This window comes from Maritalea sp. S77, assembly GCF_049801075.1.
Lineage (GTDB): Bacteria > Pseudomonadota > Alphaproteobacteria > Rhizobiales > Devosiaceae > Maritalea.
The window spans coordinates 398265-455661 of sequence record NZ_JBNAGG010000002.1 but is presented as its reverse complement, the minus strand read 5'-3'; the positions used below and the strand labels follow the sequence as shown (position 1 = coordinate 455661).

The 57397-nt window shown below is 51.7% G+C and carries 55 protein-coding genes and 1 other RNA gene (2 of these 56 only partly in view); 17 read left to right on the top strand and 39 right to left on the bottom strand.

Annotated features, from left to right (window positions below):
* The 6 genes from ACP15Y_RS09960 to ACP15Y_RS09935 all read right to left on the bottom strand — a co-directional run.
* On the bottom strand, positions 1–1041 hold the 5' portion of the coding sequence (locus tag ACP15Y_RS09960) for a putative bifunctional diguanylate cyclase/phosphodiesterase (protein ID WP_424982915.1). The gene continues 867 nt to the left of window position 1, outside the view; the window shows 1041 of its 1908 coding nt (coding positions 1–1041); its start codon is at positions 1039–1041; the stop codon falls past the left edge of the window.
* Positions 1042–1350: 309 nt separating this feature from the next.
* Positions 1351–2838, bottom strand: coding sequence for a carboxypeptidase M32 (locus tag ACP15Y_RS09955; protein WP_424982914.1), 1488 nt, complete (start codon positions 2836–2838; stop codon positions 1351–1353).
* A 160-nt stretch (positions 2839–2998) separates the two neighbouring features.
* The gene (locus tag ACP15Y_RS09950; protein WP_133571418.1) at positions 2999–3835 is read right to left on the bottom strand and encodes a universal stress protein; all 837 of its coding nucleotides are present in this window, start codon (positions 3833–3835) and stop codon (positions 2999–3001) included.
* Positions 3836–3957: 122 nt separating this feature from the next.
* On the bottom strand, positions 3958–4560 hold the full coding sequence (locus ACP15Y_RS09945) for an NADPH-dependent FMN reductase (RefSeq protein WP_424982913.1): 603 nt from the start codon (positions 4558–4560) through the stop codon (positions 3958–3960).
* Positions 4561–4670: 110 nt separating this feature from the next.
* Positions 4671–5405 carry a pyridoxine 5'-phosphate synthase gene (locus ACP15Y_RS09940; RefSeq protein ID WP_424982912.1) on the bottom strand — a complete coding sequence of 245 codons (735 nt, stop codon included), beginning with the start codon at positions 5403–5405 and terminating at the stop codon, positions 4671–4673.
* A gap of 114 nt (positions 5406–5519) precedes the next feature.
* Complete coding sequence (locus ACP15Y_RS09935; protein WP_424982911.1) at positions 5520–5939, bottom strand: winged helix-turn-helix transcriptional regulator; 420 nt, start codon at positions 5937–5939, stop codon at positions 5520–5522.
* A gap of 103 nt (positions 5940–6042) precedes the next feature.
* Here ACP15Y_RS09935 and ACP15Y_RS09930 point away from each other — a divergent pair, with 103 nt between their 5' ends.
* Both ACP15Y_RS09930 and ACP15Y_RS09925 read left to right on the top strand, forming a co-directional pair.
* On the top strand, positions 6043–6930 hold the full coding sequence (locus ACP15Y_RS09930) for an NmrA family NAD(P)-binding protein (protein ID WP_424982910.1): 888 nt from the start codon (positions 6043–6045) through the stop codon (positions 6928–6930).
* Between the two features lie 138 nt (positions 6931–7068).
* The gene (locus ACP15Y_RS09925; RefSeq protein WP_424982909.1) at positions 7069–7647 is read left to right on the top strand and encodes a histidine phosphatase family protein; all 579 of its coding nucleotides are present in this window, start codon (positions 7069–7071) and stop codon (positions 7645–7647) included.
* Between the two features lie 45 nt (positions 7648–7692).
* Here the strand turns inward: ACP15Y_RS09925 and ilvN are convergent, their stop codons facing one another.
* Positions 7693–8244 (bottom strand): acetolactate synthase small subunit, encoded by a 552-nt coding sequence (gene ilvN / locus ACP15Y_RS09920; RefSeq protein ID WP_133571424.1) that lies wholly within the window; start codon positions 8242–8244, stop codon positions 7693–7695.
* On the bottom strand, positions 8219–9976 hold the full coding sequence (locus ACP15Y_RS09915; protein WP_424982908.1) for an acetolactate synthase 3 large subunit: 1758 nt from the start codon (positions 9974–9976) through the stop codon (positions 8219–8221). Before ACP15Y_RS09915 ends, ilvN begins: the two co-directional genes overlap by 26 nt.
* Before the next feature lie 383 nt (positions 9977–10359).
* On the opposite strand from ACP15Y_RS09915, the gene ACP15Y_RS09910 reads away from it, so the two are divergent.
* The 4 genes from ACP15Y_RS09910 to ACP15Y_RS09895 are packed head-to-tail and all read left to right on the top strand — an operon-like array spanning position 10360 to position 13096.
* Complete coding sequence (locus ACP15Y_RS09910) at positions 10360–11754, top strand: dipeptidase (RefSeq protein ID WP_424982907.1); 1395 nt, start codon at positions 10360–10362, stop codon at positions 11752–11754.
* Position 11755: 1 nt separating this feature from the next.
* Positions 11756–12091, top strand: coding sequence for a DUF4180 domain-containing protein (locus ACP15Y_RS09905; protein WP_424982906.1), 336 nt, complete (start codon positions 11756–11758; stop codon positions 12089–12091).
* Positions 12091–12567: a YbaK/EbsC family protein gene (locus ACP15Y_RS09900; protein WP_133571428.1), complete on the top strand. Its 477-nt coding sequence runs from the start codon at positions 12091–12093 to the stop codon at positions 12565–12567. The genes ACP15Y_RS09905 and ACP15Y_RS09900 overlap by 1 nt, the downstream gene beginning before the upstream one ends.
* Position 12568: 1 nt before the next feature.
* The gene (locus ACP15Y_RS09895; protein ID WP_424982904.1) at positions 12569–13096 is read left to right on the top strand and encodes a DUF4329 domain-containing protein; all 528 of its coding nucleotides are present in this window, start codon (positions 12569–12571) and stop codon (positions 13094–13096) included.
* Here the strand turns inward: ACP15Y_RS09895 and ACP15Y_RS09890 are convergent.
* From ACP15Y_RS09890 to miaA, 3 genes are read right to left on the bottom strand one after another with little or no spacing between them, the layout of a single operon-like run.
* Positions 13093–14286 (bottom strand): MDR family MFS transporter, encoded by a 1194-nt coding sequence (locus tag ACP15Y_RS09890; protein WP_424982903.1) that lies wholly within the window; start codon positions 14284–14286, stop codon positions 13093–13095. The two genes, ACP15Y_RS09895 and ACP15Y_RS09890, sit on opposite strands and share 4 nt — an antisense overlap.
* A gap of 41 nt (positions 14287–14327) precedes the next feature.
* The gene (locus ACP15Y_RS09885; RefSeq protein WP_424982902.1) at positions 14328–14699 is read right to left on the bottom strand and encodes a tautomerase family protein; all 372 of its coding nucleotides are present in this window, start codon (positions 14697–14699) and stop codon (positions 14328–14330) included.
* Between the two features lie 13 nt (positions 14700–14712).
* Positions 14713–15609, bottom strand: a complete 897-nt coding sequence (miaA, locus tag ACP15Y_RS09880; protein ID WP_424982901.1) for a tRNA (adenosine(37)-N6)-dimethylallyltransferase MiaA — start codon at positions 15607–15609, stop codon at positions 14713–14715.
* Between the two features lie 18 nt (positions 15610–15627).
* Here miaA and serB point away from each other — a divergent pair, with 18 nt between their 5' ends.
* Positions 15628–16500 (top strand): phosphoserine phosphatase SerB, encoded by an 873-nt coding sequence (serB, locus tag ACP15Y_RS09875; protein WP_424982900.1) that lies wholly within the window; start codon positions 15628–15630, stop codon positions 16498–16500.
* A 2-nt stretch (positions 16501–16502) separates the two neighbouring features.
* Here serB and ACP15Y_RS09870 read toward each other — a convergent pair whose 3' ends face one another.
* The 8 genes from ACP15Y_RS09870 to ACP15Y_RS09835 all read right to left on the bottom strand — a co-directional run bounded on the left by ACP15Y_RS09870 (position 16503) and on the right by ACP15Y_RS09835 (position 22469).
* Positions 16503–17957: a Do family serine endopeptidase gene (locus tag ACP15Y_RS09870; RefSeq protein WP_424982899.1), complete on the bottom strand. Its 1455-nt coding sequence runs from the start codon at positions 17955–17957 to the stop codon at positions 16503–16505.
* Positions 17958–17997: 40 nt separating this feature from the next.
* Positions 17998–18186, bottom strand: coding sequence for a DUF2065 domain-containing protein (locus tag ACP15Y_RS09865; protein ID WP_424982898.1), 189 nt, complete (start codon positions 18184–18186; stop codon positions 17998–18000).
* The gene (gene hflC / locus ACP15Y_RS09860) at positions 18186–19151 is read right to left on the bottom strand and encodes a protease modulator HflC (protein ID WP_424982897.1); all 966 of its coding nucleotides are present in this window, start codon (positions 19149–19151) and stop codon (positions 18186–18188) included. Before hflC ends, ACP15Y_RS09865 begins: the two co-directional genes overlap by 1 nt.
* Before the next feature lie 2 nt (positions 19152–19153).
* A complete protein-coding gene (gene hflK / locus ACP15Y_RS09855) occupies positions 19154–20227 on the bottom strand; it encodes an FtsH protease activity modulator HflK (protein ID WP_424982896.1) in 1074 nt (357 codons plus the stop codon).
* Positions 20228–20304: 77 nt separating this feature from the next.
* Positions 20305–20826: a dihydrofolate reductase gene (locus ACP15Y_RS09850; protein ID WP_424982895.1), complete on the bottom strand. Its 522-nt coding sequence runs from the start codon at positions 20824–20826 to the stop codon at positions 20305–20307.
* Positions 20826–21155: a phosphoribosyl-ATP pyrophosphohydrolase gene (locus tag ACP15Y_RS09845; protein ID WP_424982894.1), complete on the bottom strand. Its 330-nt coding sequence runs from the start codon at positions 21153–21155 to the stop codon at positions 20826–20828. Before ACP15Y_RS09845 ends, ACP15Y_RS09850 begins: the two co-directional genes overlap by 1 nt.
* Complete coding sequence (locus ACP15Y_RS09840; RefSeq protein WP_424982893.1) at positions 21152–21946, bottom strand: thymidylate synthase; 795 nt, start codon at positions 21944–21946, stop codon at positions 21152–21154. Before ACP15Y_RS09840 ends, ACP15Y_RS09845 begins: the two co-directional genes overlap by 4 nt.
* A 61-nt stretch (positions 21947–22007) precedes the next feature.
* Positions 22008–22469 carry a YHS domain-containing (seleno)protein gene (locus tag ACP15Y_RS09835; protein WP_424982892.1) on the bottom strand — a complete coding sequence of 154 codons (462 nt, stop codon included), beginning with the start codon at positions 22467–22469 and terminating at the stop codon, positions 22008–22010.
* 161 nt (positions 22470–22630) lie between these two features.
* Here ACP15Y_RS09835 and ACP15Y_RS09830 point away from each other — a divergent pair, with 161 nt between their 5' ends.
* The gene (locus tag ACP15Y_RS09830; protein ID WP_424982891.1) at positions 22631–23650 is read left to right on the top strand and encodes a hypothetical protein; all 1020 of its coding nucleotides are present in this window, start codon (positions 22631–22633) and stop codon (positions 23648–23650) included.
* A 109-nt stretch (positions 23651–23759) separates the two neighbouring features.
* Here ACP15Y_RS09830 and ACP15Y_RS09825 read toward each other — a convergent pair whose 3' ends face one another.
* Entirely contained in the window at positions 23760–24077 is a 318-nt protein-coding gene (locus tag ACP15Y_RS09825) for a DUF2853 family protein (protein WP_424982890.1), read from the bottom strand.
* Positions 24078–24198: 121 nt separating this feature from the next.
* Between ACP15Y_RS09825 and ssrA the strand changes: the two genes are divergently transcribed.
* The 3 genes from ssrA (at position 24199) to ACP15Y_RS09810 (ending at position 25442) form a co-directional block, all read left to right on the top strand.
* Positions 24199–24568: a transfer-messenger RNA gene (gene ssrA / locus ACP15Y_RS09820) on the top strand.
* 113 nt (positions 24569–24681) lie between these two features.
* Positions 24682–25212 (top strand): SspB family protein, encoded by a 531-nt coding sequence (locus ACP15Y_RS09815; RefSeq protein ID WP_424982889.1) that lies wholly within the window; start codon positions 24682–24684, stop codon positions 25210–25212.
* Positions 25213–25223: 11 nt separating this feature from the next.
* Positions 25224–25442: a ribbon-helix-helix domain-containing protein gene (locus ACP15Y_RS09810; protein ID WP_424982888.1), complete on the top strand. Its 219-nt coding sequence runs from the start codon at positions 25224–25226 to the stop codon at positions 25440–25442.
* 10 nt (positions 25443–25452) lie between these two features.
* Here the strand turns inward: ACP15Y_RS09810 and ACP15Y_RS09805 are convergent, their stop codons facing one another.
* A complete protein-coding gene (locus ACP15Y_RS09805; RefSeq protein WP_424982887.1) occupies positions 25453–29118 on the bottom strand; it encodes an AsmA family protein in 3666 nt (1221 codons plus the stop codon).
* Positions 29119–29317: 199 nt separating this feature from the next.
* Here ACP15Y_RS09805 and ACP15Y_RS09800 point away from each other — a divergent pair, with 199 nt between their 5' ends.
* A complete protein-coding gene (locus ACP15Y_RS09800) occupies positions 29318–30955 on the top strand; it encodes a chloride channel protein (protein WP_424982886.1) in 1638 nt (545 codons plus the stop codon).
* Here ACP15Y_RS09800 and ACP15Y_RS09795 read toward each other — a convergent pair.
* Complete coding sequence (locus tag ACP15Y_RS09795) at positions 30952–31395, bottom strand: VOC family protein (RefSeq protein ID WP_424982885.1); 444 nt, start codon at positions 31393–31395, stop codon at positions 30952–30954. The genes ACP15Y_RS09800 and ACP15Y_RS09795 overlap by 4 nt on opposite strands.
* Positions 31396–31464: 69 nt before the next feature.
* Between ACP15Y_RS09795 and ACP15Y_RS09790 the strand changes: the two genes are divergently transcribed.
* Positions 31465–32067 (top strand): TetR/AcrR family transcriptional regulator, encoded by a 603-nt coding sequence (locus tag ACP15Y_RS09790; RefSeq protein ID WP_424982884.1) that lies wholly within the window; start codon positions 31465–31467, stop codon positions 32065–32067.
* Here the strand turns inward: ACP15Y_RS09790 and ACP15Y_RS09785 are convergent.
* From ACP15Y_RS09785 to ACP15Y_RS09775, 3 genes are all read right to left on the bottom strand, one after another.
* Positions 32064–33041, bottom strand: coding sequence for an NAD(P)-dependent alcohol dehydrogenase (locus tag ACP15Y_RS09785; RefSeq protein WP_424982883.1), 978 nt, complete (start codon positions 33039–33041; stop codon positions 32064–32066). The two genes, ACP15Y_RS09790 and ACP15Y_RS09785, sit on opposite strands and share 4 nt — an antisense overlap.
* A gap of 65 nt (positions 33042–33106) precedes the next feature.
* Positions 33107–33622 carry a hypothetical protein gene (locus tag ACP15Y_RS09780; RefSeq protein WP_424982881.1) on the bottom strand — a complete coding sequence of 172 codons (516 nt, stop codon included), beginning with the start codon at positions 33620–33622 and terminating at the stop codon, positions 33107–33109.
* A gap of 94 nt (positions 33623–33716) precedes the next feature.
* Complete coding sequence (locus ACP15Y_RS09775; RefSeq protein ID WP_424982880.1) at positions 33717–35891, bottom strand: esterase-like activity of phytase family protein; 2175 nt, start codon at positions 35889–35891, stop codon at positions 33717–33719.
* Between the two features lie 186 nt (positions 35892–36077).
* On the opposite strand from ACP15Y_RS09775, the gene ACP15Y_RS09770 reads away from it, so the two are divergent.
* The 4 genes from ACP15Y_RS09770 to chrA all read left to right on the top strand — a co-directional run bounded on the left by ACP15Y_RS09770 (position 36078) and on the right by chrA (position 42848).
* Positions 36078–38420, top strand: coding sequence for an ATP-dependent helicase (locus tag ACP15Y_RS09770; protein ID WP_424982879.1), 2343 nt, complete (start codon positions 36078–36080; stop codon positions 38418–38420).
* Positions 38421–38428: 8 nt separating this feature from the next.
* Complete coding sequence (locus tag ACP15Y_RS09765; RefSeq protein ID WP_424982878.1) at positions 38429–39295, top strand: 50S ribosomal protein L11 methyltransferase; 867 nt, start codon at positions 38429–38431, stop codon at positions 39293–39295.
* 509 nt (positions 39296–39804) lie between these two features.
* Positions 39805–41622 (top strand): aminopeptidase P family protein, encoded by a 1818-nt coding sequence (locus ACP15Y_RS09760; RefSeq protein ID WP_424982877.1) that lies wholly within the window; start codon positions 39805–39807, stop codon positions 41620–41622.
* 44 nt (positions 41623–41666) lie between these two features.
* Complete coding sequence (gene chrA / locus ACP15Y_RS09755) at positions 41667–42848, top strand: chromate efflux transporter (RefSeq protein WP_424982876.1); 1182 nt, start codon at positions 41667–41669, stop codon at positions 42846–42848.
* Here the strand turns inward: chrA and ACP15Y_RS09750 are convergent.
* From ACP15Y_RS09750 to murB, 14 genes are all read right to left on the bottom strand, one after another.
* Positions 42832–43158 carry a DUF2834 domain-containing protein gene (locus ACP15Y_RS09750; RefSeq protein WP_424982875.1) on the bottom strand — a complete coding sequence of 109 codons (327 nt, stop codon included), beginning with the start codon at positions 43156–43158 and terminating at the stop codon, positions 42832–42834. The genes chrA and ACP15Y_RS09750 overlap by 17 nt on opposite strands.
* Before the next feature lie 30 nt (positions 43159–43188).
* Entirely contained in the window at positions 43189–43482 is a 294-nt protein-coding gene (locus ACP15Y_RS09745) for an AzlD family protein (protein WP_133572182.1), read from the bottom strand.
* Positions 43483–43501: 19 nt separating this feature from the next.
* Positions 43502–44239, bottom strand: a complete 738-nt coding sequence (locus tag ACP15Y_RS09740; protein ID WP_205468095.1) for an AzlC family ABC transporter permease — start codon at positions 44237–44239, stop codon at positions 43502–43504.
* Between the two features lie 13 nt (positions 44240–44252).
* Positions 44253–45110: an AraC family transcriptional regulator gene (locus tag ACP15Y_RS09735; RefSeq protein WP_424982874.1), complete on the bottom strand. Its 858-nt coding sequence runs from the start codon at positions 45108–45110 to the stop codon at positions 44253–44255.
* A 68-nt stretch (positions 45111–45178) separates the two neighbouring features.
* A complete protein-coding gene (locus tag ACP15Y_RS09730; RefSeq protein WP_027834441.1) occupies positions 45179–45649 on the bottom strand; it encodes an MGMT family protein in 471 nt (156 codons plus the stop codon).
* Between the two features lie 3 nt (positions 45650–45652).
* The gene (gene ligA / locus ACP15Y_RS09725; RefSeq protein ID WP_424983090.1) at positions 45653–47719 is read right to left on the bottom strand and encodes an NAD-dependent DNA ligase LigA; all 2067 of its coding nucleotides are present in this window, start codon (positions 47717–47719) and stop codon (positions 45653–45655) included.
* A 41-nt stretch (positions 47720–47760) separates the two neighbouring features.
* Entirely contained in the window at positions 47761–49434 is a 1674-nt protein-coding gene (gene recN / locus ACP15Y_RS09720) for a DNA repair protein RecN (protein WP_424982873.1), read from the bottom strand.
* A 41-nt stretch (positions 49435–49475) separates the two neighbouring features.
* Positions 49476–50327, bottom strand: a complete 852-nt coding sequence (locus ACP15Y_RS09715; protein WP_424982872.1) for an outer membrane protein assembly factor BamD — start codon at positions 50325–50327, stop codon at positions 49476–49478.
* A gap of 100 nt (positions 50328–50427) precedes the next feature.
* Positions 50428–51384 carry a UDP-3-O-acyl-N-acetylglucosamine deacetylase gene (gene lpxC, locus ACP15Y_RS09710; protein WP_424982871.1) on the bottom strand — a complete coding sequence of 319 codons (957 nt, stop codon included), beginning with the start codon at positions 51382–51384 and terminating at the stop codon, positions 50428–50430.
* 113 nt (positions 51385–51497) lie between these two features.
* Positions 51498–53147: a cell division protein FtsZ gene (gene ftsZ / locus ACP15Y_RS09705; RefSeq protein WP_424982870.1), complete on the bottom strand. Its 1650-nt coding sequence runs from the start codon at positions 53145–53147 to the stop codon at positions 51498–51500.
* Positions 53148–53356: 209 nt separating this feature from the next.
* On the bottom strand, positions 53357–54670 hold the full coding sequence (gene ftsA, locus ACP15Y_RS09700; protein WP_424982869.1) for a cell division protein FtsA: 1314 nt from the start codon (positions 54668–54670) through the stop codon (positions 53357–53359).
* A complete protein-coding gene (locus ACP15Y_RS09695) occupies positions 54667–55557 on the bottom strand; it encodes a cell division protein FtsQ/DivIB (RefSeq protein WP_424982868.1) in 891 nt (296 codons plus the stop codon). The genes ftsA and ACP15Y_RS09695 overlap by 4 nt, the downstream gene beginning before the upstream one ends.
* A complete protein-coding gene (locus tag ACP15Y_RS09690) occupies positions 55545–56465 on the bottom strand; it encodes a D-alanine--D-alanine ligase (protein ID WP_424982866.1) in 921 nt (306 codons plus the stop codon). The genes ACP15Y_RS09695 and ACP15Y_RS09690 overlap by 13 nt, the downstream gene beginning before the upstream one ends.
* A 2-nt stretch (positions 56466–56467) precedes the next feature.
* Positions 56468–57397, bottom strand: partial view of a UDP-N-acetylmuramate dehydrogenase gene (murB, locus tag ACP15Y_RS09685; RefSeq protein ID WP_424982865.1) — the 3' portion only. It continues 48 nt past the right edge of the window; the window shows 930 of its 978 coding nt (coding positions 49–978); its start codon lies off the right edge, out of view — the gene reads right to left on this strand; its stop codon occupies positions 56468–56470.

The following is a 57397-nucleotide window of genomic DNA, read 5'->3' as shown; positions in this document are numbered from 1 at the left end:
CGCGCGCTCGAACAGCTTTTCTGCATCGTCGGCATCAACCCCTGCCCGCGCGAACCCCATAGAGGCAGACAATTTCACCTGTACCCCTGTTTTCAGCACAAACGGCACTTTGAGCGCAGCGCAAATCGCACGACCCAGGGCGATAATATCGTGATCCGTCATGCGATGCAGGGTGATCAGCGCAAACTCATCACCGCCCACACGCGAAACGAACACTTCTTCGCCCAAAAACTCCACCAAACGCCGCGATACCTTGCACAGCAGATCATCGCCCGCCGGGTGGCCATAAATGTCATTAATTGGCTTAAACCCATCCAAATCAATCAAGCCAAGCGTTAATGCGTGCGTGTTGGTTCGTGGGAACTTCCGTTTCAAATAATGAAAGAAACCACGTCGGTTATCCAAATCAGTCAGCACATCTTTAAATGCCAGCACACGCATTTCTTCAGCGCGCGCTTTCGCTTCACCTTGAGTGCGGTAGAGACGGGTTTGTTGATCAATGAAAGTTTCAAAATCACTCCCAAAGCTGTGGGTGATCACCGCAATAATTGCCGCAACAAAAATGAAGTGCAACGTCAAAACTGAGAAGATATCAGCATTTGAAAACCAGCAGGAGATGGAGAGCGGCACACCGACGCTGAGCACAAGCATCAATGCTGCCTGCCGCAGGTAAGCTAGGCAGAACAATGCACCCAAGAGTGAGATCAACACAAAAAAGCTCACCTCTTGAGGAGCCGCCACATTATTTTGCGACATGCCCCAAATGCCCCAACTGGCAAATACGATTCCAATAACCCCAGCGGAATAAACAATTGATTGAAGTGAGCGCTGCAATTGACGCGCGTCTAACTTGGATTCATCAAAGCGCAACCAGTGAATGATGCGCCACAAAAACACCGCTGCAAGCCCACCCGCGCCGACCAAAACGCGCCAGTCCAGGCCATCCGACCACCCATGCTGTGCAACAACCAAAATCGCGGAAAAGCCGAGCATATAGACAAATGGCAGACGAAAATGCAGCATACGCAACTGCGCACGCATCAATGGTTCGTTCGAACCATCAATGGTTATCGTCCCTTTCAACCATTTTACCACTCGTCCAAACAATTGCTTCCCCACCCTAATTCCTGATCGCGTCAACATTTGAGATTCGATCAAAGAATAGATTGAATTGTTCAACTCAATTTGAGCTAAAAACGCTCATTTCAGAAAAATGAAAAACCCCAAATTTGATTAAAAAGTTAAACACATAAGTGTAACCAATTAACTAACTGAATTATCAGACAAAATTGAATACAAAAAAACCGGCACTTTTGAGTGCCGGTTTTCAACTTAAGGCTGTCTCGCTGTTTATGCAGACAGATATCTTGTGCGCAAATGTTGCTTAAACACTTCAACATCCAACACGGAGCCCGTGGCATCACTAACCATGTCATCCATAGAAACAGATGATGCTCGATGGTGAACATTGCTGCGCAGCCATTTAAAGACACCTGCAAAATCGCCCGCGCGCACTTCATCATCCCAAGATGGCATTTGCGCTTGCAACGCTTGGAACAGCTGTGACGCGGTCATCGCCCCGATGGTATAGGTCGGAAAATATCCCAATGCGCCGCCAGACCAATGGATATCCTGCATACAGCCATTGCCCACGCAATCTGGGCGCACGCCGATATTCTTCTCCATCTCATCGTCCCAATATCCCGGCAAATCTGCAACCTGCAAATCACCACTCAGCAATGCCTTTTCAATGCGATAACGCAGCATCACATGCAGCGGATATGTCACCTCATCGGCATCCACACGGATCAAACCGCGCTTAACGCGCAGGATAGAACGTTTAAAGTTTTCCATCTCCCAGCTATCGCCACTGACACCAAAGGCCTCACGCACCTTTGGCAAGGCAAAGGCCAAAAACGCATCCGAGCGACAAAGCTGCATATCCAAGAACAGCGATTGGCTTTCATGCATGCTCATGCCGCGGGCTTGTCCTACAGGCTGCCCCCGCCAATCAGCTGGCAAGCCGATTTCATACATGGCATGGCCTGTTTCGTGCAGCACACCATAAAGGCTGGTTGAAAAGGCTTTTTCATTATAGCGCGTGGTCAAGCGCACATCGCCCGGCACACCACCGCAGAACGGGTGCGCCGACACATCAATGCGGCCATGGTTAAAGTCAAAGCCCAACGCCTCCATAAAGCGGCGCCCCAGTGCTTCCTGTGCGCCAACAGGCGTTTCCCCATCAAGCGGCTTCACCTGCCGATGGGTAGATTGAAACTCAATCACTTCATTCAAGAAATCGGGCAAAAACGCGCCAAGCTCATCAAAATAATGATCAACCTTTGTGGTGCGCATGCCCGGATCAAACGTGTCCAACTGCGCATCATAGGCGCTGAGACCAAGCGCCTCAGCCTTTGCATCGGCAGCCTGACGCACCAGCACCAGCAAGGGCTTCAATTTGGCGGCGAAGCTGTCAAAATCATTTTCTGGCCGCGCTTGCTGCCACACATGGGTGGTTTCTGACTGCGCTTTGCTGAGAGCATGTACCAAATCATTCGGCACTGCATTGGCGTGCAAATAAATGCGCTCCATCTCTTTAAGGTTGGCGGCATCCCAACCTTCCAACTTCTCTTCTTTTGCTTGCGCAATCAGATCGCCCAAATCTGGCGCGGTATATTTTTCGTGGGCAACGGCGGCCAACGCAGCCAATTGCTCGCCCCGCACGTCAGAAGAGCCTTTTGGCATAAAGGTTTCTGCATCCCAGCTCAGCATGGACGATGCGCCTTCAATGGCAGAAATTTGTGCAAAACGTTTCTTTAACTCAGCATAGGCAGCCATGCCCGTCTCCCCAATATATTTGAAAAACATCACGCCGGCAGGACAAGGCGCGATTTGGGCAAAGACTAACGCTATGTTTTGCGCCAAAGCAAGCACCAAACCAAAACAAAAGGGGCCGCACCATGTGCGACCCCTATGCCCGATGCATATTTGATTTGGGTTAGTGCGCCATCAAAACGGGCACTTCAGCCTTGCTCAACACTTCGCGGGTCGCGCCCCCAAGCACCCACTCGCGGAACCGTGAATGGCCATAGCCACCCATGACCAACATATCTGCATCGATCCGGCCTACCTCATTCAACAAAGCTGCCGCAGCGTCTGACCATCCATTGATGTTGCGCACCTCAACATTGACGCCATGGCGATCCAAATGCCGTGCAATGTCTGCACCTGGTTCAATGCCACGCTCTTCAGGTGCTTCATCATCGCTGACAATCGCCACAGTGACCTGATCTGCCTTCTGCAAAAATGGCACCGCATCAGCCACAGCACGCGCTGTTTCCTTAGAATTGCGCCACCCGAGAACAATGTTCTTATATGGGCCATCACTAGCCGGAATAGCAGGCGGCACAAACAAACAACCGCGACCAGAATTGAACAGAACATGTTCAAAAATTTCAGGCTTTTCAGAATAATGTTTGTAAGGGCGTGTCGCTACAAACAAATCCGCCAGCCGTGCTTCGTTAGCAATGGTTTGCCCCATAAAAGACGGTGTTGCGCTTACGCGGCGCAGATCAGAGCGGAACTCGTGCTTTGCAAAGCGCATATCCAGCTCTTTTTCATATTTATCGCCTTGAGCTTCAGCTTCTTGCTGCAACTCAGCCGCCACTTGGCCAACAGAAAAAACACCATCGCCTGCGCTCACCACGTCAGGAATTTCAACGCACAAAAGCCCTGTCAAAAACGCATCGTGCCGTTGTGCGATCGGTTCGGCATAGGACAGACGAACCTCGTCTTCTTTTGACCCATCTAAATAAACCAATACGTCTTTGATCATATTGACCTCCTGTGTCTGATCATTCCCATAAGTCTATTGTGCGCCCTTTCCTCCCCCCCTTGCCTTGATCTGCATCAAGATATGCAAGCGGGTGAAATTGATGCACAATTTGGCCCTGAAATTCAGTCTTTTTTATATTTTGGGCCGCTTTGTGCGCGCGCCGCTTTCAGCGCTTCGCCCCACCAAACAAGGTCGCCCAACAAATCATTTGCCTTCGGGGCAATGATCTCATCAATCTCCGACATGTCTTTATTGTCACCCATGGGGCTGACCTTCAAAAACTCGCCGCCGCCAATATGCACTGCTTCACGGATTGAGGCCATCTGCAACTCGCCGACAATATTGCGCAAATGCTGCACCGCGCGTGACGCGCCCACACCGCCATAGCCAACGAAGGCTGCTGGCTTGCTCACCCATTCAAGGTAAGCTTGGTCCAGCGCGTTTTTCAACACACCAGAGATTGAGTGGTTATATTCGGCGACGACGAAAATAAACCCGTCATATTTGGCCAGTTTTTGCTGCCATTGTACAGCCCGCGCATCTTCCGACGGCACCCATAGATTTGTCGCCTTCTCGTCAAAAAATGGCAGATCAAAATCTCGCAAATCGATCAGATCGGCCTCAATGCCATCATGCGCTTCGGCTTTATCCAAAATCCAGTTGGCAGGCTTTTCCGCAAACCGACTGTCGCGCGTGGTGGACATGATGATCCCAATCTTGAGCATAAATTTCTCCTTTGTTTGAAAAATGCAAGGCCGACAAATCGGCTCACTACATCAACGGCTTCAAAGGAGAAACGGTTGCCCGCAAATTGGGTTCCGTGATCAAAAAACTGTTATTTGCCCAAAGCCTGATTGTACTGCCGCACCGCTTCAGCAAAGCCCATCAACAGCGCATCAGCGGTGATGCCGTGGCCAATGGAAACCTCGTGCAGCTCCGGCATCATTTCTTTAAAGGCTGGCAAATTCTCAAGCGTCAAATCGTGCCCCGCATTGATACCAAGGCCCGCCGCGCGGGCTGCCTGTGCCGTCACCTGCATACGTTGCAAATGATAGTCGCCCTCGGGTGTGCCGAAGCTAGCCCCATAGGGACCGGTATAAATTTCAATGCGATGCGCACCAATTTCTGCAGCATCCGGTGGCACACTCGGATCTTCATCCACAAACAATGAGACTCGAATACCTGCATCCTTCATGCGTTTGATGGCGGGCACCAAAAGATTATGAGCCCCGCACACATCCCAGCCATGGTCAGATGTGGCTTGATCCGGCGCATCAGGCACAAAGGTGACTTGGTCGGGCTTATTGGCCAACACCAGATCTAGAAATTCATCATCCGGATAACCTTCAATGTTGAACTCTTTGTCCGGAAATTCATTTTTTACCAATGCCGCCAATTCGGGCACGTCCGAGCGGCGAATATGCCGCTCATCTGGCCGTGGATGCACAGTGATCCCGTCTGCGCCAGCTTCCATCACCACGCGCCCCATGCCCACAACGCTGGGCCAAGGCAAATCACGTTGGTTGCGCAGCAAGGCAACCTTGTTCAAATTCACAGAAAGCGCGGTCATAGCAGCTCCAAAATCCGGCGAGGACTCAAATTGTTCCAACCAATCGGTAAGGTAATTTGCAAAAACTGGCAACCTCACTAAAGACCAATTGCAACAGTGAAGTGACGATAAAACCTATTGTTCCCGTTCATCATATTTTCGGCGGGCCACATTTACCTCTGGCTCATTCGCAATCGCCCAATCCGTCAGCGACATGAGCGGGATAAATAAGGATTTGCCCAAATCAGTCAGCTCATATTCAACAGTGGGCGGCCGCGTATCAAACACGGTGCGGATGACCAACCCATCACGCTCCAGCCCGCGCAACGTGACCGTCAGCATACGCTGGGAAATCACTTCAATATTGCGCAAAATTTCACGAAAGCGCTGTGGCCCCTGCCCCAAACAAAGCACCACCAAAACGGTCCATTTATCGCCAATCCGATCCAAAGTTTGTCGCACCGGACAAGTGCCCAAATAATCGGTTTGTTTCCACGCCGCGTTCAATGCCCGAATGGCTTCTTGCTGCGCTGCAAATTCTTGTTCGTCCAACATGGTGGTTACCTCAAGGTGCCTTCTGGCGAAAAAAGTGCCTTCTTTCGCCCGCTATTGATCTGGTTATATATAGCAGTTCCTTTTCGTAACCAAGGAACGATAAATGACCAAGACCATCACAATTTTGAACGCACTAAGCGCCCAAGCCAGCCCGCTGGTAGGCCAAGCGCTGAACAAAAACTACAAAGTTCGTGCCTTCGCGCGAAACGCGGAAAAGCTAGACAATAGATTTGGCGCAAACCCAAACCTGACCAAAGGCCACGCGGATCTAAATGATCTTTCCAGCCTGATTGCTGCATTTGAGGGAGCAGATGGCGCGTTTGTGCATTTGCCTATACCGCAAAGCCCCGAACAGCCAGGTCTATGGCTGCAAAACATCATCGCCGCCACCCAGCAAAGCAAACTGCCGCACCTCGTGTTCAGCACCTCCGGCCCCACGGGAACGCGATATGCATCAACGCCGATGATCGACGGCACAAGCGCCGCAAAATCAGCAATAGAGGCCGCAAATTTGCCTGTGACCATTCTGATGCCCACCATCTATTTGGAAAATATGCAGGTGCCACCCTTTGTGCCGCAACTGCACAGCGACGGTATTCTCACCTACCCACCACTGCCCGCGGATATGAAGATTGCCTTCACATCACATGCGGACCAAGCACGCTATGCCCTCGCTGCGTTTGAAAAGCCAAATCTGATTGGCGAAACCATCGAAATTGCCTCTAAGCCGATGCTGAATGGAGCAGAACTCGCGCAGATTTTCTCATCAACACTGGGCAAACCTGTCAAGTTTGATCCGCTGACACCCGAACAATTCGGCACCCAGATCGGCGAACTGTTCCAAAGCCCTGAGGTAGGCCAAGGGCTGACGGGCTTATATCAATCCATCAGCGCTCTCGGCAAAAACGGCATGGAGATTGATGTGGCGGCGCTGGAAGAAAAATTCGGTATTACGCTGCCCAGCATCGCTGACCAAATCGCTGATTGGTAAGGTTTTGGAGGGCGGCCTTGCGCTGCCCTCTCCATTTTATTCAAATTAACGGACCGATTAAGCCCGATCTGATTTGCATGCTCTACAATGGCTTTTTATAAACAGGGTTCTATCCCTGTCGAAGAAGCTAAAATATCTATGTCCTATCCCCGCATTATTTTCATGCGCCATGGCGAGACCGAATGGAATCTCGCTGGCCGTGCGCAAGGCCACCTCAATTCCCCCCTCACCGAAAAAGGCCGAACCCAAGCGCAAAAGCTGGGCGAAATTCTCAAACGTGAGCTGGGCACACCGGATGGCTATGCACAAATGGTCAGCCCGATTGGCCGCACTTTAGAGACCGCAGAAAACATCAAAAAGCATTTCGCGTTTGATCCAACGCCTGTTGATTTGCTCAAGGAAATTGATCTCGGCAAGCTGAGCGGCCTAAACCGCCCTGAAATGGAAGAGAAATTTCCCGAGCATATGGACGGCAAACCGGATTATGACTGGTATTTCGGCGCACCGGGCGGCGAGACCATGGGTGATATGCGCAAACGCGCAACCCAATGGCTCGATAGCTTAACCGGCCCCACCATCGCCGTGGCCCACGGCCAAATCGGCAAAGTGATGCGCGGCATTTATCTTGGCCTGACCGATGAGCAGATATTGCGCCTGAAAGAGCCGCAAGGCGTTGTGCATGTGCTGGAGAATGGCACAGAGACCATCTGGACATAAAAAAGGCGGCTCTAAGCCGCCTTTTCTTTGATTAAATCGAAGAACCTACATGCCTTCCTTGCCGCGTGAAATCGCGGTGAGGCCTGTGCGCACCACTTCCACAAGGCCCAAAGGCTGCATCAGAGAGATAAACTGTTCAACCTTTGACGGGCGACCTGTAATCTCAAAGACAAAACTGTCGATGGAGGCATCTACAACATTGGCGCGAAAGGCTTCAGCCAAACGCAATGTTTCCACGCGGTTTTCGCCTTTGCCCGCCACCTTGATCAGCGCCAACTCGCGCTCCAGCGACTCGCCCTCAGCAGTCAAATCATGCACGCGATGCACAGGCACCAAACGCTCCAATTGCAGCTTGATCTGCGCCAAAACCTTTGGCGTTGCCACAGTAACAATGGTGATGCGTGACCGATGCCGATCATGCTCCGTTTCTGAAACAGTCAAACTATCAATGTTAAACCCACGGGCAGAGAAAAGCCCAACAACACGGGCCAGAACGCCCGGCTCGTTATCAACAAGAACGGTCAGTGTGTGACGCTCAACGCTTTGGCTGCGTTCCAAATCCCAACTTGGCTTAAACAAGGACCTTCCCCTTCTCATCAATAATGTTGCCGATATCTGCCGTGTCCGGCAAAATCATCTCGTGGTGCGCCTTGCCCGATGGGATCATCGGCAAGCAGTTCTCTTCTTTTGTCACCCGGCAATCAAACAAAACAGGCTTATCGATCTCGATCATCTCCATGATCTTATCGTCCAGCTCTTTGGGGTCATCGCACATAATGCCATAAGCCCCGAACGCTTCCGCCATCTTCACAAAGTCTGGCAAGCTGTCAGAATATGAATTGGAATAGCGCCCGCCATGAAGCAATTCCTGCCACTGGCGCACCATGCCCATATACTCATTATTCAAAATGAAAATCTTGATCGGCAGGCCATATTGAACCGCAGTCGACATTTCCTGCATGGTCATTTGAACGCTAGCCTCGCCCGCAATATCAATCACCAACGCATCGCGGTGCGCCACCTGCACGCCAACAGCCGCTGGCAAGCCATAGCCCATGGTGCCCAAACCACCTGAGGTCATCCAACGATTTGGCTGATTAAAGTGGAAATGCTGTGCCGCCCACATTTGGTGCTGACCAACCTCGGTGGTGATGTAAACATCGCGCTCTTTGGTCAATTCATAAAGGCGTTCAATGGCATATTGCGGCTTGATCACATCGTCAGAATTTTCATAGCGCAATGACTTCACTTCGCGCCATTTATCAATCTGCTGCAACCAAGGTTGAATATCGTCGGTGCGTGGCGCATTGGTCTTTGACCGCCACAAACGCACCATTTCTTCCAACACATGGCTACAATCGCCAACGATGGGCAAATCAACGACGATGTTTTTGTTGATCGATGAAGGATCAATATCGATGTGAATTTTGCGCGAGTTTGGCGAGAACGCGTCAATACGACCCGTAATCCGGTCATCAAAACGTGCGCCAACACAAATCATCAAATCGCAATCATGCATCGCCATATTGGCTTCATAAGTGCCGTGCATGCCCAGCATGCCGAGCCATTGCTCGCCATCCGCTGGATAAGCGCCAAGCCCCATCAAGGTAGAGGTCACTGGAAAACCAGTCAGCTCTGCAATTTCGCGCAGTGATTTCGTGGCTTCGTCACCCGAGTTGATCACGCCGCCGCCTGTGTAAAATACCGGGCGTTCCGCTTTCAACATCATATCCACGGCGATTTTAATCGCGTCCAACTCACCTTCCATTTGCGGCTTGTAAGTTGGGTGGCTGGTGATGTTTGGATTGGCGTAGCTGCCAAGGGCAAACTGCACATCCTTCGGAATGTCGATCACCACAGGACCGGGCCGTCCTGAAGTCGCCACATAAAAGGCTTCGTGCAAAATGCGCGGCAAATCTTCAACCGACTTCACCAAATAATTGTGCTTGGTGCAGTTACGGGTGATGCCAACCGTGTCACACTCTTGGAACGCATCAGACCCAATCAAAGGCGTGGGCACCTGCCCGGTGATGCAAACCATAGGGATAGAATCGAGAAGCGCGTCGGTGAGGCCAGTCACCGCATTGGTTGCGCCGGGACCAGAAGTCACCAGCACCACGCCGCATTTACCGGTTGAACGGGCATAGCCTTCTGCAGCGTGGGTTGCCCCTTGCTCGTGCCGCACAAGAATATGCTCGACTTTGTCGTTTTGGAAAATTGCGTCATATATTGGCAGCACTGCGCCACCAGGGTAGCCGAAAATATGTTCAACCCCCTGATCAACAAGTGCCTGAATGACCATTTCTGCCCCGGTCATTTGCTCAGCCATAGCTCTTCTTTCTCCTCAAGCCCTATGCAATTCTTTCAAATCGCGCTTTACCAGCTAACTTCATCACAAAGTTGTTTGGCCATAAAAAAAGGCCCCTTTTGGGACCTTGACATGCACCGACACTCACGAACCTCACTTAGATGTTCGCGCCGCCGGTGCCAATAATCACGAGTACGAGTGCCTGATGCATCATCTGCTCAATTTAATTAGTGTTGGCGTTATTGGTAGAATGACAAGATTCATTGGTCAAGTACCAATTTGCCCACAACCGTCCACTTCGCTTTGATTGAAATTCATTCCATCCCCACTTGACCGTACGATCTAAATTGAAAAGACTGCGCCAAAACATTCCTTCCTTGATCTCAAAATCAGAAAGATCGGCCATGAGTAATTTCAATTTGGACAATGTCACCTCTCACATTGAACAGGATTTCGACAACAGCGTTAACCGCTTGATCGAATGGCTGAAAATCCCATCAGTATCCACTGATCCTGCCTATAATGACGATGTGCGCAAAGCGGCGGATTGGATGATGAATGAGCTTGATGGCATGGGCTTTAAAATCAAACTGATCGAAACCGATGGCCACCCTGTTGTGTTCGCTGAGCGCAAAGCCTCTAACAAAGATGCAAAGACCATTCTTTATTACGGCCACTATGACGTGCAGCCGGGCGATCCGTTCGAACTGTGGGACACAGCTCCATTTGAACCCACCATTGTCGACAGTGTACACGGCAAAAAGCTCGTCGCCCGTGGCGCTGAGGATGATAAGGGCCAAGTGATGACCTTCATCGAGGCGTTCCGCGCCTTTATCGCCACCCATGATGATTTGCCCTGCAACATCAAAATCATGCTGGAAGGCGAAGAAGAAACCGGCAGCCCAAGCCTTGATAAATTTTTGAAACAAAACAAAGACATTTTGGCCGCTGATGTGTGCGTTGTGTGCGACACTGCCATGTGGGACATTAACACCCCGGCCATCACCTATTCTTTGCGCGGCTTGATCGATGCAGAAATCAGCATCAAGGGCCCAAGCCGTGATTTGCATTCAGGCATGTATGGCGGCGCAGTGATCAACCCCTTGCACGCCCTATCAAACATTGTGGCGCAGTTGCACGATGAAAATGGCAAAATCCAAATTCCACACTTCTATGAAGGTGCACCGGAATTGGAAGAAGCTGAGCGCGCCGCCCTATCTGCGCTCAATTTTGATGATGCCGAATTTTTGGGTGAGATTGGCCTGAAAAACACAGCAGGTGAAGACGGCTATTCAACCATCGAACGCATCTATGCGCGCCCAAGCTGCGACGTGAACGGCATGTGGGGCGGCTATATTGGCGAGGGCCATAAAACAGTTATCGCGTCTGAAGCGCACGTTAAACTGTCTTGCCGCTTAGTGGGCGATCAAGATCCAGCCAAAATTCTGCCCAACATCGAGAAGTTCTTCGCTGATCGTTTGCCAGCAGATTTCACCATGACCTTCAAAAATCACGGCGCGGCCTATGCCTTGAAACTGCCAATCGACAGCCCTTACCTCAAGGCGGCACAAAAGGGCTTGGAAGTTGAATATCAGCGCGAAGCCAAAATGATTGGCATGGGCGGCTCCATTCCTGCAGTGGGTGCCATCAAAAACATGCTCGGCCTTGAAAGCGTGATGGTTGGCTTTGGCTTGTCTGACGACAATATCCACAGCCCGAACGAGAAGTATGAACTCACTTGCCTGCGCCGTGGCATCCGCTCCCACGCTGCAATTTTGTTGGAACTGGCAAAGGTTTAAAGTGAACACATCTGACCAAATATATGCGGTGCCCGCCGACCATCCCCCCATGGCAAAAGTGGGTGATTTTATGGATCATATCGGCACCGCAGCCTTTGAGGGCAAGACAATTTTGGTCTTGCCCAAATCGGCAATAGATCCCACCTTTTTTGACCTCCGTTCTGGGCTGGCGGGCGAAGTGACGCAAAAGCTGGTGAATTACCAACTTAAATGCGCCATCATCGGCGACTTTCAGACGGAAATCGAACAGTCCAACGCCCTGCGTAATTATATTTACGAGTGTAATCAGGGCCATCATATTCAATTTGTTGGGCACCAAGACGAGATCAAGTTTTAATGACCGAATTGAGCAAATCAGAACAGCGCGTGGACGCGGTGCTCCGCGCCCACAATCTGGCCACCGAAATTGTGCGGCTGGACGACAATGCCCACACGGCGCAGCAAGCAGCTGATGCCTTGGGCATCGAAGTGGCGCAAATTGTGAAATCTTTGGTGTTTCGTGGCGCGGAAAGCGACAAGGCCTATTTGCTGTTGGTCTCCGGTGCCAACCGTGTGCATGAAAAGCGCACTGGTCGCCTGATTGGTGAAAAGCTAGGCCGCGCCGACGCAGACTTTGTGCGCGAGCACACAGGTTTTGCCATTGGTGGCGTGTCACCATTGGGCGCAACGGGGCAAGTCGATATTTATATTGATGAAACCCTGTTTCAGTTCGATGAGGTTTGGGCCGCCGCGGGCCACCCAAAATCAGTGTTTCCCACCAGCGCAGCGGAATTGACCACCCTCACCGCCGCTCAAAAAATCAATGTGCTTTGATATGAAAAAACTGCCGATAACCATCGCCGCGCTTGCAATATCTGCAAACCCGGCAACAGCACAAAGCCTCTCTGCCAATTATTTGTCGAACTTCTTCGCGCCGATCCAAGAAAGATCGATCGCAGAAAACCGCGAATATTGCGGTTATTTCGGCCTGAATGCGGCAGGTAAGCTAATTGCCACAAAGCCAAAGCGCGGCCGTGCGGACAGTTGCAGCGCCGACCCGAGCGACGAGATGGTGGAGGTGATTGCCTCGTACCACACCCATGGCAGCTTCCACATTGATGCGGATTCCGAAACGCCATCCTCTGACGATTTGGAAGCCGATATGTATGAAGAGATCGACGGCTATGTGGCAACTCCAGGCGGACGCATTTGGAAAAATGATTGGGACCGTGGCCGCGCCATCCTTCTGTGCGACCGCAATTGCACAGTGTCCGACCCAGATTATGACAGCCATGCCTTCCCGCCCGTCAACAATAGCTATACGCTAGACGGCCTGTATGACCGGGACGATATGGACTATTAATCCGGCTGACGCTTGCGCAACAAATAAAGACCAAGAGCACTGATCAGCGCCAACGCGCCTACGCTCGGCCACAGCACCGACAAGCCGAACTGGTCAATAAACCAACCACTCAATGCGGGCGCTGCGCCAAAGCCGAACCCAATTGCCAAGCCCACCGATCCCGCCAGACGCCCCCGCATATTGCGCGGGCTTTCATTGGCGATGTGGGCATTGGTGTTGGTGACGGACAGCACTTCGCCCGCCGTATAGATCGTGGCGCAAATCAGCAGCAGCATAAAATGGTTGGAAATGCCGACAAAGCCAAATCCAATGGCATAAAGCATGCCAGCCAAAATCAGATTACTCAGGGTCCGGTTGTTGTTGGTTAGTCGCGCCAAAATCGGCGTAAACACCAGCACGGCGATCCCGTTGGCCATCAACAACCAACCATAAAGTTTGGCGCCATCATCACCAAAAAAAGCATCCATTTGCAGCGGCAACGCAACAGTAATTTGGCCATAAACAAGGTTTATACCGATCATGCAAAGCGTGAAAAGCAATAAACTCGGGCGCGTTAGCAAGTAGCGCCACACAGAACCTTCCACTGGTTTTTCTTTTTCTATTTCTTCATCCGTCGACCGATCAAACCGTGCAGGCAAAAACAGCGCAACAATGGCGATCGCGATAAGCGTCGTTGTGGCATCGCCCCAAAACATAAAGCGGAAATAATCCGCAAACAGCAACCCGCCAATGGCAGGGCCAAAAGCATAGCCGACATTCCAGCCATAATAGCTGACCGCATAAACCAGTTTGCGGTTTTTGGGCGTAGAAAAATCCGCCTGCCATGCCTGCATGGCGGGCACCATGGTGCCGTTGGCCAAGCTGATAAAAAACAGAAAGCCAATCAGGGCAACGCTTTCCGCAAAAAAGCCTGTCGTGAAGGTGATGATCGCTTCAATCGAAAGTGCGGCGATATAAACAGGTTTTGGACCAAATTTATCCGTCAGCCAGCCCCCCAACATTTGCCCGGGAAACTGCGCGGAGAACACGCCATAAACAATCAATCCTGTCGCCGTGGCGGAAAAACCGAGCTTTTGCGACAGCATCAGCGCCATAAACGGGAACACGAATGCGCCCGTGGCAATGACAAAATTAGCGAAGCCAAAAATATAGGCAGGGCGCGGGATCGACCGCAATTTGTGAACCAACATATGCTTGCGCTAATCCCTAAAGCCGTACGGGCGAGATTGTATTATTGAACTTTCCCGCCATCAAACACGGTGCCGGCTGGCACACCGTGATAGGTAATAAAAATATTGTCGTCCAACCCAAGCGCCTCACCCAACGTTGTCGCAGCGACACTCAACAGCTTCTCGATCTCGTCTGGCGTGCTGTGACCATAGCAAAACAATTGCCCAATGGGCGGATGTGTTTGATCTGGCTGCGCAGTTGCTGCCCGATCCCCTTCAACATAAAGGTCCGGCGCAATATCCTGCCATGTGGCCCACACATGTTTGGGATCACAGCCACAAACATCGGCAAGCGCGAGACACACTTTTTTCAACGCAGCTGAGATTTTGGCCGGGTCTTTTTGCGGCAAGCCGCTCATTCTTAAAACGGGCATAACTCATCCTCCCTCAAGCAAATGGATCAACCCAGCGCCAATCTGCCATGCGATTGCGGAACCACGTCCGCTGACGCTTGGCATATTGCCGGGTTGCCGTGATGGCCTTTTCGGTCGCCTCCTCAAGGCTCATTTCTCCCACCATAACAGCCATCAATTCAGGTACGCCAATGGCACGCATGGCCGGCAAGCTTGGATCGAGATCAAGTGCTTTAATTGCCTTCACCTCTTCCATGGCCGCGCCCTCCATCATCAGTTCAAATCGCTTGGCAATGCGGTTGCGCAACAATTCGCGTTCCGGATTGAGCACGATTTTTTCCACGTCCCAACCTTCAATCAAGCTAGGGGCATTGTCATCATCTTGCCAATCAGCTAAAGAGCGATTTGTGGCCTCCATCACAGAAATGGCACGAGCCACGCGCTGCGGATCAGGCGATTGCAATCGCGCCGCCATTTTCGGGTCTTTATCCGCAATATAAGCGGCCCGCTCTCCCTCATCCATGGGTTGAATCACTGCTTCAACTTCTTGAATCACTTCTTGAGGAATTTCAGGTATCTGGGCGAATCCATTTATCAAGGCATCAAAATAAAGCCCTGTGCCGCCAACAAAAATCAGGTTCCGGCCAGATTGTGCCGCATCGGCCACAAGGGGCGCCACATCATCAAGCCACGCGCCCGTTGAATAGCGAACCGCCGGGGGCACATGCCCGAACAATTTATGCTCAGCTTGGGCCAGTTCTTCAGCAGACGGCCTTGCAGTAAGCACATTTAAAACATCATATACCTGCATTGAATCTGTGTTCACGATCAACGCGTCATCGGCCCGTGCACGCTGGATGGCATATGCCGTCTTGCCGCTGGCCGTTGGACCCGCTATCAACAATGCACGTTGCATATTCACCCTCGTCAACCAAATGCAGGAACGTAAATGTCCGTTTTAGTGCTTTCCACCAATCCCGCCAACCCCGAACTCGATGGCAATCTGATCGAGCAGGTAAAAAACGACATTGGCGGCCAAATGAATTGGCTGCAAAAAGACGTGGGGTGCGAACTAATCGGCTTCAAAGCCAAGGATGGTTTTGAAACTGCCCAAACCGCATTTGCCGATTCCGCAGTCGACGTGAATGTGGTGAGCGATGAAAAGCGCCGCAAGCAACTTTTGATCGCCGATATGGACAGCACCATGATCAATGAGGAATGCATTGACGAGTTGGGCGACGCGCTGGGCATTAAAGCCGAAATCGCTGAAATCACCGCCCGCGCCATGCGCGGCGAGCTGGCTTTCGAAGCGGCACTGGATGAACGGGTAAAGCTGCTGAAAGGCCTGCCACTGGATCGGATCAAGGAAGTCCGGCGCGAACAAATCAGCTATGCCGCCGGCGGCCGCGCGCTGGTGCAAACCATGCGTGCTTACGGCGCCTATACGGCATTGGTCTCCGGCGGCTTCACGCTGTTCGCCGACTATTTCGCGAAACGCATCGGCTTTGATGAAGCCACGGCCAATGTGCTTGAGTTTGAAAATGACACGCTGACCGGCACCGTGGCCCGCCCTATCGTGGGGCAAGACACCAAATTGGAAAAACTGCAAAGCCTCGCCAAAGCCCATGAGTTGGATTTGAGCCAAACCATGGCCGTCGGCGACGGGGCGAATGATCTTAAAATGATCAAAGCGGCAGGCATGGGCGTGGCGATCCACGCCAAGCCAGTGGTGGCGGCTGAAGCGAAATATCGCTTCAACCATTCCGATCTCACTGGCCTATTGTTTTTGCAAGGTTTCGCCGAAGAAGATTTCGTCCGCTAAACCTATTTGTTCAAGCGAATGGCCACGAAGCGACGATTGCCAACCGGGTCCGCGATTTTGAGCAAAATAACTTCGCGTCCGGTTTCAATGGCGGTGCCTAATAGGGTCCGCAGCTCAGCAGCGGTAAAGATTGGCTGCTGATTGACTTCAACCACACGATGTCCCGCGCGAATGCCCTTTTCTTCTGCATCGCTTTGCGGCAAAACCATTGCCACCAACACGCCATCTGTATCGTCCTTAAGACCATACGATTCTCGGTTTTCGGGATCGAGATCTTCAAACTCGAACCCAAGCATATCGCCTAGGCCCTCTGGCGGCGGATCTAGCGGAATTTCTTCAAGACCATCCAACGGATTTTCTTGCGCCAACAAGCCCAGCTCAATCTCAAAAGTCTCGACCTTACCCCGTCGCTCGACTTCCACCGTAACGCGCTTACCCACATCGGTTTCTGCCACAAAGCGCGGCAAATCACGCATACGCTCGATCAATCGACCGTCAAACTTCAAGATGAGGTCCCCCTCTTTCAGCGTACCGACCGAAGGTCCATCTGGATTGACGGAAAGCACCAAAGCGCCATTTGTGTTTGGACGGCCAAGGCTCAGCGCAATATCTTCCGACACATCTTGGATGCCAATGCCTAGCCAACCACGACGGGTCTCGCCAAACTCGATCAACTGCCGGATAACAGGCTTGGCCAAATTGATGGGAATGGAGAACCCAATCCCAAGCGAACCGCCCGTGCGCGAGATAATGGCAGTGTTGATTCCAATCACTTCACCATCAACATTAAACAATGGGCCACCAGAGTTGCCCTGATTGATGGCCGCATCTGTTTGAATGAAATTGTCGTACGGACCAGAATTAATATCACGATTACGCGCGGAAACGATACCAGCGCTAATCGAGCCACCAAGGCCAAACGGGTTACCAATCGCCATCACCCAGTCGCCAATTTCAGCAGCATCTGAATTGCCTAGGCGGACGAACGGTAGATTACGGTTGGTCTCGACCTTCAAAACCGCAATGTCAGTTTTTTGGTCGACACCCAAAATGCGGGCACGCAAACGTGCGCCATCCACAAATGACGCCCAAATCTCGGTTGCGCCTTCAATCACATGATAGTTTGTGACAATGGTGCCTTCAGCATCAATCACAAAACCAGACCCGAGGGAGCGGCTCTCTTGCGGCTCCTCATGCTCAAAATCTGGCTCTTGGAAACGTTCAAACAAATCCTGCAATGGCGAGTTGTCGGGCAGCTCTGGGAATTCGAACCCTAAATCGCGCCGCGTTGCCATGCGAGTTGTTGAAATATTGACCACAGCAGGTTGCAGCTCTTTGACCAAAGGCGCGAAGGAAACCGGCCCCTGCCCCATGGCGACCAAAGGTGCGATAGCTACAAAAAAAACAGCAAGCGCCAGATACGCTGCTGTTCTCAGCTTCAACTTAAGTGCACGCATTTGGCCCTCCCTGCCGAAAATTGAGCTGCCCGCAAAGTATTTATGCCGCGCGCAGCCAGAAAACCACAATAAAGCCAATGATGGCCGTTGTAAGCCCGATCACGCGAATTTGTGCCTCGGGTGTGGCCAACATCAGTGCAATGGCTCGCTTCATTTGCTGTGGAAAGGCTGCGTAGAGCAGCCCTTCCAAGCAAACTGCCAAAGCCAGGGCAATGAAAAGATCTTTCATTACTGCCCCGTAGGCTCACTTTCTGTTGGTACACTAGATGGTGCAGGCGCGGATTGCTGTGGTGCGCCTGGTGTTTCCACATTCTTAAATTCACCAACACTGTCAGAGCTGAAATATTGGAAGAATTCAGAATCTGGGCTCAACACCATTGTTGTGCCGCTATTTTGAAGCGCGTTGCGATAGGATTCCATTGAACGATAGAATTCAAAGAACTCCGCATCTCTTGTGAAAGCCTCAGCAAAGATCCGGTTTCGCTCACCTTCACCTTCACCGCGCAAAATGTCTGCGTCACGCTGGGCGGTCGCTACGATCTCAACCGCTTGACGATCCGCTTGCGCACGCAATGTTTGCGCCAACTCTTGACCACGTGCCCGCAAACGAGCAGCTTCCGCCAAACGTTCAGCCTTCATCCGGTCAAAAGTTTGTTGCGAAACTTCAGTGGTCAAATCTGTACGGGTGATCCGCACATCAACAACCTCAATGCCGATTTCTTCCGTTTCAGTACGGATCAACGCAGCAGCTTCACGCATCATTGATGTGCGCTCTTCAGACAATGCGTCCTCAAAACGACGCAAACCATAAACCCGACGCAATGCGGATTCTAGTCGCGTATCAATACGCTGTTCAGCAGTAGAAATTGAACCAAACACCGCTTCACGGAATTTCTGCGCATCTACAATTTGATAGATGATGAACGCATCAACTTCATAGAACTTACCGCCAGAAACCTGCACACGAATATCTTCCAATTCATAGCGCAACTTGCGGTCTTCGATGATTTGTACAGTTTCAATAATGTCGGTTGGCAGCTTGAAATTCAGGCCCGGCTCTTGCACCACGCGTGTAATTTCACCAAACCGCAAAACGATAGCTTGCTGACGTTCATTGATCACAAAGATCGATGAGAAGAACAAATAGATCGCAACGATAACGACGACGATAGAAATAATTGCACGATTACCCATGATTATCTCCCCGTATTCGAGTTGTTACGATTTTGGATTTCAGGCAACGGCAAATACGGCACAACGCCAGAACCGCCCTCCAAAATCACTTTATCTGATTGTGAAAGAACACTTTCCATTGTTTCAAGGAACAACCGCTTACGGGTCACCTCGGGCGCCTTGGCATATTCTTCATAAACAGACAGGAAGCGCGCTGCCTCACCCTCTGCTTGCTTCACAACGCGGTCCTTATAAGCGGCAGCTTCCTCGCGCAATTGCGCGGCTTCACCACGAGCTTGACCCAAGCGCGTGTTTGAATATTGCCGTGCTTCCTCTTGGAAACGATCTTCATCTTGCTCAGCACGCTGCACTTCGTCAAAGGCATCAGCCACATCGGTTGGCGGTGCTGCGTCTTCGATAGATACGCCGTTGATATTGATACCAGCGCCATATGAATCGAGGATTTCTTGCGTAATTTGCTCTACTTCCACAGCGATACCTGCACGGTCATCACGGAACACGTCTTGAGCTGGACGACGACCAACCACTTCACGCATCGCGCTTTCTGCCGCACGACGCATCACGCCGTCTGGATCAGCAACATTGAACAAATAGTCTGATGGATTAGAAATCCGCCACAAAACAGAGAAGCCAACATCAACGATGTTTTGGTCACCTGTCAGCATCAAGCCTTCAGACATTTGGTTTGAACGTGAATTGCTCACTGAACCAATTCGGGTTTGGTTCTGCGTTGTTGTCACGATTTCAACTGTCTCGATTGGCCAAAAATGGAAATGCAGGCCAGATTGCGAGAATTCCTGCTTGGGCTGACCAAACAATAGCTCCACGCCAACTTCCTGCGCATCAACCTGATAAATGCTTTGATAGAGCCAAAATGCGAGCACGAGCGCCAAAACGCCGACAATGCCCCACCGGCCGCCAGGCAAGCCGCCTTTAAATTGTTCACGGCTTTGTTTAAACAGGTCTTCAATGTTCGGACCATTCGGTCGGCGTGGACCGCCGCCACCGCTGCCGCCCGAACCGCCGCTAGGGCCTTGCCCCCACGGTCCGCCACTATTGTTTTCATTCCAAGGCATTTGTTACCCTTCAGTTTGCATAGATATGTGTCAACTATATAGGAAACCTAAAGCTTTCAATCAATCGCCGCACCAAATTAGTTTTGGCGCTCATATGTCGCGATATAATAGCTTTGCGTATCCCGTTCGTGTGGCTCAAAGGCCGGGCGATCTATCTCAACCCAGCTTTGATCAATTTTTGGAAAAACCGTATCACCCTCAGGCGACGCATCGATATGCGTGATGTATAGCCGATCTGCTTTGTCGATGGTGGCTTGATAAATCTCCCCACCGCCAATGATCATCACCTCATCAACCTTATCGGACAGCGCGATTTCCCTGGCGTGATCAATTGCCGCATCCAGATCATTAATCACCAAAACACCGTCTGGCTGATAGCCCTCACGTCGCGTCACCACAATATTGGTGCGGCCCGGCAAAGGGCGACCAACGGTTTCAAATTGTTTGCGCCCCATCACCATAGGTTTCCCCATGGTGGTCGCTTTGAAAAACTTAAAATCAGATGGCAGATACCAAGGCATATCACCATCCGCGCCGATAATATGATTTTTCGGCACTGCGGCAATCAGAGAGATTTTCACCTTGTTCTTTGTGGTCATTATCGCTCTTCCTGCGGTAAATATTTAAACCATTTTCGTACCAATGCGCGCTCTACATCGATCCCATTATGCTGAGCAAACAATAAGAGCTGCGCACAAACATCGGCAACTTCATCCTCCAATGCCTCCCGCACATTCTCTGGCGTGCGCGTGGCATCAAAGCGCCCTCTATTTGTCATACGCAAATATTCTGCGTTTAGCTCACCCAATTCTTCACCAATTTTGAGCAAATACCAATCATCATCGCGCGCAATGTTGCACCTTTGCGCATAAGTGTCTGATACTTTGGCAATCTTTTCCGCAAGCTGCTTAAGCGTATGCTCACTCATACCGCGATGGGCGCCTTAATCGTTGGATGCGGATCATATCCTTCAAAGTCAAAATCTTCGAAGGCAAAGTCAAAAATCGACGTGCGCTCTTCATTGATCAGCAATTTCGGCAAAGGCCGCGGTGCGCGCGTCAGCTGCAAACGCACTTGATCAAAATGGTTGTGGTAAATGTGCGCATCGCCAAATGAATGCACAAATTCGCCAACCTTCAGGCCGGTCACTTGCGCCACCATGTGCGTCAACAATGAATAGGACGCAATGTTGAATGGCACGCCCAAAAAAATGTCCGCGGAGCGCTGATAAAGCTGGCAAGACAATTTGCCATCCGCGACGAAAAACTGAAACAAGCAGTGACAAGGCGGCAACGCCATATTGTCCACTTCCGCCGGATTCCATGCTGTCACAATATGCCGACGGGAATTGGGATTGTTTTTAATGCCTTCAATCAGATTGGTGATCTGGTCGATGCTTTCGCCATTCGGCGCAGGCCAAGACCGCCACTGCGACCCATAAACTGGCCCTAAATCGCCATTTTCGTCAGCCCATTCATCCCAAATGCGGACTTTATTGTCTTGCAGATATTTGATGTTGGTTTCGCCCATCAAAAACCACAAAAGCTCATGAATAATCGAGCGCAAATGCAGTTTTTTCGTGGTGATCAGCGGAAAACCTTTCTCAAGGTCAAACCGCATTTGATAGCCAAACACGCCGCGTGTACCGGTGCCCGTACGGTCGTCCCGGTCCACGCCATTTTCCATCACATGAGTCAATAAGTCTAAATAAGCTTGCATGGTGGCAAATATAGGCGATTCTCTCGCCTATGTACGCCGAAATCGGCGCTTTTACCCAGCCTTACTGGCTCAATTTCGGCCATCTCGCATTCGCCGCTTCGATAAAGCCCGGAATATCTTGGAACCACATGGTTTGAACATTGCGGTCAAAATTCAAATAAAGTTTGCCATTCTCAATGTGCCAAACTTCGGGGTCACCCTTCGCCAAATAGCCCTTCGCAGCTGCAAAAGCACAATGTCCACCATATTGTGGCGCATATTTTTCGGGATTGGCGGCAAACATATCTTTATTGGCAGCACTCGAGAAGCGCCACGTCGCCCCCTCATAGTCCAACGTAATATTCGGATCACCCTTCACGGCTTCGCCTTGTGTGAAATAGGCCACACTGTCATACCCACCCACAGCTGTGCCGGGCACAAGTCCCGTAAAGATTTTTGCTGTTGATGACTGTGCCATCGCCGGACAAACCGCGAAAAAACTCGCTCCAGCCAATGCCAAACCTAAAACTTGCCGACGATCCATCTGTCCAATTCCCTTCAATGAATACAAATCTGATGGTCCGACATTAGAAGCAGTCCATTTCACGTACCAATCACAAAAAGGCGAGAGACAGTGATCACATGCACTCAATTGTGCGCGCAATCTAGCTTTGCTATGATTGATGGCAGAAAACGGAGTGTCTCATGCCGCGTTTGCCGACAATCGTCGCACTTTTTGCTGTGGTTACCATTTCTGAGGTTACCGCAAATGAGCAGCCGGGCGTGGTTCCCATGCTCGCCACCGAGAGCGCGCTGGGGCTTGTTGCCGAAAAAGCAACCCCACCGCCCACACTCATTTTCGCACAAAATAAAACTGAGACTAAACCGAGCAAATCCGCGCCTAAAAAATCGGACAACAGAAACCTCCCCCCCCCTGTACTCAAAAAAGAAAATGAAGACTTAGGCGAGCCGGTTCATGATGTTCGAAAAGATGTTTCCTATATTCCGATTGAACAATTGGAAGCCCTGCACCAAAGGCGGAAGAACCCCGACAAGCACTCCATGGACCCAGCTGCGGTAGAAAAAGAATATGACAAGCTTTACCGAAAACTTCAGTCAGAACGAAAAGCACTCACCAAAACGGCTTTAGAATTAAAGCCAGGTCGAGTTAAAACCGAAACGTTGGAACAAGCGTACAGATTGTCGGAACGCCTGAACAAACTCAGTCTGCCAACCTCGTCGAAACCCGGCGAATTCCCAGGCTGGCGGCCAATCTCTGACCCGATAGAAAATCTTTACGACTATTCAGGTTCCGTTGATTTTGAAATTCGAATGGCGGGAAAAGCCATCAACTCTGCGGATAAGCTTGCGGCTATTCGTGAACTCAAAAAGCTTCATGAACATGTCAAATACGCAAAAGAAAAACTACTAGACGTTGATAATATGACTCGTGACTTTATTGACACCGGCATAATTGAACGCGTCTACGGTCAGCAAGATGCCAAAGCGGTTATTGACGCGGTCGAAAGGCAAAAAGCCCAAGAGCGCAAACTGGAAAATTATATTCGCGACTATGAAAAAGCCTTAGAAAGAAAATGGCCAACACCACAAATACCAGTCGAAAATCCTCAATCCCTTGTCCCGGGGATTGAACCGCTGCCAAAGGTGATTGATATGGCGCCAGAAATCTTTGTGGCGCCCTGCGACAACGCAAATAAGTGTTGAGCTAAGTCCTAAGCTCGCAGCTCGCGTCGCTCAAACTGATTAAATCCTCATAATCAAAAACGGCGCCTTGTAAGGCGCCGCTCGAAAAATAACTGCTGTATCGGTTGCCTTATGAAAAGACAGAAAGCTTGCCCGCTTTTTTTGCGCACAAATAATAGAATGTGAGGCGTTCTTTCATGCGATCTGCTTTCATTTCAGTCGCGACTTCAGCGATGATCGCATCAAGTTTGTCGTCGCTGTCTGTTAGGCCCAATTTCTTTTTCAAGAAGTTTTCACGCACAGTTTTCAGTTCATCTGGATCAGAAACAGCCACATAAGCACTGTCACGTTTCGACAAAACCAAACGATAGGTTTTCGCCATATTGTCCACGATGGCTGCATCCGCGCCCGCATCATATTTTTGGATTTCTTCTAGGTGATTGCTCATAGGTCGTTCCTCTCTTGAACCAGTTGCCGCAAATCCAAGCCCCCCGCCTGAATAATCGGAATCTGCATGCAAAACATTTCCACAGCTTAACAGAAGTGTAAAGTCTGTTTACCACCTTCCACCCCTTTGCAATCGCAAAAAAAGTAACTATATAGAGGGTGCTGGCAACAGCTATGGCGATAAATAGAAATCGTAATAAACCATTCGGACTCGGGGGCGGTACCCGGCGCCTCCACCAAATTCTTCAGCAAGGCTTATGTGGCCGCTAGAACGCTGAAACATGGGGGCGAAATAGGATCGACGAGGGTGTAAAGGGTTGTCTTTCGCTCGGCATGGTACCACCGTATCGGACCATTATGATAGTTGCAAATGACAACATCGCTGAGGCACGTCTAGCTGCGTAATGCGGTTCGACACCTCGAATTAAAGCCCTTTTCCTCTAGCAAGGACTAGGCGGGGTCCGCAGGCACCTGGCAACAGAAGCCTGCATTTTATACTCCCCTCAATTATTTCTAAACGGACGGTTTCATCCCCTTGCATTTCATGGCAAATTAAGTCTGTTATGCAGCTCTAGAGATTCTCGACAGCAAAAAGGTGCGCCCAAATGGCAGAAGACCTCATCCGGTACGATATTTTGGCTCAAGAAGCATTGCGCGGCGTTGTGCGCAAAGTGCTGAATGAAGTGGCCAAGACGGGCTTGCCGGGCGAACACCACTTCTTCATTTCATTTGTAACAACAGCACCCGGCGTGCGCATTTCGCAGCGACTGCTGGATCAATATAAGAACGAAATGACAATCGTGCTGCAAAACCAATATTGGGACTTGAAAACCAGTGACACTGGATTTGAGGTCGGTTTGTCGTTCGATGGTCAACCCGAAATTCTCGTGGTGCCCTATTCAGCAATCAAAGGCTTCTTCGATCCATCCGTGCAATTCGGCTTGCAATTCGACGTGACCGACGAGAATGGCGAAAGCCAAGAAGACCTTGAAGATTTGCCTGCTTCGCAACTGGCCGCCGACAATGGCGACAAGTTGGAGTCCATGGACAGCGACGAAGATGCTGGCGAAGAAAAGGGCGATGAGGAAGAAGGCGAAAACGTCGTCAGCCTCGATTCCTTCCGCAAAAAGCCGTGAGCAATCCTTCAATGAAAAAACGGTCCATCACCATTGCAGGGCACCGCACCAGCGTTGCCCTTGAGCCTGAGTTTTGGTCCTACATTCAAAAAATGGCTAAAGAACAAGGTCTGTCTTTGGCCGACTTCATTGCGCAAATTGATCAATCGCGAGACCAAACCAATTTGGCCTCAGCATTGCGGCTGGCAGTTTTAGATTGGTTGCAACAACAGCTCCCCACTCACGAATAGCAGGCGAAGCTTACTCCAGACCGTCTGTCAGGTCCAACGGGGCCTGTTCCTCTAGATACAGCGCATTCGGATCGAAATAGATCGGCTCACCTGTATCAGGATCAAATCCAATAGGGTCATTTGCATTGAGATTTACTGGCGGCTGCGGCGGTGGCTGTGTGGACTGCTGGCGTGCAGCCTCTTCAGCCGCACGACGTGCTGCCTCCTCTGCCTTTGCTTTCGCCGCTTCCTCTTGCGCCAAACGAGCAGCTTGCTCCGCCATCCGCCGCTGTTGCTCTTCGGCCTGCGCCCGTGTTCGCGCTTCTTGCTCAGCGCGAAGCCGCTCAAGTTCTTCAACTTCTAGCTCAAATGCTCGCATCTGAATCGCGTCCGCCATTGGGCCGACATCAACGCTCACCTCAGGATTGAACAGCTCGCCATTGATCCGATAGGCAATTTGAGCGGCATTTTCGCTCAACACATTGCCCGAACCGAAGGATTGTGTTGGTGAAAGCACCCAATCGCCCTCCAAGCCGAACTGGGAGAGTTCCATATTCAAATCACCAAATAGTCTGGCTTGCGCATCCTCAACCGAAAAGTTGCGCAGGAACAATTTGCCACCTGCAATGGAAAACAAGCCCTCAGCTTCCGGTGCATCAAACCGACCAACGGCCAACTCTTCGTCAATTTGCGCTTTAAACTCAGCTGGTTCGAGGTCAGTTAGATTATCCATGCTGCCAATAGCGGCAAAAACATCGCTGTTCACGCCACTGATCGCCAAATCTGCGATGGTGAAACTGCCATCGCCACCCAACGCTGCGGCCATCTGCGCAAAGTCTGCACCTCTGGTTGAAAACTGCCCTGCCCCATCGACAAATCCAGAAAGGGTGGTCGCCGCCGGACCAGATAACAATTCGCCAAGTGCCACGCCGTCAAGGCGGAAACGACCATTCAATTGCTTCTGGCTTTCGCTGCCATAGCAGCAAAGGGTAACATCCATGCCCACTTCGCCTTCACCAAGTGCGCCAAGCAGATCACGAATGCGGTTCTCATTCGCCGTCCAGCTCAAATCAAAGCTAACACCTGTTAAAAAGGCCCGATCGTTCGCCATCAACAATGGCGTTTCAATCCCAATTCGCCCAAGATGTTTTCGGCTTTCAGCAGCGATGTTGAAGGGACCATCTGGCCACACAAGATCACCGCTGTTGAACAGTGCCGTCTGTCCGCCGAGATATTGCGCCAAGCCATCAACGCTCATCCGCGATACACGCAAGTCACCGCTATAAACCGCATCACCGCCCAAACGGCTCATACTGATTTGGCCTGTCACATCCTCATCAGCTGCGCGCAACTTGATCTCAGACAGCTCATATTTTTCCGAATTCGTAAATTTGAGCGCGGCCTCGCCTTGAAGCTGTGGCAGATGCAAACCGTTCAATCCCACCAGATTGGAAATGCCCTCAATGTCAGTCACATCCCCCTTCAGCTGGCCCCGCCCGCGCAGGTTTGACAGGTCGGAAACAATCAATGAACCGACATAGCTCAGATCAGTCGATCCAGCTTCATAGCCAATGTCTGCCTCAATCGAGTTGGACAATGTGCCCTGATATTCGAAGGAGAGTTGTGCAGGCGTATTTTCAGAAAAACCATCGCCATCCAACTGCAAACTGTTGAATAATGCCGGGCCGTGTCGTGCAGAAAAGAAGATTGCACCTGCCGATGGTGCGGTGGCGGCTTTGAAAATCCCCTCGCCAAAGTCAAAAGCCGCATCCATTTTCAAATCTGCATTCGAAGCCTCAATAGTGATTTTTTGATTCTCACCCTCCGGCGCCATCAACTCAACTTCATAACGCGCAGGGCGATTGGCCCGCAAAATTTCCTCTAATTTGGCATTGATGCCACCGGGCCATTTTTCAGCCCATAGCGAGATGTTTGCCCGCGGCAACACATCAAATCGCGCATTGCCCCAAAGCTTTGGTGCTGCAAGTGTTCCTGCCAACGTGCCGGAGGACTGGATGGAAATGCCCGCAACATCGTTTGCGGTAAAATCGTCAATCTCAATACCCGCTTTCGACCATTTGCCGCTGGCAGTGGCGTCGCGCACTGGCATCTGCTCCAACACCAGTTGGTCCGCTGTCACCTTAAAGCGACCAAGCGGAAAGGTTTGAGCGAATTTTTGATCACGACCAATATTGGGCAAGAATGCCAGCAAACGTTCTGAACTTTGCGCACCAAGCTGCCCCAACTCAGCATTGAGCACCAAACGCCGTGCTTTCTCCTCGCGCCAATCAATCACAAAATCTAGCTCATCATCATCGAGCCGAAAGCCTTCCGCCGCAATATTGACGCCGCTAGACGACAGCCGCAAACGTCCCTCGCCTTCGGCAGTGGCACCAAACAGCGGATTATCGTCGGTGAAGTTACGCCAACCACGTGCCAACGCATCAAGTCGTTCGGAGGCGAATGAAAATGTACCATCAAACGCAGAATTACCTTGCGCCTCAATCAACTCTCCAGAAAGCGACATCAAACTATCACCTGCCAGCCGCGTGGTGAAAGATTGCACAAGCCATTTATTGTCAGAAAAGCTGAGCTTGGCCGCCACGTCTCGCAGCGCAAAATCGCCAAGTCCGAGCTCGCCAATATCCACCTGCACATCGCCACTGGCCACATTGATCTTTGGCGGTGGTGGCAAATTGATCAACAACTCAACCAAAGCATATGGATCGGCTGTGCGGTCGCGCAGCGCATCTTGCGGGATTATCGGCACCACGCCGCCAGAAACAAGTGCGTCGAGGTGACGATCATTGCCCAAGCTCAATGTCGCATTGCCAATCATCCGCGTACCTGGCCGATTTTCATCTGGCACCAGATTAAACTCTTCAATAGCGAGTTCTTGTGCATCCAGCGCAATCTTCGCTTTGAAGGTCAGATCGCCGCGCACATCATTTTCATCGCGCCGCTGCGGCTTCACCCGTAGATTGGTCTCGCCAGCGAATGCAGCTTTGGAATCTTCAGTGGAAAGCAGCCCCTCAGTAGTCAGCGAAAAACGTCGATCTGTTGGTGCGATTAGGCTATTCAGCCGCATTTGCCCCGCATTGTTCAATTCGGAGCTGGAGAGCCGCAAAAGATAATCTTCATTTTGCATCTGGCCCGTGGCATCCAGCGCAAATGGGCCCCGCAACCCCGCAGCACTCAAATTGCCATTGATCCGATCCATGCGCCAGCTCTCGCCCGTGCGCTGATCCGCCAACACAATTTCTGCATTGCTCAACACGGCATCTTCAATCGAAACATTGCCCTGCCGCACACCTTGCGGCAGCTGAATCGGCATCCGCCATTCACCCTGCTCGTCAACCGTAAGGTGAAGCTTTAGCCCATCCAGATTAAGTTGCTGCACCGCATAAATGTCGCGCAAAAATTCCATGAGATTGAGATGTGCGTCCGCGCGCTCAATCTCCAACAACGGTGTTTCCGCATCGCCGACCACAATGTCAGAAATCACCATTTGCGGCTGCGGCAACAGGGTGAAGCCCATATCACCGCGAATCGCCACGTCAGTGCCCAGCGCTTCCGCTGCGATAGCTTCAACGCGCTCTCGATATACATTCCAATCGTAAAGTCGCGGCACAACAAAGGCCGCGGCCATCACCAGAATGAGCAAGATGCCAATAGCAATGTAAACGCGATTCAACACCAGACTTGTTCACCCACCTCGATACTTAATAAAAGGTTAGAGCTTTCAGCGCCCTACGTCACGCCTCAATTCAAAACTTCAGCGCAAAAATTAGCATTGTTCAGCCTTTTCTGCCGCCAAGCCTTGCCCTCTCCCTTGATAAAGGCTTATCAAATAATCACAACAATCAAAACGTATTGGGAGAGAGTACACCACAAAAATGGCCAAAAATGCCCGCCTGATCTATCGTGTCGTACAAAAATGGGTGCATCCGCACATTGCAGCGTTTCAGGCCGCGCAACAGCCAAAATTGTGGTTGCTGGCACTGGCCGCAGGAGTGGCCGGCGGTGCCGTCGCCATTCTCTTCCGTTCCGCCATCGGCTTTTTCCAATATTTATGGATTCAAAACGCGTCCGAACTCTATATGGAGCGGCTGGCGGCGCTGCCATGGTATTATGTGATCCTCGGTCCCGTCACCGGGGGCGTAATTGTTGGCATCATCATGTTTTTCTGGCGGCGGGAAGCGCGCCCCGGCGGCGTTGCCGATGTGATTGAAGCCCGCACACACGATGGCAAAAAACTCTCTTTCCGCAATTCGCTCGTGGCCAGCACGATCTCTGCTATCTCACTGGGCTTTGGTGCCAGTGCTGGCCGCGAAGGTCCCGTGGTTTATTTCGCCGCGTCCGCGTCCAAATCCCTGTTCCGCTTTTTTGAACTGCCGCCCTCATCCCGTCGTATCATGCTGGGCTGTGGCGTTGCGGCGGCGATCTCCGCCTCCTTTAACGCACCCATTGCTGGCGTGCTATTCGCCCATGAAGTGATTTTGGGCCATTTCGCTATGTCCGCCTTTGTGCCCATCGTGATTGCCGCGGTGATCGCCTCGGTCATGTCCCGCGCTTGGTTTGGCGACAATCCAGCTTTTCTGGTGCCGGACTTTCAAATCACCTCTTATTGGGAAATTCCGGCCTTTGCCCTACTCGGCCTCACCTGCGCCGTAGTAGCTATTGCGTTTCAAACCTCACTGATCGGCACAGACTGGGTGGCCCGCCATTTCCGCATCCGCGATTATTATCGTCCAGCCATTGGCGGCTTTATGATCGGCATCATCGCCTTGGCCTTCCCCCAAGTGCTGGGCGTTGGCTATGAGGCCACAAACGCGGCACTGACCAATCAGATGGGTCTCTGGACCATGCTGTCGCTGATCATCGCCAAAACGGCAGCAACGGCCATCACCTTGGCATCGCGCTTTGGCGGCGGCATCTTCTCGCCCGCGCTTTATCTTGGCGCAATGACGGGCGGCGCGTTCGGCCTAATAGCGGCAAATGTGTTCCCGGAACTCGCCTCATCTGAAGCTCTTTATTCCATTATTGGCATGGGCGCTGTGGCCGCCGCGGTGTTGGGCGCGCCTATTTCTACGACCGTGATGATTTTTGAACTGACGGGCGGCTTCGCTTTCTCCATTGCGCTTTTGTTTGCCGTGTCGATCGCGACAGGCCTCACCCAGGCGGTAATGGGTCGTTCGTTCTTCTATTGGCAACTCTATACGCGCGGCATCATGCTGGAAGAAGGGCCGCACGCCCACCTCGTCAAATATTATCGCGTGCGTGATTTCATGTCCGCCTATGTCAAAACGGATGACGAACCGCCATTTGATATTCTTTCCGGTAAGCCTTGGCTGAAAACCGGCGACACGTTGGAAACCGCACTCCGTGCATTTGATGCTACGGATGAGTCACGCCTGCCCGTCATGGATGGATCGGGCAAGCGCATGAAACAAGTGGGTTGGGTGACCCATGTGAAAGCCTTGTCGAGCTTTAACAAAGCATTGGTAGAACAAAGCCGCGAAGAACACCTTTAAAGGGCGGCTTGCTCACCTTGTGGCAAGGCAGATTCATCATATTGCGCCGCAAACTCCGCACTCGGTGGAATGGGCTGGATCACATCAATCATGATGCCATTTGGATCTGCCGTGATGAAGTGACGCTGGCCAAAATCTTCGCTCTTAATGTCCAACAGCAACGGCAGTTTCGCTTCCTTCAATCGCTCATATTGCGCATCCACATCCTCCACTTCAAAATTGAGGATCAAACCTTGTGTTTTCGCTTGCGCAGCTTGCGGCACGGTGGGGTGATTATATTGTAGCACGGCCAAATTGACGCTTGGCACCAACTCGGATTGCAAATGCACATACCAATCGCTTTCAAAACGCGGCACAAAACCAAAATGCTGCGTGAAAAACGCCACCGTTTGCGACACATCTTCCACCATGATCACTGGATAATATGAAGTTGTTTTCATCTCTTTTCTCCCAATCAAAAATAACATACACTGTGTATGTATATTTCAATTAACATACAGGCTGTATGTATGCAAACAAATAATCGCAGATCGAATAAAGAACGGTCCGAGACCACCCGTGCGCAGCTGATCGCAGCGGCGCGAAAACTATTTATTTCAGAGGGTTACGCAGAAACGGGCACCCCGGCTATTGTGAAAAAAGCTGAGGTGACGCGGGGCGCGCTTTACCACCATTTCAAGGATAAAGCCGACCTATTGCGCGCTATATTGGTGATGGAATCAGAAGAGATTGCCAAAGAGATCGCCAAGGCAGACCTCGACATCAATGATCCGCTTGCCTCACTGATCAATGGCACCGAAGCCTATTTCCGCGCCATGAAGGTACCGGGCCGCACCAAACTGCTGCTCGATATGGGCCCTGCCTTTTTGGGCAATGAGGAAATGGCACAAATCGATGGAGAGAACGCGCAGCAAGAGCTGATTGCGGGCCTCAAAGCAGCCTTTGATCAAAAAGGCACGCCAACGACGCACTTAAACGCAACGGCGGATTTGCTGTCGGCTGCATTTGATCAGGCCGCCCGCGCCATTGCCGATGGTGCGGATGAACAGCATTATAATGCCGCCATGCGGCAATTGGTGATCGGCGTGGTGAATTGGGCTGGCGCCGTTTAGGCCGCCACCCGCACCACGACTGCGCCGACTTTATGGCCGCCATCAACAAGGCGGTGCGCATCGGCGATTTTTTCAAAGGGGAAACTGCTGTCGATTATCGGTTTCAACACGCCCTGCGCTGCCAAGCTCATCAGATGGGCATACATTTCGTTGCCCATCACTTCTTTTTCAGAGTCTGAAGTCAGCATCACTGCGCGTTTATTGGTCATCACTTTGATCATTTCAATCGCGCTCGAAAAGATCACCACCAATGTTTTGCCGCCCGCTTTGAGCAGATGCGAGACTTTGGCAAATGGGGCATTACCCACATTGTCCATCACAAAGTCAAACTTGTCGGTAGAGGCTTTGAAATCCTCTTTGGTGTAATCAATCACATGGTCAGCACCTAGTGATTTGACCAGGTCAACATTTTTGCCGGAACAAACGCCGGTCACCGTTGCGCCCATATGTTTGGCAAATTGCACTGCTGCAACACCAACAGCACCAGACGCACCATTGACCAGCACATCATCACCAGCCTTCAAGCCACCTTCTTTAAAATAACCCATCGCTGTGCTGCCACCAAAGAGCACGGAAACAGCTTCTTCATGGCTAAGGCTTGACGGCTTGGCCACCAGTGCGCCCTCTTTGCCCGCCAGAATATATTCCGCATGAGCACCGAGACGAAAACCATTGGAGCCAACAACTTCCTGCCCGACTTCAAAGCCAGTCACATTGGCACCAACTTCTTCAACGATGCCGGAAAATTGCAAACCGAAAATCGGGTATTTCGGCTTAAACAGCCCCATCGCCATCCGTGTCATAAGGCCCAGCCCTTTCGGTACCCGCAGCGCACGGATGCGCACATCGGCGATGTCCACTGTGCTTGCCATCACCTTGACCAACACTTCGTCAGCGCCCGGCGTGGGTTTGTCCACTTCTTCGATTTTCACATTTTCGGCTGGCCCATAGGCACGGCAAACTGCAGCTTTCATGATTTCCCCCAATGGCAATAAGGTAACGTACAAGTTCAAGTGGGCACGCGATTCAAATATTCAAGTCAATCCAAAGCTTTAAATTCATTTTTTAAGTGCCGCGCCCGCGCCTTAAGCGACGCTGGCCCTGCCTCAAGCGCCATATTGAGCTTTTGCTGTAAGCGATTCAATTGACTCTCATTTTCAATATGAAGTCGCACATCCGCATCCAGCGCCCAAACCTGCACCAATGTCTTCTTATCGTCTGAGAGCGCAGGCAATGCAGCCGCAACTTTTTCGCGTTTGATGTGCTCAAAATCCAAATATTGAACGGACTGAAGCGCGTGCAGTTTTGGTTCCCAATGAGCATAGTGATCCGCGGCATCAAACATGGCTTCGACCACATTGGCCGGAACCTCTTTACCGCGCTCCAGTGCGCCCTTCACCAGCCACGACGCCCCAGTTTGAAACATCACATTGTCATGGGCAAAATAATCAGCAAGTGCCAAAAATTCACCCGACTCCGAAGCGGCCAATCCCTGTTTCAATGGCTCAACCTGCTTGCCATCAAACGCCAACAAAGCTTGAATCAATGGGTTCATCACATCCTCCAACCGATTCAAATTTAACCGCTTTTCCCATAAAGAAAAGCCCGAGCGTTTCCGCCCGGGCCCATTGCGCAAATTTTGATAAAATTTACATTTTGCCGATGGAGAAGAATAATGTTTCACCTGAGTGATCGTCAACACCATCATTGTCTGTCATCGCAAACCCTTCGCCTGACGCGTCGATGGCAAAGCTTTCGATCTTGTCGAGCACAAAGCCGTTCAACGCTTTCATCTCTGGCAAGAAATCATGCACTTCTGTTTTCTTAACCAATGGCAGTTCACCACCCAAAGGTGCTGCCTGCATTTGGTCCATAGAGATAGCGTAGAGCTTCTTGATCTTCGCATTGTCAGCCAACTGATTGTCACGCTCTACAACATAGATCATGTCGCCATGGGCCGTGATTTCAGAAAGGCCAACCCAGCCTTTTTCAACCTGATCCAACGGGTAACGCACCGCGCCCCATTCGCCAGTGGCAGGTGTGTAAGAAACAAGCTTCACTTCGCCTTTGGCGTCGTCAGCCCATTCGCGCTGAATGGCGATCCAAAGCACCATCTCATCACCTTCGCCAACGGCAGTGATGCCTTCCGCGCCAAAGCGTTTTTCAACGGCAAGCAACTCGGCCGGGAAAGGCACTTCTTCTTCAATCTCGCCTTTGCTGTTCACATGGTAAAGCGCATGCGGGGTCAACCGATCTGTCCGGCCTTCAGAGGCAAGCCAGAAACCGCCGTCACCATCAAGAGTGATGCCTTCAAGGTCCAGTTTTTGCGCCGGAGCACCATCACGCGTCACTCCGATACGGCGAACAATTTTGGCAGGCGATTGGGTTGCATCAATCTCATAGATTGAAGGCTGCGACCGCAAGAAGCTGTCATTCACTGCATAAAGCTTGCCGGCAACTTCTGCATCAGCCACGAGGCCAGAAAGCGCTGTCCAACCGATTGGACGATCGCCGTCCATTTCTGAGATGATTTGCGGGTAAGCTGGTGTTTCAGCATTGCGCGCATAAATCATCACGTGCGAACCAGCGCCACCATCTTCACGCAAATCAACTTCGTTAGCCGTGGCCAGCAAGTTTTTAGATGGGATGGCCACCGCACCTTCAGGACCAATGCCTGATGGCAAGGCTTGGACAAACTCAGGCTCAGCGCCTGTGTCTTTATAAACCAACACCAAAGAAGCGCGCTCCAACAACACAAAGATCAATGTGTCATCACCAAACTTGGCCACTTCCAAACCTTCCGGTTCAGAACCTTTATTGCCTGAGCGTTTTTCTGGGTAATGGCCCAAACGCGCGACCAGATGGTCCACGCTCATGCCTGAATCCCAAACGAATGAACCGTCTTTGTTCCAAATGGTGAAGCCGCGTGAGCCACCTTCATAATCGCCTTCATTGGCGGTAACGAAGCGGTCATTATCCAACCATTTTACAGCGTCTGGCTCGCGCACAACAGCGTCCAAAGTACCATCAAAGGTGAACGCCATTTCTTCTTCTGTGTCCACATTGGCCAAATCAACAGCGCCTGCGGAGAAGTGGTTTTTCACCTCGCCTGTCGCGCCATCAAGAATAATAAGGTGGTTGTTTTCCTGCATGGTCACAACCAATTCGCCTGCCATGTTGAAATCAACAAATTCAGGCTCAGGGTCAGAACCACCAACTTCAGCCAAACCTGTCAAATCCACTTTGATCTGGCTGTCACAATCCAGCGCACCCTCTGCCACTTTAAACAAGGACACAAAGCCGGCAGGCTCTTGCGGGAGCACGCCATCATTCAAATCTTCGTCGCGCTCATTCTCAATGGCCACAGCAAGCATGGCCCCATCTTTTGATGCAGCAATTGAATCTGGCTGGCCGCCAAGATCACAAGTGGCCACAATTTCTTGGCTCGCAGCATTGATTACAGCCACATGGCCTGAAGGCGCAGTGTAGCTCTCAGATGTATTGACGCCAGCAAATACATGCTCACCAATCACGGTGACGGACGTTGGCTCACCATCCAACGTCAAAAAGCCTTTGGCTTCGGTGCTGCCATCTTCTGAAAGGCCAATAAAGCCAATGCCACCAGCTGGACTGTCTGAATATACAAGCCATGAGCCATCTTCATTTGCAGCGATGATTTCTGATGATGTTTCTTCAGCTTCAGGTGCGTTTTGCGCCACTGGAAAGCCGTTTACCCGATCGAAATATGGGCTGGCCATTGCGGCCATGGACCCTAAGCTTACACTTGAAAGCGCAGCCAGGCTGATTGTTTTGAAAAGCGACATAAGTCTCCCCTTGCGTTTAAGTCGTCCGCTATTCGCTTAGGGAGCTGCCACGACAGCGGCGTGACAAATTTGTTGCACAAATTTGACATTGCACAGCTCAAGCGTCACAAGGCTTTTTGCTTCTCGACATATACAAGAAAGTATGTCTCCCCTATAAAGAACAAAAAGAGATTCGAAACGGACCGAATGACCGATAGACCAGCAAAACCACAAGGTTTAGGCGCTGGCCCGATCACTTCTCAATTGGGCGCGCAAACACCGAATTATTTAGAGGGCCTCAACCCAGAACAACGCGATGCGATTGAGTCTGTGGATGGGCCTTTGCTGGTCTTGGCAGGTGCAGGCACAGGCAAAACCCGCGTTCTCACCACACGCATTGCCCACATTTTGGCAACCCGCCGTGCGCGGGCGGGTGAAATCCTATCGGTGACCTTTACCAACAAAGCCGCCCGCGAAATGAAAGAGCGGATCGGCAAATTCGTGGGTGGTGCCATTGAAGGCATGCCTTGGCTCGGCACGTTCCACTCCATTGGCGCCCGTATCTTACGCCGTCATGCCGAACTGGTTGGCCTCAAATCCGATTTCACCATTCTGGACACAGACGATCAGATCCGCTTGCTCAAGCAATTGCTGCAAGCCGAGAATGTAGATGAAAAACGCTGGCCAGCACGCCAACTGGCCCACGTCATTGACGGTTGGAAAAACAAAGGCCTGCAACCCAGCCAACTTTCTGCCGCCGATGCAGGCGTGTTCGCCGATGGCAAAGCGGTGAAAATCTATCAGCAATATCAAGCACGGCTCAAAGTGCTGAACGCCGCAGATTTCGGCGATTTGCTACTAGAAGGCATTCGCCTGTTTAAAGATAACCCAACCGTGTTGGCAGAGTTTCATCGCCGCTTCAAATACATATTAGTGGACGAATATCAGGATACTAACGTCGCGCAATATTTGTGGTTGCGCCTGTTGGCACAATCCAACGAACATCGCGAAACCGCCAATGTGTGCGTGGTGGGCGACGACGACCAATCCATCTATGGCTGGCGCGGCGCCGAGGTAGACAATATTTTGCGCTTCGAGCAGGATTTTCCCGGCGCAAAGGTGATCCGCTTGGAGCGCAACTATCGCTCTACATCAAAAATCCTAAAAGCCGCCTCACACTTGATTGCCCACAATGAAGATCGCTTGGGCAAAACCTTGCAAACCGATGTGGGCGAAGAAGGCGAACCAATTGCGGTCACCTCCGTGTGGGATTCGGAAGAAGAAGCCCGCAATATTGGCGAAGATATTGAGCAATTGCAGCGCCAAGGCCATAAGCTCAATTCAATGGCGATTTTGGTCCGCGCCTCATTCCAAATGCGCGAATTTGAAGACCGCTTTATCACGCTTGGCTTGAATTATCGCGTCATCGGTGGCCCGCGTTTCTACGAACGCAAAGAGATTCGCGATGCCCTTGCCTATTTGCGTATCGTCACGCAGCCTGCTGATGATTTAGCCTTCGAACGCATTGTAAACGTACCCAAGCGCGGCTTGGGCAATGCCACCATCTCTATGCTGCATGACGCGGCACGCGCCGCCAATGTGCCGCTGGTACAAGCCACACGCGAGCTGGTTGAAACCGATGAGCTAAAGCCGAAGCAGCGCTCTACCCTGCGCGGCCTTCTGAGCCAATTTGATGAATGGGCCATGCGATTGCAGACCCTGCCCCACTCTGAAGTGGCCGAAGCCATTTTGGATGAAAGCGGCTACACCCAGATGTGGCAGAATGATAAATCTGCCGATGCGCCAGGACGTTTGGAAAACTTGAAAGAACTCATCCGGTCCATGGAAGAGTTTGAAACGCTGGGCGGATTTTTGGAACATATCTCGCTGGTAATGGACCGTGATAGCGGCGATGCAGACGATGCTGTGTCCATCATGACCCTGCACGCGGCCAAAGGCTTGGAATTCGACACCGTGTTTCTGCCCGGTTGGGAAGAAGGCCTATTCCCGCACCAGCGCGCCTTGGACGAATCCGGCAAAGCTGGGTTGGAGGAAGAACGTCGCCTCGCCTATGTGGGCATCACCCGCGCGCGCAAACGCGCCAAGCTGAGCCTCGCCCAAAACCGACGCATCCACGGCTTGTGGCAATCCGCCATTCCGTCGCGCTTTCTGGATGAATTGCCTGCCGATGTGGTGGAAGTCAAAGACACAGGCTCCTCCTATGGCGGCATCAATTATGGCGGACGCGATCAAGCCACCAAATTCGACCGCCGCGATCCGTTTGAAAGCGTTTATGAAACGCCCGGATGGCAACGTGCGCAGCGGCAACATCAAAGCCGCGGAAAAGACCGCGGCCCCACCATTGAAGGCGAGTTGGTGGCCCGATCCGTCAACCCTGCATCCTCTTCCCGGTTTAAGACCGGAGATAAGGTTCTACACCTGAAATTTGGCGAGGGCACCGTTGCCGCTGTCGATGGCAACAAGCTGAGCATTGACTTTCCCAGCGTCGGCCGCAAAAAGGTGCTGGAAAGCTTTGTTCAAAAACCGTGAGATCATCCATGTCGCTTAACCAAATCAGCGTGCCCCTGTCAAAAGAAGAAGCCTATAAGCTGGTCGATGCGATTAGCGAATTGGATGATATGGCCCTTTCTGCTGTGGCCTATGAGGGGCCAGACGGCGAACATTGGGTGTTTGAAGCCACATGCGATGAAAAACCCGATATTGAAAAATTTAACGCCATTGCCAAAGAGGTTTTAGGCGATGTGCTGGATTTTGAAGTGGCACCTGTGCCTGAAAAAGACTGGGTCGCCCATTCACTTGAAGGGCTAAAACCCGTTGAAGCAGGCGGCTTTTTTGTCCATGGCTCACATGATGACGCGCCGAGTGCTGACAATGTTATCCCGATCAAAATTGATGCAGGCCAAGCTTTCGGCACGGGTCACCATGAAACGACGTCCGGTTGTCTCGCGGCGCTAGACCAGTATCTTCAAGACAACAAACCTGAAGCCATTTTGGATTTAGGCACCGGCACCGGGATTCTAGCCATCGCTGCGGCCAAACGCACTGAACTCAACATTCTCGCGACCGACATCGACCCCAAAGCAGTTGAGGTCACCATCGAGAATGCTGAAATCAATGACGTGCTGGACCAGATCATCGCCGAAACCGCCGATGGGTTTGATCATCCGATCTTTGCCGAACATGGCCCGTTTGATCTCATCATGGCCAATATATTGGCCGGGCCGCTGATTGAACTGGCCCCCGAAGTGGTGAAACAAGCCAAACCAGGCGCCACCATCATTCTGGCTGGGCTGCTAACGCGACAGGCCGAAGATGTGATTGCAGCTTACACAGCACAAAAAACAACCCTCCTCGCGCAAAGCGAGAAGGGTGATTGGTCGATCCTAACACTAAAAGCCGAATAGCTCGGCCTTTACGGCTTCTTAGAAGCCGTTTGTGTGGTCGTATGAACCAAGCAAGTGGCGATATGATTGTGTCGCCACATATTTTTGTTGCTCGCGTGGGTCATGAAAACCACGTGTGTTAGACATAGAGCTCACGAAATTTTGGAAAAAGTTTTTCTTCGCAGACATTTTAAACACCTAGCTTAATTGATGGGCAATTTGCCCTGTTCTTATTTGTAATGGCGATCGTTTGCATTCAAGAAATGTGCAATATGGCGCTCTGCTTGCTTTGAGCGTGCTGCCACCATTGCGTCCAACATATTACGGAAAAGGCCAGCTTTTTGTGTCATCGAATTTCTCCTTTGCAAATCGGATGCACCTACTTGCATCTCTCGATCTGATGACCCAATGTAACCCGGTAAAAAAATTTTAGTAGACCCTGCTTTCGCACTACAGCCATGCAAAAAAAGCATGGCTGAGCCAGTTTTGGCAGGTTCCTATGCACGTTTGACCGAAGGATTATGGTGACCATGTCAACCAACAAACAAGCCAATAGATTTCAAACATTTGAAGAGCGCGCCTATCCAGACTTGGTTGCCCCCCGCGTTACAGCGCTCCGCGATCAACTGAAAAGCCAAAATATCGATGCCTTTCTGATTCCGCGCGCGGACGCCCACCGCGGCGAAAATGTTCCGGCTGGTGATGAACGGCTCGCCTATATTTCCAGTTTCACTGGCTCAGCTGGCACGGCCATCGTTGGCACACAAAAAGCAGCACTGGTTGTTGATGGTCGCTACACATTGCAAGCGCCACAACAAACAGACACCAACACATTTGAAATTGTTGATTTAAGCCCAACGGCAACGGCAGACTGGCTGATTGCCAATCTTAAAAAGGGTCAAAAAGTCGGTTATGACGGCTGGCTGCACACGCCCAAGGAAATTATGGCGCTTGACGCAAAACTAAGCGCGGCTGGCATTGAGCTTGTGGAAGTGCATAATCTTGTGGACGCCATCTGGGAAGATCGCCCTGCACCACCCACAAACGACATCTATACGCTGGATGATGCACAAACAGGCAAATCTGCAGCGGACAAAATCACCGAGTTACAAAAGCAAATGGCAGAGAAAAATGCCGACTATTTGGTGCTGACCCTGCCCGAATCCACCAACTGGCTGTTGAACATTCGCGGCAGCGATATCTCCAACACACCAGTTAGCCTTGGTTTTGCCATCGTACCGCAACAAGGCGTCACCCGCTTCTTTGTCCAGCCAGAAAAGATCAATCCGGTTATCCAAGCTGAATTGAGCGACGTGACGGTGCTGGAACCCATTGAGGAGCTTGAAGAAGCCCTTACCTCCACCACCACAGATTCTGTTTGGTTTGACGATGCAACGGCGCCGATCAAGTTGGTGAATATTGCCAAATCCGTCGGCGCGACCATCATCAGCGACAAAGACCCGATCGTGATTGCCAAGGCGCGTAAAAACCCTGCCGAAGTGGAAGGCATGAAGGCGGCTCAAACTTCAGACGCCGTCGCCATGGCGCGCTTCCTGTCCTGGCTGGATGCAGAAGCGCCGAAGGGCAAACTCACCGAAACAGAGATCGTGGAGAAGTTGGAAGATTGTCGCCGCCAATCCAACGAGCTGCTCGACATCAGCTTTGAAACCATTTCCGGCTCTGGCCCGAATGGCGCGATCGTGCATTATCGGGTCACCGAAAACACCAATCGCACCCTCAATCCCGGCGAACTGATGCTGGTGGATAGTGGCGGCCAATATCGCAATGGCACCACGGACATCACCCGCACCATGGCCACGGGCGACACAACGCCGGATCAGCGCAAGCATTTCACATTGGTGCTTAAAGGCATGATCGCCCTCAGCCGCGTCCATTTCCACAAAGGCGCAACTGGCGCACATTTGGATGTTCTGGCGCGCCAATTCCTTTGGAATGAAGGATTGAATTATGCGCATGGCACTGGTCACGGCGTGGGCGCGCTATTGGGCGTGCATGAAGGGCCATGCGGCATCTCCGGCATCAATCACAATGTGCTGGAAGAAGGCAATATTCTCTCCAACGAGCCGGGCTTCTACCTTGAAGGTGAATATGGCATCCGTATTGAAAATCTGATCATGGTGGTGCCGAGCGAAAAGAACGAGAAGTTCTTAAAGTTTGAAACCCTCACCTACACACCAATCGATCTGCGCCTCATCGACAAAGACTTGATGACACCGGAAGAAGTGGAATGGCTTAATGATTATCACCAGCAATGCTATGACTTGATCGCCGACCGTCTTGAAGATGACAAGAAAGAATGGTTGAAGCAGGCAACGCGCGCCATTTAACACCAATATCAAGGCACGCATAATTCTCCGCAACGGACCTATCTATGCGTGCCTTATTCGAAATATTCAGCATCTTCCTCAAACTGGGCCTCACCTCTTTCGGCGGCCCAGTGGCTCATTTGGGCTATTTCCGCACTGAATTTGTCGGGCGACGAAAATGGTTGGATGATGGGCAATATGCGGATTTGGTGGCCCTGTGTCAGTTTTTGCCCGGCCCCGCCAGCTCGCAAGTTGGCTTCGCCATTGGCGTACAGCGCGGCGGCATTGTGGGTGGCATTGCAGCCTTCCTTGGGTTCACCCTTCCGTCTATCGTCCTGCTTTTAGGCTTTGCAGCCATCATCCCGGTGCTTCAGGGCGACATGGGGCAAGGTCTTATTCGCGGACTGAAACTGATCGCCGTAGCGATTGTCGCCCACGCGGTACTGGGCATGGCTCAAAGCCTCGCCAACACCGCCCGCAAGGCGATTATTGCTGTAGGCGCGTTGATCCTTTGCCTGTTGCTCACAGGCTTTGTGGGACAGATATTTGCGATCATTCTCGGCGCCATCATCGGCTATCTGATTTTGGAAGCCCCGGCGCCCACCAAAGAAAGCAATAAGGTCGAAACGCGTTTCGCGTCACGTCACGCAATTGCAATCGCCAGCTTCTTCATCTTGCTTGTTGCCCTGCCCGTTCTCGCCGCGAGCACGAACCAAACCTCATTTGCACTGGCGGATATTTTCTACCGCGCCGGGGCCTTGGTGTTTGGCGGCGGCCATGTGGTGTTGCCGCTGCTGCAAGCTGAAATGGTGCCGGATCTATTGGACCAAAATCTGTTCCTTGCCGGTTATGGCGCTACCCAAGCCCTGCCCGGCCCGATCTTCTCATTTGCCAGCTATTTGGGCGCAATGGCTAGCGACACACCATTACTTGGTGTGCTGATTGGCGCAACCGCAATCTTCGTCCCGGGCTTTTTGCTCACCTATGGCGCCCTGCCGATCTGGCAAGGGCTGCGGACCAATCAAATCGCCCGCAAAGCATTGCTCGGCACCAATGCGGCAGTGGTCGGCTTGCTCGCGGCAGCCCTGATCAATCCCATTGCGATACAAGCCCTTACCCAACCAATAGATTGGGCTATTGCCGTGATCGGATTTGTAATCCTATGGCAGCTGAAATGGCCTGCATGGATATTGGTATTGGCTGGAGGTGCTGCTGGTGCGCTGTTCGCTCTTATTGGGCTTTATTAAGCCGCGTTTCGCGCAAATAGAGATAGAGCGGCAAACCTAGCGACAGGCCAACAAACGAACAGGCTGGCAAAACCAGCCACCAGTATCGAACGCCCTGCACTCGCGAATCCCAAAATGACCAAACCCAGAACAGAGCAATGCACAGCAAAACATCTGTGCTGAACCCAGCAGCAAGCCCGTTGGCCATAAACAGGCTTTGGATATATTCGCCAATATCAAAACCCGTCTGGGCAAAATAAGGCCCGAAAAACAGCCACGGCAAAACAGTGCCCAACACCATCATCACAATATAGAAATTTGCTTTGGTCATAAGGGTTTATCCTAAGGAGTAGAATCAATCCTAGAATAGACCAAACACGCTCCGCAGTGCCACGACGGAGATAACGCCCACAACCACGACCGCCCAAAGCGGGAGGCGAAACGCCACCAAAAGCGTAATCAGCGCGGCGAGGCTTTCAGCCGGGCCAGTAGCCAAAATGGTCGGTGCGATCACCGCCATTAACACGGCAGCCGGCACTGCCTCCAAGGCAGCGCGCGCACGCCCTTCAATGGTGAAAAACCGTACAATCACCAAACCCGCCACGCGGGTGAAATAAGTCACGATCCCCATGCCAAGAATGGTGGCCAGAACCATTGGGTCTACGCTAAACACTTCAGCCACGGTCCAATGCTCCTTTATATTCTTCAGGATCAGCCGTGAACGCGCCCACCAACATGCCAGCCACTGCACCCGCCGCGATATACCATGCACCATCCACATAGGTCTTGGTGAGGATCGCAGCCGCTCCGCTGGCTGCCAACACCATGGCGGTGCTTTTGCCCTTCCAGAACCCCACAATCAGGCCGATGAAAATCGCCGGAAAGGCAAAATCCAACCCATATTGCGCCGGGTCGAGATCGACAAACATTTTGCCCAGCAACGCGCCAAAGGCGGTCATCAACACCCAATTGAGATAAAACGGCGTCACCAGTCCCATGTAGAACGCAAAACTGAGATGCTGCTTGCGCCCGCGATGTTCGGACAGGGCCCAAATCTCATCCGCCAAAAACATATAGGCGATCATCTGCTTGCCCCACCCCATATGCCTGGTTTTAAGGCCGAGCGACGCGCTCATGAGAATATGGCGTACATTCACCAACAATGCCGAAAAGATGATCGCGGCCCATGGCACCGGACTAGCCCAGAAATCAATGGCCACAAATTGCGACCCGCCTGCAAACACCACGGCGCTCATTAACCCGACTTCCAAGGGGCTCAAGCCCTTTTGCGCGGCCAAGCCGCCAAACACCAAAGAGATTGGCACCATGGCCACTAAGAGCGGCGCAATATGCTTGATTCCGGCAATATAATCGCTTTCGCGCAGAGGCATTTCGCCACTGATCTCACTCATTCATCCATCCAATCTAAGCGATATTGCGGTAGGCCCCGGGGGCAACACCAATGCGTTTTTTAAAGTGGCGATTAAGATGGCTTTGATCATAAAAGCCACAATCGATGGCCACATCAGCTGGCTCGTGGCCCAGCGCCAATTGTGCCCGCGCCTGCCGCACGCGCACATCGGTCAAAAATGAGTGCGGCGTTTGCCCCATATGTTTAGCGAAAACCCGAACCAGATAGCTTTTGGACATGCCAGACAAGGCGCACAATTGATCGAGATCCACATCTTGATCGAAATGCGCTTGCATATAATCGCACATATCCCGCACAGCTTTAGGTGCACGCCCCACAATCGGCTCCTTGCGCCAACTGCCATAGCGACCAATCACCTCGCCCAACGCCAAATAGATCGCTTCATCCTTTTCAAGTGGATCAAGGCTTTGTTCCAACTGTTGATGCAAGCGCACAAGATGCCCGGCCAATGCCGTATCTTGCACCATCAAATCTTGGAAAAACAAGCTACCGCTCGGCGCTGCGCCGGGCAAATCCCATGCGATTTCATGCATCAATTCCACTGAAGGATAAAGCATGCGATAGCTATACCCGCCTTCCAGCGGTCGACCATCATGCACTTCTTCAGGGTTGATCATAAAAACCGACCCAGCACCGCCAATAGATTCACTGCCCTTCAGCTTATGTTGCTGCTGGCCAGAAACGATGGCCCCAATCACAAATGTATCGTGGGTGTGCGGCGCATAACGGTGAGTGCGGAAGGTGGCGGTGAGGCATTCCAAATCGCAATGACGCGCCTCGCGCCAAAATTTGGCGCGCTCACCTCGGGATAAATCCACCGATGTTGCGTGTTCTTGCGATTGTAAATCCATAACCATAGCCTAAATGATCAAGGCCGCAAGTCTTGGACAAAATTGACACTCTGTCTAATGAAAATTCTTTATGACAGGATAAATCGGTTGCGTTCCAAATCTGCCAATTTGAAATTCTTTTTGCCCTTTGGCAGCAGCTTATGGCCTTCGGCCTCAAGCAGTTTCTTCTGGTTTTCCGGCCCGCCCGGCGCTTTTTCATTCAGCGCACCAGCTTTTTTGACAGTGCGCCACCAAGCCATGCCAACTTCGCCCGTTTGCTCACGCAACTCTTCAGCGGCCTTGCTGGCAATATTCATAAAAATGCCAGTGGTAAGCGGACAGGTCACAAATCCATTATGCTTTTTCGCCAAATAATCGCGCAAATCATCCGCCAGCATAAACTGGCCCTCTGGCACCCGCGCCATCAAATCATAAATTTCGCGCGGCGTCGAAATCACCATTGGCGCGCCTTCCGGTCCCCAATGGGTGCCCGCAGGCAGAGGGTTCACTTGCACGACATATTTCGGATCATTCAAATAGTCCAATGCCGCCCGTGCCATTGTCTAAAGCCCTTCAATCAGTTCAAACCAACCACCTTCGTCCATGGTGGTCACGCCTAAATCTTGCGCTTTTTTCAGCTTAGAGCCAGCCCCAGGCCCGGCCACCAGAATATCCGTTTTGCCCGACACGGAACCAGACACTTTCGCGCCCAACCGCTCCGCCATCGCCTTGGCTTCCGAACGAGACATTTTTTCCAAACTGCCGGTGAAAACAATGGTTTTGCCCGCGACGGGACTTTCATCAGCGCTGGCCACCTCATAGGTCTTAGGGTTGACCTGTTCGAGCAATTTATCAAGCGCTTGCACATTCTGTTCATTGGCGAAGAAATCAACCAGTGAATTCACCACGGTTTCGCCAATGCCATCAATGGCAATAAAACTTTCCCGCGCGGCGTGGTCGCCAGCGGCAGCGTCACGTGCCGCTTTTTCAAAATCTGCAAAATTGCCAAAATTACGCGCAAACATAGCCGCTGTGGTTTCGCCCACATGGCGAATGCCCAACGCAAAGATAAACCGATCCAGCTCTGGCGTGCGTGTCTCGTCGATGGCTTCGAACAGCTTACGAACCGATGTACTGCCCCAACCTTCCTGATCTTTCAGCTTCTGCAACGCCGCTTCGTCACGTTCTTGCAGCGTGAAAATATCAGCCGGGGTTTTCACACGGTCCTCTTCAAAAAAGGCAGCGACCTGTTTGGCCCCAAGCCCATCAATATCCATCGCATTGCGCGACACAAAATGCTTGAGATGCTCCACCGCCTGTGCCGAACAGATCAGACCGCCCGTACAGCGTCGCACCGCATCCAGCTTCCCTGTCTTTTCATTGACTTCACGCACCGCATGCGATCCACAAACCGGACAGGTTTCCGGCATTTCAAACTTACGCGCATCATCCGGACGATGATCGAGAACTGGCCCCAGCACTTGTGGGATCACATCCCCCGCGCGCTGAATGGTCACCATATCGCCAATCAACACGCCCTTGCGCTCGATCTCATCTTCATTGTGCAAGGTGGCATTGGACACAACCACCCCGCCCACCGTCACCGGCTCCAGCTTCGCCACCGGGGTCAGCGCACCCGTGCGACCCACCTGAATTTCAATATCATTGAGGCGCGTCACCGCTTTTTCTGCGGGGAATTTGAACGCAATGGCCCAGCGCGGCGCACGAGCCACAAAGCCCCACCGCTGCTGCAAATCCAAGCGATTAAGCTTATACACCACCCCGTCTATGTCATAGCCGAGCAACGCCCGCTCTTCCCCGATCATGGTGTGGTGGGCAATCATTTCTTCAACACTGGTCACAAGCTTCATCATCGGGTTGATTTTAAAGCCCCATTCCCCAAGCTTTTGCACCACATCAAACTGCGTTTCTGCAGGCAAGGCAGACACATCGCCCCAAGCATAAGCGAAGAAATTCAAATTACGCGACGCCGTGACCCGAGAATCCAATTGGCGCAGTGAGCCAGCGGCCGTGTTGCGCGGATTGACGTAAGTGTCTTTGCCCTGCGCTTCGAGCTCTTTATTCAAGCGCTCAAATTCAGCGTGGGACATATAGACTTCGCCACGCACCTCAAACACATCGGGCACATCATCGCCTTCAAGTTTTTTCGGAATGTCAGCGATGGTTTTCAAATTCTCGGTGATGTCCTCACCTTCGGTGCCATCACCCCTTGTCGCACCTTGCACGAATACGCCATTTTCATAGCGAAGCGAGGCAGATAACCCGTCGATCTTCGGCTCAGCCGTAAAGCCCAACTCTAACCCAGCATCGCGTGCAAAATAACGTTTTGCCCGATCAACAAAGTCAGCCAAATCTTCATCCGAAAATGCATTGCCCAGCGAAAGCATCGGCACGCGATGGGTGACTTTTTTAAAGCCGTCGGCGACTTGAAAGCCAACGCGGTTGGTCGGGCTGTCCTGCCGTATCAGGTTGGGAAATCGGTCCTCAATCGCGTCATTGCGGCGGCGTAGCGCATCATATTCCGCGTCAGAGACTTCCGGTGCATCCTGCTGGTGATAGCGTTCATCATGATAGGCAATGGCTTCCGCCAAATGCGCCAATTCTTCCATGGCTTCTTGCCGGGTCAGCTCCTCAACGGGCTTTTTGTCGCTCACGCCACCACCTCATCACGCAATCTATTGGCCGCAGCGCGGGCCTCATCTGTAATTTCGGAACCCGCCAACATGCGGGCAATCTCTTCACGGCGCGCCGCTTCATCCAATGGCCGCACATGGGTGCGGGTTAAGCTGCCCTCGTCCACCACTTGCTTTTCAATCAGCAAATGCTGGCTGGCCCGCGCCGCCACCTGCGGCGCATGGGTCACGCACAATACCTGTACTTTTTCAGAAAGCCGCGCCAAGCGCTTGCCAATAGCATCTGCCACCGCACCACCGACACCCGTGTCAATTTCGTCGAAAATCAATACCGGCGCAGACCCTTTATCCGCCAACACCACTTTCAGAGCGAGCAAGAAGCGTGAGAGTTCACCACCAGAGGCGACTTTCATCATCGGTCCGGGATTGGTCCCTGGGTTGGTCTGCACATGAAATTCGACAATATCGAAGCCATTGGCGCTGACCCGGTTTTCATCCACCTTCTGGTCCACCAAAAACCGCGCTTGCCCCAATTTCAAATCCGGCAGCTCGGCCTCAACCGCAATGATTAAATCTTGCGCCGTCGTGGCGCGCGTTTCGCTTAACGCGATGGCCGCGCCGCGATAATCCGCTTCAGCCTTCGCAAGCGCCTCGCGCAGCTGGGTCAAATCTTCATCGCCGCGTTCCAAGTCTTGAATGGCTTTTTGAAACTTCGACAAAACATCAGGCAACTCATCAACGCTACATTGGTGCTTGCGCGCCGCTGCCCGCAACGCAAACAAGCGTTCTTCAGCCCGTTCGAGTTCAAGCGGATCAAACTCCATTTGGCGCTTAATATCTTCAAGCGCTTCCGATGTGCGATCAAGCGACACCAAAGCCGCATCAATATTTTCAATCACATTGGCAAATAGGTTGTGCTCGCCATCGCCCTTGCGCATCAGTTGCCGCATAAGGCCCGCCAACGCAGACGATGGTGCAGAAGGTCCGTTGATCACTTCATCTGCATCACGCACTTCGTCGGCAGCTTTTTCAAGTTCCATCAGGCGTTGACGTTGCGCAGCCAATTCGTCCTCTTCGCCCTTTGCCGTGCCAAGCTCTTCAAGCTCCGCCACCACATGTCGCGCATAATCTTCATCAGCGCGCGCTTTTTCTACAGCCGCTTCCTGACGATTTAAGGCATCCTGAGCCACTGTTAGCGCTTTGTAGGTGGCATGCGTGGCCTCAAGCAGCTTCCTGTGCCCACCGAACGCGTCTAGCAAATGTCTGTGGGTGGTTGGATCGACCAAGGCCCGATCGTCATGCTGACCATGAATTTCAATCAGCAATTGCCCAATTTTTTGCATCAGCTTGGCAGAAATTGGCTGATCATTCACGAAGCCACGGGTGCGGCCATCGCCATATTGAACGCGGCGCAAAATAATTTCGCCATCACTCATCAGCTCATTTTCTTTGAGCATGTCCATCACGGGGTGGTCCAATGGCAATTCAACACTGGCCACAACTTGGCCGCGCTCAGTGCCTTTGCGCACCAAACCATTGTCTCCACGCCCACCAAGCGCCAGAGAAAGCGAATCAAGAAGAATGGATTTACCAGCGCCCGTTTCACCAGTAAGGGCAGTCATACCGCCCTCCAATGGCAAATCAAGCTGATCGATCAGAACAATATTTTGTATCGAAATGGCTGATAGCATGCCCAATTAACCCATATTTAGGCCGCAAAGGCAGATATGGATTAGCCGTTCAGCGACCCTGCCAACCAGCTACCCTCATTCACCTCAGGGGCCAAACCCTGCTTTTGCAGCAGTTTATACGCATCCTGATACCATTCGCTAGAGGGATAGTTGTGTCCCAGAACAGCAGCAGCGGTTTGCGCCTCTTGCACCAGTCCTAACGCCATATAGGCTTCGGTCAAGCGCAGCAGAGCTTCTTCCACATGTGTTGAGGTCTGATGATCTTCCACAACAGTCCGGAAGCGGTTGATAGCGCCAGTATATTGCTTGTTGCCAAGATAATAACGGCCAACAGACATTTCCTTGCCTGCCAACTGGTCTTGAGCAATCAAGATACGCTCTTTCGCATCCTTGGCATAACGTGAATCAGGATAGTTATTGATAATAGTCTGGAATGTAGCGATTGCATCCTGCGCAGTCTGCTGATCACGAGTCAGATCTTTGATCTGGTTATATTGCGATGCGCCCTTCAGATAAAGGGCATAAGGCGCTTCAGAAGATGACGGATAAAGCGCTAGGAAACGATCAGCCGCCAAAATTGTACGGTCCTCATCACCCAAGCGGAAATGGATAAAGGTGGTCATCATACGTGACCGTTCTGTGTATTCAGAATATGGGTGCTGACGCTCAAGCTTTTCAAATGTTGTTAGTGCAGATTTAAAGCGATCGCGCTCAACAAAATCAATGCCTTCATCGTAAAGCGTTTCGGCCGGAATAATTTCTTCTTCCGTGATTTTGGGCTTGCCAAAAAGGCTCAATCCCGCACAGCCAGTCAGTGTCGTGGCCAAAACGCCCACAACAGCTGCACGCATCAACGTTTTTGCAACGCCATTTTGAAGGTTTGCAATACCCATAATTAAATAGCCTTTATCAACCGAAACCCACATTCTTTAGCACGATGTAGGGGGGAAAATGAACGAAACTAAGGCAAGATACAAGTTTGATTATATCAATTTAGCCGACAGAACGAATATAGCCACGCAACTCCAAGCCTTCTGGCAACTCTTCAAGCGCGTCAAATTCAAGTGGCAACTCACTTGCAGGCACAATTTCGTAATTCTGTTCGCTGGCGAAAAGTGAATTCAGCACCAAGGCATTCAATCCATGACCACCCTTATAAGAACGAAATTTGCCATAAATTGGCTTACCGGCAAGCGCCAAATCACCCACCGCATCCAATAGTTTATGCCGCACAAATTCGTCTTCATAGCGCAAACCGTCTTGATTGAGGATCTTGCCCTCATCCACCGCAATTGAATTCTCTAAAGAAGACCCCAACGCATAACCAGCCTGACGCAGAACTTTTGCGTCCTTAATAAAACCGAAGGTTCGCGCTTGCGACACATCATCGACATAGCGCTTTGGCGACCAGTCAAAAATCATCCGCTGACGGCCGATCACATCACTTTCAAAGTCGATCTCAACATCAAACGCTCGGCCATTATAAGGCTCAAGCACCGCAAACGCATCGTTAGACCGCACAGTTACACTGCGCTTTATCTTAATAAATGTCTTTTCAGCAGGCTGTGTTTCAATGCCAGCTTCGATAATGGCATTAACATATTTGCTCGCGCTACCATCCAAAACCGGACATTCGCTGCTCTCAACGGTGATCAACACATTGTCGATCCCCATACCGGAAAGCGCAGAAACCATGTGCTCAATCATTGAGATTGTGCCTGCGTCACCTAGATCGACGGCGGTACATAGATAGGTGCGCGAAACACGGTTGTGATGCAAAGGATGAATTTCGGAGTAGCGATCATCGTCAAGCTTACGACGGATTCGGAATCCACTATCAACAGCGGCGGGTTCAATTGTAAGGCTAGCTGGTTTGCCGTTGTGAACACCAATGCCCGCAAAGCTCAACACACGCCCCACAGTGCACTGTTTTGTTGCAAATCTATTCATCTACTACTCCGGCTCTCTCGGATTTATAACCCAGCCTTTTTAAGACTTGATAAACAAAAAAGACCCGAGACGAAAGTCGCCTCAGGTCTTTTTTTGTAATTATGCCCTTAAAACTAACCGTGGCGTTTTAAGAAACTTGGAATTTCCAGCTGTTCCTTTTGGCCACTTGGCTGCGGCGCAGGGCGACCAGTTTGATCAAGCTGACCCTGCGCACCCTGAGGTTTAGAGGGCCGTTGAGGGCTGGCTTCCACCGCATTGCGGGCCATTGCGTCATCAGCTTTTTTCTCGTCAAACTCTTCCTTGCCTTGCAGGCCAACATTGCTGGCCAAGCGACGGAAAAGAGCCCGTGCATTGCGCGGTTCTTTTTGTTCATCTTGTTGCGCTTCAGCAACGCTTTCCTGCGCAACTCGTGGCAATTCATCCGTGCGCGGCATACGACGAGGCGCGACTCGCTCTGCACTTTGCGGCACATATGTCTGACGTGGCTCTACATCACGAGGCTGTGGCTCTTCATCAATGTTCGCTACGGGCTCTGCACGCGGATGATATGGCTCAACCGTCACATCCTCTTTTTGCGGCGCTTGATGATTAGGCTTTGAACCCAACGCTTCATTCACCGCCTTTTGCATGGCCATGTCTAACTCATCCACCGGAGCAGCCGGAGCTGGAGCTGCCTGTGGCTTTGGGGCTTCTGCCTTAACCTGATGATCAGGCTTAGATCCTGTCGCAGGTGCTTCGCGGTTTACGCGAATGGCACGGTCAGCATTTGGCTCAACTGGGTCCATGGCTTGCACCATCGCAGCATCTGTACCTGTTGCCACAACTGAAACCCGGATTTGGCCGTCCAAGCTGTCGTCAAATGTAGCACCAAGAATGATGTTTGCATCTGAATCAACTTCTTCACGGATACGGCTGGCAGCTTCGTCCACTTCGTAAAGGGTCAAATCAGAACCGCCTGTGATCGAAATCAACAAACCGCGCGCACCCTGCATGGAGATATCATCCAGCAATGGGTTTGCGATGGCAGCCTCCGCCGCGTGACGTGCCCGATCTTCACCCTCAGCTTCACCAGTCCCCATCATGGCTTTGCCCATGCCGCGCATAACCGCACGAACGTCAGCAAAGTCGAGGTTGATCAAGCCCTCTTTCACCATCAAATCGGTGATACAGGCAACGCCGGAAAAGAGCACTTCGTCAGCCATTGTAAACGCATCGGCAAATGTCGTTTTTTCATTGGCAACACGGAAGAGATTTTGGTTTGGGATCACAATCAATGTGTCGACATGGCGATGAAGCTCATCGATGCCATCATCGGCCAATCGCATGCGGCGTGCGCCTTCAAACTGGAAAGGCTTGGTCACAACACCTACGGTGAGGATGCCCTGCTCACGTGCGGCGCGCGCCACAACTGGAGCAGCACCCGTGCCCGTGCCACCGCCCATACCGGCTGTGATGAAGCACATGTGCGATCCATTCAGGTGATCTGCAATTTCGTCAATTGTTTCTTCGGCTGCCGCCCGCCCAACTTCTGGGTGAGACCCAGCGCCGAGACCTTCGGTGACGCCGACGCCAAGTTGCACCACACGCTCTGCCTTAGACAGTGCGAGGGCTTGGGCGTCTGTGTTGGCCACAACAAATTCGACCCCTTCTAGGCCCGAATCAATCATATTGTTCACCGCGTTTCCGCCGGCACCGCCAACGCCAAACACAGTGATGCGTGGCTTAAGTTCTTGAATATCTGGAATTTGAAGTTTGATGCTCATTTCTGGCCCCATTGTGCTCCGTTGGGTATAAAATTACTGCCAGAACGTTAAGCACTCCCTAACAATTGCATCATTTTTGTTAACTTTGATGCATTTTGCGTCACTTCGTGACAGAGCAAGCAAGAATTTGTTTAGCATAACAGAGTGTTAAAGGCGCGCCTTAAGGCGAAACACACGTCATTTTTTGCAATGTGATTATTTGGGAGAACTTAAAAGCTGGATTTCAGCCAATGGCCAATATGTTTGAACCACCCGAATTTGCCTTCTTCGCCCGCAAGCACCTTCTGGTCGACAAACTCAAGTTCGCACACTTGCGGATAGATCAGCATGCCCACAACCGTTGAAAAGGCTGGACCCTTTGCCACAGTTGGCAACTTGGCGACCCCCAACGGCCGCCCCTGCCGCACATTGCGGGCCAAAACACGGCGCGCAATTTCAGGCAACCCGGTCATTTCACTGGCCCCGCCTGTCAAAACAAATCTGCGCCCGCACACATCCATCATGCCAGTCGCTACCATGCGATCACGCAAGATGGTGAGAATGTCTTCAACTTGCGGTCGGACGATGCGGGTTAATGTGGTGCGTGGGATTTGCGTTGGCGCTTCATCTTGCGACGAGCCAACAGGCTGGATCGGCACCATATCGCGCTCATCGCTTTGCCCCGGAAGTACGGATGTAAACAGCGTTTTCAACCGCTCCGCATCTTCAAAGCTTACCGAGAGCTGACGCGCGATTTCATGCGTGATGTGTTGTCCGCCCACGGCAATCGAATCAGCATAAACAAGACAACCATCTTTAAAAACGCTCATCGTGGTCGTCGCACCACCGAAATCAACAATGGCAACACCAAGTTGCGCTTCGTCATCAACGAGGCAAGAAAGACCGCTGGCATATGGCGTCGCCATAAAGGCTTCAACCTGCAAGTGACAACGATTGAGCACCAGTTCGATGTTGCGCATAGACAATGTCTCCGCGCTCACCACAGCCACATCAACGCCGAGCATATCGCCAACCATGCCGCGCGGATCTTGAATACCCTTATGGCCATCCAATGAGTAACCGATGGGCAGTGCGTGCAGCACAGAGCGTTCGTCCCGAATGGAACGTTCATTTACTGTTTGAAGCACTTTCGCCAAATCGCGCGGCTCAACTTCATGGCCATCAAGTGATACGGTGGCCGCAAAGGTTTCCGACCCAAGCCGTCCAGCAGACACGTTTACAATCAATGATTGAACAGTCACCCCTGCATTGCGTTCAGCCATACCGACGACAGAACGAACAGCATGTTCCGCCGCATCAAGATCGGTGACAATGCCGCCCTTCACGCCTGCAGATGGGCCAAAGGCAAATCCCAATACTTCAGCTTGGTGCGTACGACCGCGCAGGGATTTACCTTCCGGTTGCGGCGTTAAACGCGCAATGATGCAGCAAATTTTGGTCGAGCCAATATCCAACACGGTCACCAAGCTGGATTTGCCTGGTTGCACCGGCTTCAGCCGCGCCGTCATTGCCTCAGAGATCATCGGGTGCTGGCCTCATCCTGATCAGTTGCTGAGCGATCCACCGGACGGACAGCAATAAAGTCTTTTAAACGAAAATCTAAAATTTCAATGTCTCGCGACAATAATTGCTTTTGCGCATCAAGTTCTACAATTTTGGCCAAAGCTTGCGCGACACCTTCTTCGGGCAACATGATGCGCAAGCCAGTATCATAGATCAAATCCCAGCGACGATCACCAATACGGCTTGCCGCCAAAAGATCTTGTTTTAACAAATCATAGGGCTCCAACGCTGCAATCAATGCTGCTGCATCGTCAGCGGCGCCATCCCCGATGAATAAGGGCATCCCCTCGATGCCACCCTGCGCCAAGCTCACCAGCTTGTCGCCCTTAGCGTCAATCGCAAAACTCACGCCATCAATACGCCAAACCGCAATCGGTGTTTTTTCCACCAAATCGATGGTCAATGAATTAGGATAGATCTTGCGGATGGTTGCGCTTTCGATCGAGGGCAAAGCCTCAATACGCTGCCGTGCCGCTTCCGCGTCAAAATTGACCAGCGAGATGTTGCCCTGCAACCCGATCGCTTCAAACAAGTCTGCTTCTTTGGTCAAGCCATAGCCAGAAAGCGAAACCTCAGAAACTGCCAGCCCGGCATGTGCGAACAATCCAGAAGCACGTTCACTTAAAATGGTCGCACCGTTTGCCAAATGGTTGCGGTTGATCATGCCAACGCCTAGGACCAAGACCACCAGAACAAGCGCCACAAGCTGCACGCCCAATCGCTTATGCAGCACCCATGCGCGTTGCCCCCGCGCCACCAACTGGTTGGTTTTGCGCAGAGCAGGCAATTGATACAGGGGTGCAGGCAGAGCTAAAGTGCGCGCTTGTGGCTTCTTTATCTGTCGCAAGAGGCGTCCTCCAAAATCCAGCGGACCAGTTCTTCAAAATCATGCCCAGCATGGGCTGCCATTTCAGGCACAAGCGATGTTGGTGTCATGCCCGGCTGCGTGTTGATTTCAAGGCAGATCAAATCGCCCTCTTCACCACCATGCATGGATAACCGGAAGTCTGTACGGGTTACCCCTTTGCACCCCAAACTCTCATGTGCCTTCAAGGCCAGTTTCTGCGCAGTTTGGTAAATATTCGATGAAACATCCGCAGGGAAAATGTGATCCGAGCCGCCAGCAGCATATTTTGCTTCATAGTTATAGAAGTTGAGGTCAGTCTTAACCTCGGTGACCGCCAATGCCACATCGCCCATCACAGCACATGTGAGTTCGCGACCGGCAATGTAGCGCTCAACCATCAGCTCTTCGCCGCTTTTCCAATCCGTGCGCAAAATCTCTTGTGGCGGATGCTCGGTGCCTTGCTTCACAATAAAAACACCAACGCTGGACCCATCGGCCACAGGCTTGATCACATAAGGTGGCTCCATTTGGTGCTTGCGCGCAACTTCATCACGAGACGCAATAAAATGATCCGTCACCGGAATGCCATTGGCTTTGAAAAACACCTTCGACAAATGCTTGTTCATCGCGATGGACGACGCGGAAACGCCAGAATGGGTATAGGGAATACCCATAATTTCAAGCAGGCCCTGGACCGTACCGTCTTCACCAAACCGACCATGCAGCGCGTTAAACACCACATCTGGCTTCAACTCTTCCAACACATGGCCTAAATCCCGGTCCACATCGACCCGGGAAACATTATAGCCACATCGCTCAAGCGCATCCGCACAAGCCTTGCCAGAGGACAACGAAACTTCACGTTCGCTTGCCCATCCACCCATCAACACTGCGACATGTTTGGCCATGTTTACACCTGCCCGGTGAACACATCACCATCAAGAAATTCTCTAACCTCATTGCCGGGCACGAAATGGCCCATGCGGCGAATTTCCCAGCGCAATTCAATGCCGGAATTTTCTCGCACACGATTGCGCACTGTTTCACCAAGTGTTTCAATGTCTTGCGCTGTCGCTTCACCCAAATTGAGCAGGAAGTTACAGTGCTTTTCAGACACTTGTGCATCGCCAACCTTAAGGCCACGACAGCCAGCTGCATCAACCAGTTTCCAGGACGAATGCCCATCAGGATTTTTAAAAGTCGAACCGCCCGTGCGCGCCCGTGTAGGTTGCGAGCCTTCACGTGTTTCGGTGATTTCCTTCATCCGTGCTTTAATATCGTCAGGGTCGCCTTCAAATCCTTGATAAACCGCTTGCGTAAAGACAATGCCGCGCGGTCCATTATTCTTGCGATATTTGTACCCCATATCGGCATTGGTCAGAGTGACGATTTCACCGTCGCGATCAACACCGCGCAATTCGACCATACGATCTTTCGTTTCTGTGCCATAACAGCCCGCGTTCATATAAAGCGCGCCGCCAATGCCACCGGGAATGCCGCGATAAAAGGTCAATCCGTCAATGCCATTGTCCGCAGCAGCTGTCGCCACTTTCACATCTGGCAATGCCGCGCCAACGCGCAATTTATGATCGCCCAAAGCCTCAACTTTGCCAAAGCCTTTGCCCGACAGCCGAAGCACCACCCCATCAATGCCGCCATCGCGCACCAGTAGGTTAGACCCAAGGCCCATCACGGTCAGCTTGATGTCTTTAGGCAAATTCTTCAAAAACAACTGCAGATCGGCCTCATCTGCAGGTTGGAAATATAGCTGGGCGGGCCCGCCGACGCGAAACCACGTAATTTCGCTCAAAAGCTGGTTGGATATAAGTCTGCCGCGAAT

What these genes read in the sequence shown, in the direction of transcription:
- ACP15Y_RS09955 (WP_424982914.1), bottom strand. Translation starts at nt 2,838, where the DNA reads ATGGCTGCCTATGCTGAGTTAAAGAAACGTTTTGCACAAATTTCTGCC.
- ACP15Y_RS09950 (WP_133571418.1), bottom strand. Translation starts at nt 3,835, where the DNA reads ATGATCAAAGACGTATTGGTTTATTTAGATGGGTCAAAAGAAGACGAG.
- ACP15Y_RS09945 (WP_424982913.1), bottom strand. Translation starts at nt 4,560, where the DNA reads ATGCTCAAGATTGGGATCATCATGTCCACCACGCGCGACAGTCGGTTT.
- ACP15Y_RS09940 (WP_424982912.1), bottom strand. Translation starts at nt 5,405, where the DNA reads ATGACCGCGCTTTCTGTGAATTTGAACAAGGTTGCCTTGCTGCGCAAC.
- ACP15Y_RS09935 (WP_424982911.1), bottom strand. Translation starts at nt 5,939, where the DNA reads ATGTTGGACGAACAAGAATTTGCAGCGCAGCAAGAAGCCATTCGGGCA.
- ACP15Y_RS09930 (WP_424982910.1), top strand. Translation starts at nt 6,043, where the DNA reads ATGACCAAGACCATCACAATTTTGAACGCACTAAGCGCCCAAGCCAGC.
- ACP15Y_RS09925 (WP_424982909.1), top strand. Translation starts at nt 7,069, where the DNA reads ATGTCCTATCCCCGCATTATTTTCATGCGCCATGGCGAGACCGAATGG.
- ilvN (WP_133571424.1), bottom strand. Translation starts at nt 8,244, where the DNA reads ATGAGAAGGGGAAGGTCCTTGTTTAAGCCAAGTTGGGATTTGGAACGC.
- ACP15Y_RS09915 (WP_424982908.1), bottom strand. Translation starts at nt 9,976, where the DNA reads ATGGCTGAGCAAATGACCGGGGCAGAAATGGTCATTCAGGCACTTGTT.
- ACP15Y_RS09910 (WP_424982907.1), top strand. Translation starts at nt 10,360, where the DNA reads ATGAGTAATTTCAATTTGGACAATGTCACCTCTCACATTGAACAGGAT.
- ACP15Y_RS09900 (WP_133571428.1), top strand. Translation starts at nt 12,091, where the DNA reads ATGACCGAATTGAGCAAATCAGAACAGCGCGTGGACGCGGTGCTCCGC.
- ACP15Y_RS09895 (WP_424982904.1), top strand. Translation starts at nt 12,569, where the DNA reads ATGAAAAAACTGCCGATAACCATCGCCGCGCTTGCAATATCTGCAAAC.
- ACP15Y_RS09890 (WP_424982903.1), bottom strand. Translation starts at nt 14,286, where the DNA reads ATGTTGGTTCACAAATTGCGGTCGATCCCGCGCCCTGCCTATATTTTT.
- ACP15Y_RS09885 (WP_424982902.1), bottom strand. Translation starts at nt 14,699, where the DNA reads ATGCCCGTTTTAAGAATGAGCGGCTTGCCGCAAAAAGACCCGGCCAAA.
- serB (WP_424982900.1), top strand. Translation starts at nt 15,628, where the DNA reads ATGTCCGTTTTAGTGCTTTCCACCAATCCCGCCAACCCCGAACTCGAT.
- ACP15Y_RS09870 (WP_424982899.1), bottom strand. Translation starts at nt 17,957, where the DNA reads ATGCGTGCACTTAAGTTGAAGCTGAGAACAGCAGCGTATCTGGCGCTT.
- ACP15Y_RS09865 (WP_424982898.1), bottom strand. Translation starts at nt 18,186, where the DNA reads ATGAAAGATCTTTTCATTGCCCTGGCTTTGGCAGTTTGCTTGGAAGGG.
- hflC (WP_424982897.1), bottom strand. Translation starts at nt 19,151, where the DNA reads ATGGGTAATCGTGCAATTATTTCTATCGTCGTCGTTATCGTTGCGATC.
- hflK (WP_424982896.1), bottom strand. Translation starts at nt 20,227, where the DNA reads ATGCCTTGGAATGAAAACAATAGTGGCGGACCGTGGGGGCAAGGCCCT.
- ACP15Y_RS09850 (WP_424982895.1), bottom strand. Translation starts at nt 20,826, where the DNA reads ATGACCACAAAGAACAAGGTGAAAATCTCTCTGATTGCCGCAGTGCCG.
- ACP15Y_RS09845 (WP_424982894.1), bottom strand. Translation starts at nt 21,155, where the DNA reads ATGAGTGAGCATACGCTTAAGCAGCTTGCGGAAAAGATTGCCAAAGTA.
- ACP15Y_RS09840 (WP_424982893.1), bottom strand. Translation starts at nt 21,946, where the DNA reads ATGCAAGCTTATTTAGACTTATTGACTCATGTGATGGAAAATGGCGTG.
- ACP15Y_RS09835 (WP_424982892.1), bottom strand. Translation starts at nt 22,469, where the DNA reads ATGGATCGTCGGCAAGTTTTAGGTTTGGCATTGGCTGGAGCGAGTTTT.
- ACP15Y_RS09830 (WP_424982891.1), top strand. Translation starts at nt 22,631, where the DNA reads ATGCCGCGTTTGCCGACAATCGTCGCACTTTTTGCTGTGGTTACCATT.
- ACP15Y_RS09825 (WP_424982890.1), bottom strand. Translation starts at nt 24,077, where the DNA reads ATGAGCAATCACCTAGAAGAAATCCAAAAATATGATGCGGGCGCGGAT.
- ACP15Y_RS09815 (WP_424982889.1), top strand. Translation starts at nt 24,682, where the DNA reads ATGGCAGAAGACCTCATCCGGTACGATATTTTGGCTCAAGAAGCATTG.
- ACP15Y_RS09810 (WP_424982888.1), top strand. Translation starts at nt 25,224, where the DNA reads ATGAAAAAACGGTCCATCACCATTGCAGGGCACCGCACCAGCGTTGCC.
- ACP15Y_RS09800 (WP_424982886.1), top strand. Translation starts at nt 29,318, where the DNA reads ATGGCCAAAAATGCCCGCCTGATCTATCGTGTCGTACAAAAATGGGTG.
- ACP15Y_RS09795 (WP_424982885.1), bottom strand. Translation starts at nt 31,395, where the DNA reads ATGAAAACAACTTCATATTATCCAGTGATCATGGTGGAAGATGTGTCG.
- ACP15Y_RS09790 (WP_424982884.1), top strand. Translation starts at nt 31,465, where the DNA reads ATGCAAACAAATAATCGCAGATCGAATAAAGAACGGTCCGAGACCACC.
- ACP15Y_RS09785 (WP_424982883.1), bottom strand. Translation starts at nt 33,041, where the DNA reads ATGAAAGCTGCAGTTTGCCGTGCCTATGGGCCAGCCGAAAATGTGAAA.
- ACP15Y_RS09780 (WP_424982881.1), bottom strand. Translation starts at nt 33,622, where the DNA reads ATGAACCCATTGATTCAAGCTTTGTTGGCGTTTGATGGCAAGCAGGTT.
- ACP15Y_RS09775 (WP_424982880.1), bottom strand. Translation starts at nt 35,891, where the DNA reads ATGTCGCTTTTCAAAACAATCAGCCTGGCTGCGCTTTCAAGTGTAAGC.
- ACP15Y_RS09770 (WP_424982879.1), top strand. Translation starts at nt 36,078, where the DNA reads ATGACCGATAGACCAGCAAAACCACAAGGTTTAGGCGCTGGCCCGATC.
- ACP15Y_RS09765 (WP_424982878.1), top strand. Translation starts at nt 38,429, where the DNA reads ATGTCGCTTAACCAAATCAGCGTGCCCCTGTCAAAAGAAGAAGCCTAT.
- ACP15Y_RS09760 (WP_424982877.1), top strand. Translation starts at nt 39,805, where the DNA reads ATGTCAACCAACAAACAAGCCAATAGATTTCAAACATTTGAAGAGCGC.
- chrA (WP_424982876.1), top strand. Translation starts at nt 41,667, where the DNA reads ATGCGTGCCTTATTCGAAATATTCAGCATCTTCCTCAAACTGGGCCTC.
- ACP15Y_RS09750 (WP_424982875.1), bottom strand. Translation starts at nt 43,158, where the DNA reads ATGACCAAAGCAAATTTCTATATTGTGATGATGGTGTTGGGCACTGTT.
- ACP15Y_RS09745 (WP_133572182.1), bottom strand. Translation starts at nt 43,482, where the DNA reads ATGGTTCTGGCCACCATTCTTGGCATGGGGATCGTGACTTATTTCACC.
- ACP15Y_RS09740 (WP_205468095.1), bottom strand. Translation starts at nt 44,239, where the DNA reads ATGAGTGAGATCAGTGGCGAAATGCCTCTGCGCGAAAGCGATTATATT.
- ACP15Y_RS09735 (WP_424982874.1), bottom strand. Translation starts at nt 45,110, where the DNA reads ATGGATTTACAATCGCAAGAACACGCAACATCGGTGGATTTATCCCGA.
- ACP15Y_RS09730 (WP_027834441.1), bottom strand. Translation starts at nt 45,649, where the DNA reads ATGGCACGGGCGGCATTGGACTATTTGAATGATCCGAAATATGTCGTG.
- ligA (WP_424983090.1), bottom strand. Translation starts at nt 47,719, where the DNA reads ATGGAAGAATTGGCGCATTTGGCGGAAGCCATTGCCTATCATGATGAA.
- recN (WP_424982873.1), bottom strand. Translation starts at nt 49,434, where the DNA reads ATGCTATCAGCCATTTCGATACAAAATATTGTTCTGATCGATCAGCTT.
- ACP15Y_RS09715 (WP_424982872.1), bottom strand. Translation starts at nt 50,327, where the DNA reads ATGGGTATTGCAAACCTTCAAAATGGCGTTGCAAAAACGTTGATGCGT.
- lpxC (WP_424982871.1), bottom strand. Translation starts at nt 51,384, where the DNA reads ATGAATAGATTTGCAACAAAACAGTGCACTGTGGGGCGTGTGTTGAGC.
- ftsZ (WP_424982870.1), bottom strand. Translation starts at nt 53,147, where the DNA reads ATGAGCATCAAACTTCAAATTCCAGATATTCAAGAACTTAAGCCACGC.
- ftsA (WP_424982869.1), bottom strand. Translation starts at nt 54,670, where the DNA reads ATGATCTCTGAGGCAATGACGGCGCGGCTGAAGCCGGTGCAACCAGGC.
- ACP15Y_RS09690 (WP_424982866.1), bottom strand. Translation starts at nt 56,465, where the DNA reads ATGGCCAAACATGTCGCAGTGTTGATGGGTGGATGGGCAAGCGAACGT.